The 57,671-nt window shown below is 66.9% G+C and carries 45 protein-coding genes (1 of these 45 running past the window's edge); 24 read left to right on the top strand and 21 right to left on the bottom strand.

Annotated features, from left to right (window positions below; translation table 11 throughout):
• Window positions 1–812 (bottom strand): c-type cytochrome (locus tag J7J50_RS14820; RefSeq protein ID WP_215097509.1); only part of this gene is annotated, 812 nt, incomplete at its 3' end.
• A 184-nt stretch (window positions 813–996) separates the two neighbouring features.
• Between J7J50_RS14820 and yihA the strand changes: the two genes are divergently transcribed.
• Both yihA and J7J50_RS14830 read left to right on the top strand, forming a co-directional pair.
• Window positions 997–1,686 carry a ribosome biogenesis GTP-binding protein YihA/YsxC gene (gene yihA, locus J7J50_RS14825; RefSeq protein ID WP_215056857.1) on the top strand — a complete coding sequence of 230 codons (690 nt, stop codon included), beginning with the start codon at window positions 997–999 and terminating at the stop codon, window positions 1,684–1,686.
• A gap of 884 nt (window positions 1,687–2,570) precedes the next feature.
• On the top strand, window positions 2,571–3,434 hold the full coding sequence (locus tag J7J50_RS14830) for a tetratricopeptide repeat protein (protein WP_215056856.1): 864 nt from the start codon (window positions 2,571–2,573) through the stop codon (window positions 3,432–3,434).
• Window positions 3,435–3,517: 83 nt separating this feature from the next.
• Here J7J50_RS14830 and J7J50_RS14835 read toward each other — a convergent pair whose 3' ends face one another.
• Both J7J50_RS14835 and J7J50_RS14840 read right to left on the bottom strand, forming a co-directional pair.
• Window positions 3,518–4,405 carry a DUF2007 domain-containing protein gene (locus J7J50_RS14835; protein WP_215056855.1) on the bottom strand — a complete coding sequence of 296 codons (888 nt, stop codon included), beginning with the start codon at window positions 4,403–4,405 and terminating at the stop codon, window positions 3,518–3,520.
• A 98-nt stretch (window positions 4,406–4,503) separates the two neighbouring features.
• Entirely contained in the window at window positions 4,504–6,153 is a 1,650-nt protein-coding gene (locus J7J50_RS14840) for an alpha-amylase family glycosyl hydrolase (RefSeq protein WP_251044155.1), read from the bottom strand.
• 285 nt (window positions 6,154–6,438) lie between these two features.
• Between J7J50_RS14840 and J7J50_RS14845 the strand changes: the two genes are divergently transcribed.
• The 3 genes from J7J50_RS14845 to J7J50_RS14855 all read left to right on the top strand — a co-directional run bounded on the left by J7J50_RS14845 (window position 6,439) and on the right by J7J50_RS14855 (window position 12,731).
• Window positions 6,439–9,267: a TonB-dependent receptor gene (locus J7J50_RS14845; protein WP_215056853.1), complete on the top strand. Its 2,829-nt coding sequence runs from the start codon at window positions 6,439–6,441 to the stop codon at window positions 9,265–9,267.
• A 258-nt stretch (window positions 9,268–9,525) separates the two neighbouring features.
• Window positions 9,526–11,031, top strand: coding sequence for an MFS transporter (locus J7J50_RS14850; RefSeq protein ID WP_215056852.1), 1,506 nt, complete (start codon window positions 9,526–9,528; stop codon window positions 11,029–11,031).
• Complete coding sequence (locus J7J50_RS14855) at window positions 11,028–12,731, top strand: alpha-amylase family glycosyl hydrolase (protein ID WP_215056851.1); 1,704 nt, start codon at window positions 11,028–11,030, stop codon at window positions 12,729–12,731. The genes J7J50_RS14850 and J7J50_RS14855 overlap by 4 nt, the downstream gene beginning before the upstream one ends.
• A gap of 199 nt (window positions 12,732–12,930) precedes the next feature.
• Here the strand turns inward: J7J50_RS14855 and J7J50_RS14860 are convergent, their stop codons facing one another.
• From J7J50_RS14860 to J7J50_RS14875, 4 genes are all read right to left on the bottom strand, one after another.
• Window positions 12,931–13,962, bottom strand: coding sequence for a LacI family DNA-binding transcriptional regulator (locus tag J7J50_RS14860; protein WP_215056850.1), 1,032 nt, complete (start codon window positions 13,960–13,962; stop codon window positions 12,931–12,933).
• A 122-nt stretch (window positions 13,963–14,084) separates the two neighbouring features.
• On the bottom strand, window positions 14,085–15,014 hold the full coding sequence (locus tag J7J50_RS14865) for an ABC transporter permease subunit (RefSeq protein WP_215056849.1): 930 nt from the start codon (window positions 15,012–15,014) through the stop codon (window positions 14,085–14,087).
• Window positions 15,014–15,736 carry a VIT family protein gene (locus J7J50_RS14870; protein ID WP_215056848.1) on the bottom strand — a complete coding sequence of 241 codons (723 nt, stop codon included), beginning with the start codon at window positions 15,734–15,736 and terminating at the stop codon, window positions 15,014–15,016. Before J7J50_RS14870 ends, J7J50_RS14865 begins: the two co-directional genes overlap by 1 nt.
• A complete protein-coding gene (locus J7J50_RS14875; protein WP_215056847.1) occupies window positions 15,733–17,364 on the bottom strand; it encodes a peptide ABC transporter substrate-binding protein in 1,632 nt (543 codons plus the stop codon). Before J7J50_RS14875 ends, J7J50_RS14870 begins: the two co-directional genes overlap by 4 nt.
• A 239-nt stretch (window positions 17,365–17,603) precedes the next feature.
• On the opposite strand from J7J50_RS14875, the gene J7J50_RS14880 reads away from it, so the two are divergent.
• Window positions 17,604–18,950, top strand: coding sequence for a glutamate--cysteine ligase (locus J7J50_RS14880; RefSeq protein WP_215056870.1), 1,347 nt, complete (start codon window positions 17,604–17,606; stop codon window positions 18,948–18,950).
• A 140-nt stretch (window positions 18,951–19,090) separates the two neighbouring features.
• Here the strand turns inward: J7J50_RS14880 and J7J50_RS14885 are convergent, their stop codons facing one another.
• Window positions 19,091–19,945 (bottom strand): DMT family transporter, encoded by an 855-nt coding sequence (locus J7J50_RS14885; RefSeq protein ID WP_215056846.1) that lies wholly within the window; start codon window positions 19,943–19,945, stop codon window positions 19,091–19,093.
• Window positions 19,946–20,083: 138 nt separating this feature from the next.
• Here J7J50_RS14885 and J7J50_RS14890 point away from each other — a divergent pair, with 138 nt between their 5' ends.
• Complete coding sequence (locus J7J50_RS14890) at window positions 20,084–21,004, top strand: LysR family transcriptional regulator (protein ID WP_215056845.1); 921 nt, start codon at window positions 20,084–20,086, stop codon at window positions 21,002–21,004.
• Window positions 21,005–21,140: 136 nt separating this feature from the next.
• On the opposite strand, the gene J7J50_RS14895 is transcribed toward J7J50_RS14890, so the two are convergent.
• Window positions 21,141–21,896, bottom strand: coding sequence for a tetratricopeptide repeat protein (locus tag J7J50_RS14895; protein ID WP_215056844.1), 756 nt, complete (start codon window positions 21,894–21,896; stop codon window positions 21,141–21,143).
• Window positions 21,897–22,182: 286 nt separating this feature from the next.
• On the opposite strand from J7J50_RS14895, the gene ppc reads away from it, so the two are divergent.
• The 6 genes from ppc (at window position 22,183) to J7J50_RS14925 (ending at window position 29,730) form a co-directional block, all read left to right on the top strand.
• Complete coding sequence (gene ppc / locus J7J50_RS14900) at window positions 22,183–24,921, top strand: phosphoenolpyruvate carboxylase (RefSeq protein ID WP_215056843.1); 2,739 nt, start codon at window positions 22,183–22,185, stop codon at window positions 24,919–24,921.
• 308 nt (window positions 24,922–25,229) lie between these two features.
• Window positions 25,230–25,505: a formaldehyde-responsive transcriptional repressor FrmR gene (frmR, locus tag J7J50_RS14905; RefSeq protein WP_215056842.1), complete on the top strand. Its 276-nt coding sequence runs from the start codon at window positions 25,230–25,232 to the stop codon at window positions 25,503–25,505.
• A gap of 125 nt (window positions 25,506–25,630) precedes the next feature.
• Window positions 25,631–26,740, top strand: coding sequence for an S-(hydroxymethyl)glutathione dehydrogenase/class III alcohol dehydrogenase (locus J7J50_RS14910; RefSeq protein WP_215056869.1), 1,110 nt, complete (start codon window positions 25,631–25,633; stop codon window positions 26,738–26,740).
• A gap of 102 nt (window positions 26,741–26,842) precedes the next feature.
• The gene (locus J7J50_RS14915; RefSeq protein WP_215056841.1) at window positions 26,843–27,073 is read left to right on the top strand and encodes a hypothetical protein; all 231 of its coding nucleotides are present in this window, start codon (window positions 26,843–26,845) and stop codon (window positions 27,071–27,073) included.
• A gap of 9 nt (window positions 27,074–27,082) precedes the next feature.
• Window positions 27,083–27,913, top strand: a complete 831-nt coding sequence (gene fghA, locus J7J50_RS14920; protein ID WP_215056840.1) for an S-formylglutathione hydrolase — start codon at window positions 27,083–27,085, stop codon at window positions 27,911–27,913.
• Window positions 27,914–28,299: 386 nt separating this feature from the next.
• Window positions 28,300–29,730 (top strand): zinc-dependent metalloprotease family protein, encoded by a 1,431-nt coding sequence (locus tag J7J50_RS14925; RefSeq protein WP_215056839.1) that lies wholly within the window; start codon window positions 28,300–28,302, stop codon window positions 29,728–29,730.
• A gap of 30 nt (window positions 29,731–29,760) precedes the next feature.
• Here the strand turns inward: J7J50_RS14925 and J7J50_RS14930 are convergent, their stop codons facing one another.
• Both J7J50_RS14930 and J7J50_RS14935 read right to left on the bottom strand, forming a co-directional pair.
• Window positions 29,761–30,903 (bottom strand): efflux RND transporter periplasmic adaptor subunit, encoded by a 1,143-nt coding sequence (locus J7J50_RS14930; RefSeq protein WP_215056838.1) that lies wholly within the window; start codon window positions 30,901–30,903, stop codon window positions 29,761–29,763.
• Window positions 30,900–34,103, bottom strand: coding sequence for an efflux RND transporter permease subunit (locus tag J7J50_RS14935; protein WP_215056837.1), 3,204 nt, complete (start codon window positions 34,101–34,103; stop codon window positions 30,900–30,902). The genes J7J50_RS14930 and J7J50_RS14935 overlap by 4 nt, the downstream gene beginning before the upstream one ends.
• Window positions 34,104–34,683: 580 nt before the next feature.
• Here J7J50_RS14935 and J7J50_RS14940 point away from each other — a divergent pair.
• Window positions 34,684–35,640 carry an AraC family transcriptional regulator gene (locus J7J50_RS14940; RefSeq protein ID WP_215056836.1) on the top strand — a complete coding sequence of 319 codons (957 nt, stop codon included), beginning with the start codon at window positions 34,684–34,686 and terminating at the stop codon, window positions 35,638–35,640.
• Window positions 35,641–35,719: 79 nt separating this feature from the next.
• Here J7J50_RS14940 and J7J50_RS14945 read toward each other — a convergent pair whose 3' ends face one another.
• On the bottom strand, window positions 35,720–36,046 hold the full coding sequence (locus J7J50_RS14945) for a hypothetical protein (RefSeq protein ID WP_215056835.1): 327 nt from the start codon (window positions 36,044–36,046) through the stop codon (window positions 35,720–35,722).
• A gap of 315 nt (window positions 36,047–36,361) precedes the next feature.
• Between J7J50_RS14945 and J7J50_RS14950 the strand changes: the two genes are divergently transcribed.
• From J7J50_RS14950 to J7J50_RS14965, 4 genes are all read left to right on the top strand, one after another.
• Window positions 36,362–38,758 carry a S8 family serine peptidase gene (locus J7J50_RS14950; RefSeq protein ID WP_215056834.1) on the top strand — a complete coding sequence of 799 codons (2,397 nt, stop codon included), beginning with the start codon at window positions 36,362–36,364 and terminating at the stop codon, window positions 38,756–38,758.
• Between the two features lie 499 nt (window positions 38,759–39,257).
• On the top strand, window positions 39,258–40,628 hold the full coding sequence (locus J7J50_RS14955; protein WP_251044159.1) for a hypothetical protein: 1,371 nt from the start codon (window positions 39,258–39,260) through the stop codon (window positions 40,626–40,628).
• 10 nt (window positions 40,629–40,638) lie between these two features.
• A complete protein-coding gene (locus J7J50_RS14960; protein ID WP_215056833.1) occupies window positions 40,639–41,133 on the top strand; it encodes a hypothetical protein in 495 nt (164 codons plus the stop codon).
• Window positions 41,130–43,100 carry a GMC family oxidoreductase gene (locus J7J50_RS14965; RefSeq protein ID WP_215056832.1) on the top strand — a complete coding sequence of 657 codons (1,971 nt, stop codon included), beginning with the start codon at window positions 41,130–41,132 and terminating at the stop codon, window positions 43,098–43,100. Before J7J50_RS14960 ends, J7J50_RS14965 begins: the two co-directional genes overlap by 4 nt.
• A gap of 290 nt (window positions 43,101–43,390) precedes the next feature.
• Here the strand turns inward: J7J50_RS14965 and J7J50_RS14970 are convergent, their stop codons facing one another.
• On the bottom strand, window positions 43,391–44,338 hold the full coding sequence (locus J7J50_RS14970; RefSeq protein ID WP_215056831.1) for a YafY family protein: 948 nt from the start codon (window positions 44,336–44,338) through the stop codon (window positions 43,391–43,393).
• 102 nt (window positions 44,339–44,440) lie between these two features.
• Between J7J50_RS14970 and J7J50_RS14975 the strand changes: the two genes are divergently transcribed.
• Together J7J50_RS14975 and J7J50_RS14980 are read left to right on the top strand one after the other, a co-directional pair.
• On the top strand, window positions 44,441–44,848 hold the full coding sequence (locus tag J7J50_RS14975; protein ID WP_215056830.1) for a GFA family protein: 408 nt from the start codon (window positions 44,441–44,443) through the stop codon (window positions 44,846–44,848).
• A gap of 90 nt (window positions 44,849–44,938) precedes the next feature.
• Window positions 44,939–45,403, top strand: coding sequence for an MmcQ/YjbR family DNA-binding protein (locus J7J50_RS14980; protein WP_215056829.1), 465 nt, complete (start codon window positions 44,939–44,941; stop codon window positions 45,401–45,403).
• Here J7J50_RS14980 and J7J50_RS14985 read toward each other — a convergent pair.
• Window positions 45,315–46,739, bottom strand: coding sequence for a PLP-dependent aminotransferase family protein (locus tag J7J50_RS14985; RefSeq protein WP_215056828.1), 1,425 nt, complete (start codon window positions 46,737–46,739; stop codon window positions 45,315–45,317). The two genes, J7J50_RS14980 and J7J50_RS14985, sit on opposite strands and share 89 nt — an antisense overlap.
• A 214-nt stretch (window positions 46,740–46,953) precedes the next feature.
• Between J7J50_RS14985 and J7J50_RS14990 the strand changes: the two genes are divergently transcribed.
• The 4 genes from J7J50_RS14990 to J7J50_RS15005 are packed head-to-tail and all read left to right on the top strand — an operon-like array spanning window position 46,954 to window position 48,885.
• Complete coding sequence (locus tag J7J50_RS14990) at window positions 46,954–47,310, top strand: hypothetical protein (protein ID WP_215056827.1); 357 nt, start codon at window positions 46,954–46,956, stop codon at window positions 47,308–47,310.
• The gene (locus J7J50_RS14995; RefSeq protein ID WP_215056826.1) at window positions 47,307–47,513 is read left to right on the top strand and encodes a twin transmembrane helix small protein; all 207 of its coding nucleotides are present in this window, start codon (window positions 47,307–47,309) and stop codon (window positions 47,511–47,513) included. The genes J7J50_RS14990 and J7J50_RS14995 overlap by 4 nt, the downstream gene beginning before the upstream one ends.
• A 53-nt stretch (window positions 47,514–47,566) precedes the next feature.
• Complete coding sequence (locus tag J7J50_RS15000) at window positions 47,567–47,947, top strand: cupin domain-containing protein (RefSeq protein ID WP_215056825.1); 381 nt, start codon at window positions 47,567–47,569, stop codon at window positions 47,945–47,947.
• Window positions 47,944–48,885 carry an ADP-ribosylglycohydrolase family protein gene (locus J7J50_RS15005; RefSeq protein ID WP_215056824.1) on the top strand — a complete coding sequence of 314 codons (942 nt, stop codon included), beginning with the start codon at window positions 47,944–47,946 and terminating at the stop codon, window positions 48,883–48,885. Before J7J50_RS15000 ends, J7J50_RS15005 begins: the two co-directional genes overlap by 4 nt.
• Before the next feature lie 141 nt (window positions 48,886–49,026).
• On the opposite strand, the gene J7J50_RS15010 is transcribed toward J7J50_RS15005, so the two are convergent.
• The 7 genes from J7J50_RS15010 to J7J50_RS15040 form a co-directional block, all read right to left on the bottom strand.
• Window positions 49,027–49,371: a hypothetical protein gene (locus tag J7J50_RS15010; RefSeq protein ID WP_215056823.1), complete on the bottom strand. Its 345-nt coding sequence runs from the start codon at window positions 49,369–49,371 to the stop codon at window positions 49,027–49,029.
• Between the two features lie 140 nt (window positions 49,372–49,511).
• On the bottom strand, window positions 49,512–52,964 hold the full coding sequence (locus tag J7J50_RS15015) for an amidohydrolase family protein (protein ID WP_215056822.1): 3,453 nt from the start codon (window positions 52,962–52,964) through the stop codon (window positions 49,512–49,514).
• Window positions 52,965–53,390: 426 nt separating this feature from the next.
• Complete coding sequence (locus J7J50_RS15020) at window positions 53,391–54,338, bottom strand: DegV family protein (RefSeq protein ID WP_215056821.1); 948 nt, start codon at window positions 54,336–54,338, stop codon at window positions 53,391–53,393.
• 103 nt (window positions 54,339–54,441) lie between these two features.
• Window positions 54,442–55,080: a 2-hydroxychromene-2-carboxylate isomerase gene (locus J7J50_RS15025; RefSeq protein ID WP_215056820.1), complete on the bottom strand. Its 639-nt coding sequence runs from the start codon at window positions 55,078–55,080 to the stop codon at window positions 54,442–54,444.
• Between the two features lie 11 nt (window positions 55,081–55,091).
• Entirely contained in the window at window positions 55,092–55,496 is a 405-nt protein-coding gene (locus tag J7J50_RS15030) for a DUF1761 domain-containing protein (protein ID WP_215056819.1), read from the bottom strand.
• Window positions 55,497–55,782: 286 nt separating this feature from the next.
• Window positions 55,783–57,084 (bottom strand): amidohydrolase family protein, encoded by a 1,302-nt coding sequence (locus tag J7J50_RS15035; RefSeq protein ID WP_215056818.1) that lies wholly within the window; start codon window positions 57,082–57,084, stop codon window positions 55,783–55,785.
• On the bottom strand, window positions 57,081–57,671 hold the 3' end of the coding sequence (locus J7J50_RS15040; protein WP_215056817.1) for an amidohydrolase. It continues 882 nt past the right edge of the window; 591 of the gene's 1,473 nt are visible here — the last part of the coding sequence; its start codon lies beyond the right edge, outside the window; its stop codon occupies window positions 57,081–57,083. Before J7J50_RS15040 ends, J7J50_RS15035 begins: the two co-directional genes overlap by 4 nt.

The raw sequence follows: 57,671 nt of genomic DNA on the forward strand, positions 1-57,671 counted from the left end.
GCGGGAGCCGCCGCCGGCGCGGCCGGCTTGGCCGCCGGAGCCGGCGCATCGGCCGCGGCGACGTCGTCGGCGCGTTCGTGCAGGCCCTGCAGATAGCTCGACAGCGAGCCGATCTCTTCGTCGCTGAGCTGCTTGGCCACCGTGGCCATGATGTTGAACAGGTGAGGGTCTTTCTGCGTGGTCGTGCCGGCGCGGTATTCCTCCAGGCGACGCTGCGAATAGACCGCCTGCTGGCCGGCGATGTGCGGATAGGCCGGACCCGGATTGCCCGTGCCGCCCGGACCGTGGCAGGCCATGCAGGCCGGGATGCCGCGGGCCTTGTCGCCGCTGCGGAACAGCTGCTCGCCGACTTCGAAGAACTTCTTGTCCTTGTTGGGACCGGCCGCGATCACGGTGTCGTCGGCCACGCCGGCGCCGGACTTCTGCGTGGCGAAGTAGGCGCCCAGGTCGCGCGCGTCCTGCTCGCTGAGCGCGTCGGCGAAGGGCTTCATCGCCGCGGACATGCCGGTATTGCGCTCGCCGGTCTTGAACAGGGCGATCTGGTGGGCGATGTAGCGCTCGCTCTGGCCGGCCAGACGCGGGTACTGCGGATCGGTCGGGTTGCCGTCGAGACCGTGGCAGGCCGCGCAGGTGCCGGCCTTGGTCGCGCCGGCCTTGACGTCGCCCCAGCTGGCCTTGGGCCCGGCGGTGAGCGGCGCGGTCTTTACCGGCTCCTTATCGGGGATCGGCGTGACCGTGGTCTGGGCGAACGCAACGGCGGCGACCGCGAAGGCGGCGAGGCCGACGAGGCTCAGGACGCGGGCTTGGCTCATGTAGCTGGGCTCCGAACTACTGCTGGCTTGCTGTGCAAGGGCTGGCTGGATGACAGTGCGGCCGGCCACCATGGGCGCCGGAACCTCGGAATTATCTTCCGCCGGACCGGATCGGGTCAACGCGGGTTCAGCCGGTCAGGTCGCAGAACGCAAGCATCCGGCCGGGGCATGCGATCCTAAGGGCATGACCAACCACCTTGCCCGCGCCCGTTACCTGTTGTCGGCGCACAACGTAAAACAGCTGCCGCCCGACGGCGGATTCGAGGTCGCCTTCGCCGGCCGCTCCAACGCCGGCAAGTCCAGCGCGCTCAATGCCATGTGCCAGCAGAACGCGCTGGCGCGGGTGTCCAAGACGCCCGGACGCACTCAGCAACTGGTGTTTTTCGACGTCAGCCTGCCGTACCGCGGCCCGGAGCCTGCGCCGGATCCGGACCGGTTCCTGGTCGATCTGCCCGGTTACGGCTACGCCAAGGTGCCGCAGAACCTGCAGGCGCACTGGCAGGCGTTCCTGGACCGGTATTTCCAGACCCGCCAGGCCTTGCGCGGGCTGGTGGTGGTGATGGACATCCGTCATCCGCTCAAGGATTACGACAAGCAGATGCTCGGCTACGCGGTCAGCCGCGACCTGCCGGCGCATGCCTTGCTGACCAAGGCGGACAAGCTCGGCCGCGGCCAGCAACAGCAGACGCTGATGGCGGTGCGCAAGGAACTGCAATCGGCCTATGGCGACACGGTCAGCGTGCAGACCTTCTCCGGTGAGTCCAAGCAGGGCGTGGACGAAGCGCGCGAGAAAGTGATGGGCTGGCTGGGCATGGGCGATGCGCCCGCGTCGGCGCCGAGCGCCCCTGAGCTGGCGCGGGACGAAGACGAGTAAGCCGCGCTCTTGTGGGGGCCGACTTGAGCCCTTGTGGGAGGTCAGCTCTTGTAGGAGGGGCTTCAGCCCCGATGCTTTCCTCTCAGATCGCGGTGAAGCGGCCGGTTGAGATCCGCCAAGCTCTGACCGAAGAGCATCGGGGCTGAAGCCCCTCCCACAAAAGACTTCCCGGCTTCGCCAGGTCTTTGAGGGGTGCGCGGGCCTCGAAATTCGAGTCCCAGGCTTTCGCCGAATGGGCATGGTCAGCTCTTGTGGGAGGGGCTTCAGCCCCGATGCTTTTCTCTCAGATCGCGATGAAGCGCCCCGTTGAGATCCGCCAAGCTCTGACCGAAGAGCATCGGGGCGGAAGCCCCTCCCACAAAAGACCTCCCGGCTTCGCCAAGTCTTAGGGTGTGCGGGCCTCGAAATTCGAGTCCCGGGCTTTCGCCGAATGGGCATGGTTAGCTCTTGTGGGAGGGGCTTCAGCCCCGATGCTTTCCTGTCAGATCGCGGTGAAGCGGCCCGTTGAGATCCGCCGATCTCTGGCCGAAGAGCATCGGGGCTGAAGCCCCTCCCACAAAAGACCTCTTGGCTTCGCCGGGTCTTTGAGGGTGCGGCGGCCTCGAAATTCGAGTCCCGGGCTTTCGCCGAATGGGCATGGTTAGCTCTTGTGGGAGGGGCTTTAGCCCCGATGCTTTCCTCTCAGATCGCGGTGAAGCAGCCCGGCTGAGATCCGCCAAGCTCTGACCGAAGAGCATCGGGGCTGAAGCCCCTCCCACAAAAGCCCCCCACAAAAGCCCTTCCCACAACAGCCCCCGGACCCTTGGCCGCTTTCCCACCGCCGTTCGCGTTACTTCCTGGGTGACCGTCCGCGCGCGCGGGCTTCAGCCAGGAAGCGATACGACATGGACCCGATTTCCGACCCGCAGACCATTCTCGCCGCGGGCGCCTACGGCACCGCGCTGCTGTTCTTCGCCTACGGCGCCTACGCGCTGCTCAAGACCAAGAACGCCGAACAGAACAAGAACGTGCGCTGGTACCTGGGCATCGGCGCGGCGGTGGTGGTGGCGATGATCGGCTTCGACACGCTCAAGAGCTGGCGCAGCGGCGAACGCATCGCCCCCAACGTCTACCTGACGTTCTCGCCGCGCTTCGCCGCGGTGAACCTGCCCGATCCGGTGATCGAATACAGCGGCCAGACCCTGGCGCCGAGCGCGCCGATCAAGGTCGCCGACAACAACAGCAGCATCAACATCTCGGTCGATTCGATCATCGAGAAAGTCAAAGGCCTGCAGCAGAACAACCAGCAATTGCAGAGCGCGCTCGGCAGCGCCGCGCTGGCCAGCCAGCCCAAGGAACTGGCGGAGGAAATCGCCGCCGCCGACAGCGCCGGCCAGGACCCGTGCGCGGGCGGCGGCGACGCGACCTTATGCGGCTGGAAACAATTGTCGAACGGACAACTGGCCAGCGCGCAGGCGACGCTGACTCAGGCGGTGAAGGACGCGCCGCCGAGCGATCCCAAGGCCAAGGCCACCGCGCTCAGCGGCCTGGGCGAAATCTACGTCGGCCAGGGCCGCATCGCCGAAGCCAGGCTGGTGCTCAAGCGTGCCGCCGACCTGGGCAACGCCGGGGCGAAGAAGCGCCTGGATACGCTGGCGACGGCGCCGAGGATCGCGCCGCCGCGGCCGCTGACGCCGATGTTGCAACCGGGCCGGCCGGAACCGCGCGAGCGGCCGGTGCGCGAGTTGCATCGGCCGCCGCAGAACTGAGCCGTGCCGCGTGCGGTCGCGGCCCTTCGGCCGCGCCGCACGTGTTCAACACGGTGTATGCGAACGACGGACCGCGCCGCCGATCACTGCGCCTGTAAAGGCCGCGTAGAACGGATTTCGCCGCGATCGTCGAAGATGCGCACGGTATCCAGCACCCCGTCGCCGTCGCTGTCGATCTCTGCGCCGGTCAGGCGTCCGCCGGTGTAGAGGTTGCGCTTGATCACCCGGCCCTGCGCGTCCAGCCACTGGTCGGTGTGCGGCACGCCGCGCAATGCGGTCTGCTGCAGTTCCGGGGCGCCGTCGCCGTCGTAGTCGGCGCTGCGCTCGACCCACAGGCCGTCGCGATACGTCGTGGTGGTTTCGCGCACGCCGTTGAAATCCTGGTCTTCTTCGGCGGCGGTCGGCAAGCCGCGCGGATCGTACTGGATGACCTGATCGGCGCTGCCGTCGCTGTTGCGGTCGGCCTCGGTGCGGATCAACTGCTGGCCTTCATAGACCAGGCGTTCGTCGGCGACGCCGTCGCCGTTGTAGTCCACGTCCTGTTCGCTCACGCCCGGCTGCATCACCACGCCGGTCGCCAGCGCGCCGAGCAGGGCGCCGATCACCAGGGCGATGACCGTGCTGGCCATGGCGAAGCCGTTGGGCGGCGGCTTGCGCTGATTCAACGGGCGGTAGACGTTCTCGCTTTCGACATGCTCGGGCGTGTCGTCGTCGCCGAAATCGTGGTCGGCCGGCTCGCCTTCGTCGTCGTCCAGCGGCACCGCCGCGGCCCGCCATTCCTCGATGATTTCGCGCGCACGCACGGCCTGTTCGTCGGCGACCTCCACCCGTACCGAACCGCCGACCGGCAGCAGGCCGGCGCCGGCTTCCAGCGCGCCGCCGAACACGAACGATTGAATCCCTTCCTGCGCCAGCAGGCCGCGCACGAGCTGCGCATCCGCCGAATGGGCGGCGTGATAAACGATCTGCACCGATGTTCCCCTGAGCGCGGCCGACGGGCCGGCTCAGGCCAGTATGCCCAAGGCCCCGCGCGCGTGGCGAGCGGGGCGCGGCGGCCTGCGGTCAGGCCTCAGCCGCGGGCACGCGCCGCGTACATGCCGTAGGCCGGCAGGATCAAACGCTGGCCCTGCAGGTGGCCGCAGGGCAGGCCGTGGCCGTCATCGGCGATCCAGTCCGCGCGTTCGCCCAACTCTACCGACGCCTGCGCGTCGCCGAGATTGAACGCCATCAAGATCGCTTCGCTGCCTTCGCCGCGCACGAACGCGATTACCGGCTCGGCGCTGTCGATGAAACCGATCGCGCCGTCGAGCAGCGCGGCATGGCGTTTGCGCCAGCCCAGGAAACGGCGGAAGCCGTTGAGCTTGGAGGCCGGATCGTCCTGCTGGCTGGCGATATCGAGCGCGCGATGACTGGCCGGAATCGGCAGCCACGGCTCGCCGCTGGTGAAGCCGGCGCGCTCGCTGGTGTCCCACGGCAGCGGCGTGCGGCAGCCGTCGCGGCCCTTGAAGGTCGGCCAGAACGCTTTGCCGTACGGGTCCTGCAAGGCGTCGAAAGGCAGCTCGGCCTCGGGCAGGCCCAGTTCCTCGCCCTGGTACACGCACACCGATCCGCGCAGCGAACACACCAGCGCGCTGAGCAGGGTGGCGAAATGCGCCGGCCGCTCGCCGCGGCCCCAGCGCGTGACCACGCGCTGCACGTCGTGATTGGAGATCGCCCAGCACGGCCAGCCTTCGCGCATGGTCGCTTCCAGGCGCTGCACCGTGCCGCGGATGTGCGCGACGCTGTAGTCCTCGGTCAGCAATTCGAAGCTGTAGCCCATGTGCAGGCGGCCGTCGCGGGTGTAGTCGTCCATGGTCGCCAGCGAGTCCTCGGAGGAGATCTCGCCCAGCGCCACCGCGCCCGGATAACGGTCCAGCAGCGCGCGCAGTTCGCCCAGGAACGCGAGGTTCTCCGGCTGCGTGTTGTTGTAGTGGTGATACTGGAACGCGTACGGATTGTCCGGACTGAAGCCGCGGCCGACCCGCTGCGCCGCCGGCTTGGGCGGGTTGTCGCGCAGTTGCGCGTCGTGGAAGCAGAAGTTGATCGCGTCCAGGCGCAGGCCATCGACGCCGCGATCGAGCCAGAAGCGCACGTTGTCCAGCACCGCCGCGCGCACCGCCGGGTTGTGGAAATTCAGATCCGGCTGCGCCGACAGGAAGTTGTGCAGGTAGTACTGCTGCCGGCGCGGTTCCCAGCGCCAGGCGACGCCGCCGAACAGCGACATCCAGTTGTTCGGCGCGGTGCCGTCCTCGCGCGCGTCGGCCCACACGTACCAGTCGGAATACTCGTTGTCGCGGCTCTCGCGGCTGCGCTTGAACCATTCGTGCTCGCTGGAGGTGTGGCTGAGCACCTGGTCGATCATCACCCGCAGGCCCAGCGCGTGCGCCTTGGCCAGCAGCCGGTCGAAGTCGTCGATGTCGCCGAACAACGGATCGACCGCGCGGTAGTCGGCGATGTCGTAGCCGAAGTCGGCCATCGGCGATTTGAAGAACGGCGAGATCCAGATCGCGTCCACGCCCAGGTCGGCGACGTAGCCGAGTTTGTCGATGATGCCGGGCAGGTCGCCCACGCCGTCGCCGTCGAGGTCGCGGAAGCTGCGCGGGTAGATCTGATAGATGACCGCGCCGCGCCACCAAGCGTCGTTGCGGAGCGGATCGCTGGAAATACGGACGGCGGACAAGACGGGCCCCTGATCGATGGCGGCCTGCGTGCTGCACTGCCGCGATGCGAGCCAGCTTACCGCCGCCGCCCCTCGCGGCCCGAGCGTGTGCATACGTATTCACCCGCGAATCGCCAGAAGAAGTGCGACATGAATGCGACTTCATCCCATGAATACGTATGCAGAACCCGCTGCGGACGCGGCGCGTTGCCTAACATGCGCCACAGACCGAAGGCGCACGCCGCCCAGGCAACCGCAGCGCGAGACAGTGCGCGCGGCCGACACACAGCGCTTCTGGAGGGGAGCATGTCGAGATCGAAGCCGGCTTCATCGCAGCATCAATTCAATCGCCACCTGTTGACGGTGGCCCTGGCCTCGCTGGGGCTGTGCGCCTCGTGGGCCGCCTGGAGCGCGGAACTCCCGTCCGCCGCCGACGCGCCCGCGCCGCAGGACGCCGCGCCCGCCGCCGCGCAAGCCGCGCCGCAAAGCGCGGCGCATGAGCTGGACGCGGTCCAGGTCACCGGCAACCGCCGCGTGCAGTCGATCCAGAAATACGCCGGCACCATCCAGTCCTTCAGCGGCGAAGACCTGACCAAGCTCGGCATCAACACCGACTTCCGCAATCTGCAGGCGGTGGTGCCGGGATTGCAGATCACCAAGCAGGAAGGCAAGTACGAAATCTTCCTGCGCGGCATCGGCGCGGCCGATTCGGATTTCTCCTCCGATCCGTCGGTGGCGACCTATTACAACGGCATCTACCTGCCGCGTCCGCGTTCGATCGGGCCGATGTTCTTCGACGTGGACCGCATCGAAGTCAACAAGGGTCCGCAGGGCACGGTGCGCGGCCGTAACGCCACCGGCGGCTCGATCAACGTCATCTCCAAGCGCCCCGAACTGGGCGTGACCAGCGGCGGCCTCAAGATCGGCGCCGGCAACTACGACTTCACCACCGCCGAAGGCGTGCTGAACCTGCCGATCGGCGAGACCTTCGCCCTGCGCGCGGCGCTGTTCGACGAAGAGCGCTCCTCGTACATCAGCAACGGCTATCCCAAGTCGCTGTTCGACGCCGAAGGCCCGAGCGCGCTCGACAATCAGGCCGCGCGCCTGTCGATGCTGTGGGAGCCCAACGACAAGTTCTCCGCCTTCGTGATGCTGGACAAGGTCACCGAGCGCGGCACCGGCGACCCGGGCCTGTTCGCCGAGCGCGGCCTGTCGGCGGGTTACGACATCAAGGATCTGCACGATCCGTTCAAGCAGTATTTCCGCACCCAGGGCAAGACCACCAACGACATCGAAGGCGTCGCCGGCACTTTCACCTATGCCTTCAACGACAAGGTCTCGGTGGAGTTCAACACCTCGTACCGCAAGTACGATTTCTACAACCGCAACGCGTCGCGCGAGTGGCAGCTCGGCCCGGTGTACCCGGGTTCCGAGCGCGAGGCTTATTTCAATCCGGAACGGTTGAAGTGGTACGACACCTTCTATCAGGCGGACAAATCCAGCTCGACCATCAATGAGCTGCGTTTCTTCGGCGACACCGGCCGCCTGATCTGGTCGGCGGGCTTGTTCAACTACGAAGAGAAGTACGACTACGTGTCGTGGGACGTCGGCAACGGCTACTTCGGCGACTGCGACTGGTGGACGCCGGGCACGGTCTGCGGTTATCAGGACGGCCTGGGCGGCGAGAATCGCGGCGACAATTCCAAGGTCGAATCGAACGCGGTCTACGGCGATTTCAGCTTCGCCGCGACCGATTCGCTGCGCGTGATCGGCGGCATCCGCTACACCCGCGACAAGAAGATCGCGCGCGAATCCAACATCAAGTATCAATTCATCGTGCCCGAGGAGCTGTTCCAGCAGTTCACCGGCCAGCCGATCGACACCTCCACCAATCCCTACACCACCGGCCTGATCCTGGGTTCGCCCGGCTTCCGCCTGGCGCCTCCGGGCGACCGCCGCGGCGGCGATCCGAGCATCTGCACCGGCTGGTCGCCGGCCGACCTGCGCTGCGGCCCGGGCGGCAACACGCTCGATTACTTCCTCGGCGGCTTCGACAGCTTCGGCGCCAACGACAACTGGGCGCAGTTCCTGCAGAAGAACCGCGACCAGATCCAGGTGATCGCGCGTTCGGATTTCCCCGGCGGCAAGAGCGAGGACGTCTACAAGGACAGCTACGTCGATTGGCGCGTGGGTTTCGAGTACGACGTCAATCCGCAGGTGATGCTGTACGGCACCGTCTCCACCGGTACGCGTTCGGGCGGCATCAACCGTCCGTTGTCGCTCAACGACGGCAGCGCGCTGGCGCCGAGCTTCGAGCCGGAAGAGCTGACCTCCTACGAGGCCGGCATCAAGGGCGACTATCTGTGGGGCGAAACGCCGATGCGCTTGAACGCGTCGGTGTTCTTCTACGACTACAAGAACAAGGTGTTGCAGAACCTGATCGACGTGCCGGCGCCGACGCCGACCAATCCGAACGCGACCAGCCGTCAGGTGTTCAACGACAACGCCGCCAACGCCAGCGTGCTGGGCCTGGAACTGGAAGGCCGGGTCGGGCTGCCGCACGGCTTCAACCTGGGCTACAACTTCACCTATCTGGACGCGACCTTCGACGATTCGATGGTGCTCGACACCCGCTCTGGCGGCCTGGGCCTGATCGTGCCGCTGGACGGCAACCGCCTGCCCAATACGTCGAAGTACAACGCCAACGTCAGCTTGTCGCAGACCATCGACATCAACCATGGCGCGCTGTCTTCGTTCGATTGGACGATCAACCTGACCTACCGTTCGGATTACTACCTGACCGCGTTCAACAGCCGAGGCTTCGGCCTGGACGCGAACGGCCGGGTGATCGAGATTCCGCTCAAGGACATGCCGTTCAACAACGGCTCCAACCCGGCCGCGGGCGGCGGCCCGGCCAACGGGCTGGCGATGCGCGACGATGTGGACGGGTTCCTGACGGTCAACGTGTCGGCCGGCGTGAACTTCGGCAGCGACAATCAGTTCCGCATCGATGGTTTCGTGTCGAACCTGACCGATGAGGTGTATTCGGGCAAGGGGTTCGTCAACAACGCGACCAATATCCGCTATTTGAATACGCCCCGGATGTATGGGGTGCGGTTCTCGTCGCAGTTCTGAGCGTAGAAGCAGATCCCTCAGCTTGTCTTCCCCCTTTGGAAAAGGGGGGTTGAGGGGGATTTGCTTTTTCGCTCTTGACGCGGTGCAACGGCAAAAGCAAATCCCCCCTAGCCCCCCTTTTTCAAAGGGGGGGCCGTTGCGCAGGGAATGGGAGATCGTCGTAGCCGCTTGTCTTCCCCCTTTGTTGAGAGGGATTGAGGGGGATTCGCTTTTCGGCCCCACCCACCGCGCAACCGCCCTCCATGCCAGTATCGACCCATGACCGATAGCCGCGACTCCGCCGTCCCGCACCGCAAGCCGCAACTGTCGTTCTGGCAGATCTGGAACATGTGCTTCGGCTTCCTCGGCATCCAGTTCGGCTTCGCCCTGCAGAACGCCAACGTCAGCCGCATCTTCCAGACCCTGGGCGCGCCGATCGACGACATCCCGATGCTGTGGATCGCCGCGCCACTGACCGGCTTGATCGTGCAACCCATCGTCGGTTATCTGTCCGACCGCACCTGGACCGGGCTCGGTCGGCGTCGTCCGTATTTCCTCGTCGGCGCCGTGCTGGCCACGCTCGCGCTGCTGGCGATGCCGAATTCGCCCACGCTGTGGATCGCCGCCGGCCTGCTGTGGATGCTCGACGCTTCGATCAATATCTCGATGGAGCCGTTCCGCGCCTTCGTCGGCGACCAACTGCCGCAACAGCAGCGCGCGAGCGGTTACGCGATGCAGAGTTTCTTCATCGGCGTGGGCTCGGTGATCGCGAGTCTGCTGCCGTATGCGCTGGCGCATTTCGGCGTGGGCAACACCGCCGGCCCCGGCGAAGTGCCCGATACCGTGCGCTACGCGTTCTACTTCGGCGGCGCGGTGCTGCTGCTGTCGGTCGGCTGGACGGTGCTGCGCACGCGCGAGTATCCGCCGCAGGAACTGCTCGCCTTCGACGAAGCGCCGGCGACGCCGCCGCGCAACCGCGATCGCGTGCGCTGCCTGCTGCTGGGCGCGTCGTGGATGGTGGTCGGCGGCCTGTGCGCGACCACGATTTCGATGATGGCCCTGGATCGCCAGCTGTACGTGCTGGCCGCGCTGATCGCCGCGTTCGGCCTGGCCTTGCTGCTGCGCGGCGTGGTCCGCGACGGCGGCGGCTTCGCCACGGTGATGGACGATCTGGGCGCGATGCCGCCGACCATGCTGCGCCTGGCGCTGGTGCAGTTCTTCTCGTGGTTCGCCTTGTTCGCGATGTGGATCTACACCACGCCGGCGGTCACGCAACTGCATTACCACAGCAGCGACACCGCCTCGGCGGCGTACAACGAAGGCGCCAACTGGGTCGGGGTGCTGTTCGCGGCCTACAACGGCTTCGCCGCGCTCGCCGCCATCGTGATCCCGCCGATGACGCGGCACTGGGGCCTGCGCCGCAGCCATATGTTCAACGTCGCCCTCGGCGGCGCCGGCCTGATTTCGATCGCGCTGATCCGCGATCCGCAATGGTTGCTGCTGTCGATGCTGGGCGTCGGCTTCGCCTGGGCCTCGATCCTGTCGCTGCCTTACGCGATGCTGTCCGACAGCGTGCCGGCGGCGAAGATGGGCGTGTTCATGGGCATCTTCAATTTCTTCATCGTGATCCCGCAACTGGTCGCGGCCAGTCTGCTCGGGTTCCTGGTCAAGCATGCCTTCGGCGGGCACCCGGCGGCGGCGCTGGTGATCGGCGGCGTCAGTCTGTTCATCGCCGGCCTGTGCGTGCTGTGGGTGCGCGAGCCCGGCGCGGAGGCGCAGGCATGAGGGCTTTGCCTGTCGTCGCCCTCGCGCTGGCGTTGTGCGGTTGCGTGCAGGCGACGCGCGGCACGGTCGCCGATGCAGCAAAGTCGCGCGAGTACTACGGCACGCTGGAACCGATGGCCAGCGACGCGGTGTACTTCGTCGTCACCGATCGCTTCGTCAACGGCGACACCGGCAACGATCATCGCGATCAGGGCGGGCCGAATCCGGCCACGCGCAGCTTCGACCGGCCCGTGCCCGGCGCGCCGAAGGGAGAGAGCGACAACATCGGCTACCTCGGCGGCGATTTCAAAGGCCTGCTCGACAACGCCGATTACATCCGCGATATGGGTTTCGGCGCGGTCTGGCTGACGCCGATCGTGGACAACCCGGATGAAGCCTTCACCGGCGGCGACGCGGTGATCTGGGGCGGCGCGTTCCAGGACCGCGGCAAGACCGGCTATCACGGTTACTGGGGCGTGGATTTCTATCGGCTCGACGAGCATCTGCCCAGCCGCGATCTGGATTTCGCCGGTCTGACCGCGGGTTTGAAGCGGCATGGCTTGAAGACCGTGCTCGACATCGTCGCCAATCACGGCTCGCCGTCGTTCACCATGCCGAAAGATCAGCCCAAGTACGGCGAGATCTATCGCGATGGCGTGCTGGTCGCGGATCATCAGAATCTGCCGCCGGAAAAGCTCGATCCCGCGCACAACCCCTTGCACCGGTTCTTCCATGACGAAAAGGATCTGGTGCAGCTGTCGAACATCGACGACACCCATCCGGCGGTGCTGGATTACTTCGTCGGCGCGTATTCGCAGTGGATCGATCAGGGCGCCGATGCCTTCCGCATCGATACGATCCGGCATATGCCGCCGGCGTTCTGGAAGCAGTTCGCCGATCGCATCCGCGCCAAGCGTCCCGGGTTCTTCATGTTCGGCGAAGCCTTCGACTACAAGGCCGAGAACATCGCGCCGTTCACCTGGGCAAGCAACGGCGGCGTGAGCGTACTCGACTTCCCGTTGAAGCAGCGCATGGCCGAGGTGTTCGGTCGCGGCCGCGGCGACTTCGCGCTGCTGTCCGACCGTCTTTATCTGACCGACGGGCCGTATGCGAATCCGTACGACTTGATGACGTTCTACGACAACCACGACATGCCGCGCCTGGACGCCAGCGACGCAGGCTTCATCGACGCCAACAACTGGCTGTTCACCGCGCGCGGTATTCCGGTGGTCTATTACGGTTCGGAAGTCGGCTTCGAGCGCGGCAAGGCCGAGCACGCGGGCAATCGAAACTACTTCGGCCAGCAGCGCATCGAGGCGGCGCGCGAGCATCCGATCCGCGCTTCGCTCAAGCGCATCGCGAAGGTCCGCGAAGCCACGCAGGCCTTGCAGCGCGGCTTGCAGTTGAACGTGCTGATGCAGGGCGATCGCGCGGCGTTTTATCGGGTCTATGAGCATGGCGGGCAGTCCCAGATCGCGCTGGTGCTGCTTAACAAGGGCGATGCGGCGGCGGGCTTCGAGGTGCGCGAGTACCTGCAGGCCGGGCGCTGGCGCGCGGCGTTGGCTGGCGGCGAGGTTGAAGTCGGCGAGGGCGCTGGCGACGTGCTGAAGGCGACGGTCGCGGCGCATGGGGTCGAGGTGTTCGTGCTGGACGCGCCGGTGGTGCGGAGCGATCTGGTTGCGGCGTTGGATCGGGCGATGGCTCACGCGCGGAAGCGTTGAATTTTCTCGGCGACGGGTTTCCGGCCCAGTCGCCTTCGCTCTCTCAAGTCGTCATTCCCGCGAAGGCGGGAATCCAGAGACTTCAGCGACATCTCCCCAGGCCGTCATTCCCGCGAACGCGGGAATCCAGCGACTTCAAAGGTTCTCGCACGAAAGGCCCTGGATTCCCGCGTTCGCGGGAATGACGGCAGGTGGGCACCTACTCAGCCCCACACGACTTACGCACCACCAACGCCGTAGGCAACCGGATACTTTCCGCCTCTTCCCCCCGCACCAGACGCATCAGCGTATCCACCAGCAACTCCCCGGCCTGCTTGGTGTCCTGAAAAATCGTCGTCAGCGGCGGATGCGCGAACCGCGCCATCGGAATATCGTCGAAGCCGATCACCGACACGTCCTCGGGCACGCGCAGCCCATGTTCGGTCAACGCACGCATCGCCCCGAGCGCGATCAGGTCGCTGGCGGCAAACACCGCATCGAAAGCCACCCCGCGCGAGATCAATTCGCGCGCAGCGTCATGACCGGCGTCTTCGGAGCTTTCCGCATCGACCTGCAAGGCGCGGTCCAGGACCAGACCCGCGCCGGCCAGCGCGCGTTCGCAGCCGATGAAACGGTCGAGGAACTCCGGGTAGTGGCTGGAGGCGTCGCCCAGAAACGCCACGCGCCTGCGGCCCAGCGCGACCAGATGCGACCCGGCCTGATGCCCGCCGCCGATGTTTTCGCAGCCGATCGACAGCCCCGGCTGATCGGGCAGGACCGCGCCCCAGCGGACGAAGCGCGTGCCTTGCTCGACCAGTTTCTGCAGCTTGCCCTGATAGGCGAGGTAATCGCCGTAGCCGAGCAGGATCAGGCCGTCGGCTTTCATGCTGTCTTCGTAGTCGCCGGCCCAGTCGTCGGACAACTGCTGGAACGAGATCAGCAGGTCCTGGCCATGACGCGCGCAGGCGCGGGTGATCGAGCCGAGCATCGACAGGAAGAACGGGTTGATGTGCGACTCGTCCGGCGTCGGGTCTTCGAACAACAGCATCGCCAGGGTGCCCGAGCGCTGGCGGCGCAGACTGGAGGCGTGGCGATCGACCTTGTAGTTGAGCTCGCGCACCACCGCTTCCACGCGCTTGCGGGTTTCGGCGTTGACCAGCGGACTGCCGCTGAGCACGCGCGACACCGTGGCCTGGGACACGCCGGCCAGGTGGGCGATATCGACCGAGGTCGCTTTCGACTTTCTGCGCATGGGGCACTCGGGACTGGGGACTCGGGACTCGGGACTCGTAAAGCGGGGCTTGCGGAAGCAAGGACGGCGCAGTTGACTTTAACCCGAGTCCCGAGTCCCGAGTCCCGAGTCCCCAGTCCCGCTCACCCGTCCAAGCGCGGATCCATCCAACCCCGCAACGCATCCACCGCAACATTGATCGCCACGATCAGCGCGCCGATCACCAGTACCACGCCCAGCACCAGGGTGTAGTCGCGGTTGAGCGCGCCCTGGACGAAGTAGCGGCCCATGCCGGGGATGCCGAAGACCTGTTCGACCACGGCCGAGCCGGTGACGACGTTGATCAGCGCCGGCGACAGCCACGCCACCACCGGCAGCAGCGCCGGCTTGAGCGCGTGCGCGAACAGCAGCCGCGTTTCCGACAGGCCGCGCGAGCGCGCCGCCTGCAAGTACTCGGCCGACAGCACGTCGAGCATCGAGGCGCGGGTCAGCCGCGCGCAGTAGGCGATGTTGGGCAGCGCCAGCGCGATCGCCGGCAGCACCACGTTGTTCCATTCGCCCCAGCCGCCGGCCGGCAGCCAGTGCAGGGTCACCGCGAACAGCAGCACCAGCAGCGGTGCGACCACGAATTTCGGGATCGCCAGGCCCAGGCCGGCGACGAACATCAACAGCCGGTCGGTCCAGCCGCCGGCGCGCAAGGCCGCCCACACGCCGAGGCTCACGCCGAACAACAGCGCCAGCAGCAGGGCGATGCCGCCGTTGAGCGCGGACACCGGCAAGGCGTTGGCAATCAGCTGATTGACCGTGTAGTCCGGATACTGGAACGACGGCCCGAGGTCGCCGCGCAGCGCGTCGCCGAGCCAGCCCAGGTACTGCATCGGCAAGGATTGATCCAGGCGGTACTGCGCGTCGAGCACCGCCTGCACTTCCGGCGGCGCGGCTTTTTCCGTGTCGAACGGCCCGCCCGGCGCCGCGCGCAACAGCGCGAAGCACAGCGTGGCCAGCAGCCACAGGGTGATCGCCGCTTCCAGCAGGCGCGAAGCGAGCAAGCGCGCGAGCGGATGCGCGCGCATCAGACCTGCACGTCGAACAAGCGTCCGACCGCGGTCGCCGCGGCCATCGCCAGCGCGCCCCAGAACGCCACTCGCGACGCGCCGCGCAGCACCGGCGCGCCGCCGGTCCAGGCGGCGAGCGCGCCGGAGATCGACAGCCCGATCAAGGTCGCCGGGATCGCCACCGTTTCGATCCGCCCGACCGGCGCCAGCAGCACCGCGGCGATCGGCAGCACCGCGCCGGTGACGAACGCCGCCGCCGAGGTCAGCGCCGCCTGCACCGGCCGCGCGCGCAAGGTGTCGGTGATGCCCAGTTCGTCGCGCGCGTGGCTGGCCAGCGCGTCGTGCGCGCTGAGCTGGCGCGCGACTTCGCCCGCCAGCTCGGGCGTGAGGCCGCGTTGTTGGTAGATGCGCGCCAGTTCCTGCAGTTCGCTTTGCGGATCGTCGTCGAGTTCGCGCTGTTCCACCGCGATGTCGGCGCGCTCGGTATCGGCCTGCGATTGCACCGAGACATATTCGCCGGCCGCCATCGACATCGCCCCGGCGACGGTGCCGGCGATGCCGCTGGTCAGGATCGCCGCGCTGTCTGCGCCGCTGGCGGCGACGCCGACCACCAGGCCGGCGATCGAGACGATGCCGTCGTTGGCGCCGAGCACCGCCGCGCGCAGCCAGCCGACGCGATCGGAGCGATGCGCCTGCGGGTTGCGGCTGCGCGGCGGCGGCGGGGTCGAAGATGCGGTCATGGCGACAGGCTCAACCAGCGGCTGGCGTGGCGGTCCAAGGCATTGGCCTGGAAGCCGCGCACGCGTTCGGCGACCAGGTGCTTGGAGGTGTAGAAGTACAAGGGAATCGCCGCGTTGTCGTTGAGCAGTCGCTGCTCGGCGGCGCGCAGCCAGGCGTTGCGCGCGGCTTCCGAATGCGCGCCGTCGGCACGGGCCAGGCGCTGGCGATAACCGGCGTCGTCGTAGCCCATCCAGTTCAGCGGGCCGTCGCTGCCGAAGGCGGCGAGGAAATTGCGCGCGTCGGGCAGATCGCCGATCCAGCCGCCGCGAAACACCTGGGTGATCGCGCGCTGCTTGCGGTTCTGCACGAACACCTTCCATTCCTCGTTGCGCAACCGCACCTGCACGCCGAGCGTCTGCCGCCACATCGCTGCGACCGCGAGCGCGAGCCGCCGATGCGGGGTGGAGGTGTTGTAGCGCAGCTCGATCACCAACGGCGTGTCGTCGGAGTAACCGGCATGGCGATACAGCGCGCGCGCATGCTGCTCGCGCTGGGCCTGCGTCAGCGTCGCCCACGGCATCGCCGCGGGCGTGTAGCCGGCGATGCCCGGCGGCACGATGCCGTAGGCCGGGGTTTCGCCCAGGCCGGTGACGTAGCGGGTGAGCTTGTCGCGATCGACCGCCAGCGCCAGCGCGCGGCGCAGCGCCAGCGCCTTGTCCTCGCACGGCGGCGCGGCGCAGGCGCCGTCGCGGAACGGCGGCTTGGTCAGATTGAGGCCGAGCCAGAACGCGCCGACATACGGCGACAGCCGCAACTGCGCGCCGAAGCGCCGGCGCAGCGCGGTCAACGGCTGCGGCGGCACGACTTCGGTGATGTGCAGATCGCCGGCGGCGAAGCGCTGCAGTTCGGCGGCGGCATCCTCGGTGACATGGAAGCGCACGCGTTGTATCGCCACCGAGGCGGCATCGTGGAACCGCGGATTCTTTTCGACCCGCAGATTCGCCTGCGGCGTCCACGCCTGCAGCCGGTAGGCGCCGTTGGACACCAGCCGGCCCGGCTGCGTGTGCTGCGCGCCGTATTGCTTCACCGCCGGCAGATACACCGGGAACGCGATCGGCAAGGTCAGCAGCGCCGGCAGCGAGGCGGCGCGGTTGAGGGTGAACACCACGGTCTGCGCGTCGGGCGCGGCCACGCCCAGGCGCTCGGGCGGCAATCGGCCGGCCTGCACCGCCTGGGCGTTGTCGAGCGCGTCGAACAATTCCCCGAACGGCGCCGCGGTGGCCGGCGCGAACGCGCGGCGGAAGCTGGCCAGGATCTGCGCCGCGTCCAGCGCTTCGCCGTTGCTCCAGCGCAGGCGCTCGCGCAGGCTGAAGGTCCAGGTGCGGCCGTCGGCCGACACCGTCCAGTTACGCGCCATGCCCGGCACCAGCCGCCCTTGCGCGTCCTCGGTGACCAGGCCCTCGTACAGATCCCGCAGGACGTTGCCGCAGGCCACTTCCTGGCAGCGGTGCGCGTCCAGCGTGCTCGGTTCCGGGCCGTTGCCGCGTTCCAATTGCGTGGCGGCCGCCTGCGCAGGCACGGCGGGCGCCACCAGCGCCAGTAGCAGGGCCGAACCATAGCGTTGCAGGACGGACGTTGTTCGGCGCAAGACGGGCTCTACACTGCCTGGGTCTTGCGATTGTAGGCGACCCGCCGCATATCCAGACCCAGAAACCATGTGTACTCACGCAAGGTAGGATTCAGGGCATCGGACCGGCTCCCGTGTGACGGGGCGCCGGTTACGGGCGTTGCGTCGCGCCAAGCGGCCGCGGCCGGGCTCCGGTCCAGTCGATCGATTCAATCAGCGAGGTGGATGTGTCCGGTCCCAGCCAGGTCAAGGATCTAGAGATTCCCGACATCAAGGGCGGCGCGCGCGCCGTGCTTGTCGATTACCTGGCCTCGGGCGCGCGCCCGGAGTCGGATTGGAAGATCGGTACCGAGCACGAGAAGTTCGGCTTCCGCACCGACGATCTGCGTCCGCCCACCTTCGACGGCGAGCGCGGCATCGAGGCCTTGCTGAAGGGCCTGACCCAGTTCGGCTGGGCGCCGGTGGAAGAAAAGGGCCGGGTGATCGCGCTGACCCGCGAGGACGCCTCGGTGTCGCTCGAGCCCGCCGGCCAGTTGGAATTGTCCGGCGCGCCGCTGGCGACCCTGCACGACACCTGCGTGGAAGCGGCCACCCATCTGCGCGAAGTGCGCACCGTCGCCGAGCCGATGGGGCTGGGCTTCCTCGGCATGGGCTTCCAGCCCAAGTGGCGCCGCGACGAAATGCCGTGGATGCCCAAGGGCCGCTACAAGATCATGCGCGAGTACATGCCCAAGGTCGGCGACCTCGGCCTGGACATGATGACCCGCACCAGCACCGTGCAGGTCAATCTGGACGTGCGCGATGAAGCGGACATGGTGAAGAAATTCCGCGTCTCGCTGGCCTTGCAGCCGATCGCGACGGCGCTGTTCGCCGATTCGCCGTTCACCGAAGGCAAGCCGAACGGCTACATGTCGTACCGCTCGCACATCTGGACCGACACCGACGCCGACCGCACCGGCCTGCTCGACTTCGTGTTCGAAGACGGCTTCGGTTACGAGCGCTATGTCGATTACCTGCTCGACGTGCCGATGTACTTCGTCTACCGCGACGGCGAATACATCGACGCCGCCGGCCAGTCGTTCCGCGATTATCTCGACGGCAAACTGCCGGCATATCCGAACCAGCGCCCGACCTTGAAGGACTGGGCCGATCACACCACCACCGCGTTCCCGGAAGTGCGCTTGAAGAAGTACCTGGAAATGCGCGGCGCCGACTCGGGCCCGTGGAACCGGATCTGCGCGCTGTCGGCGTTCTGGGTCGGCCTGTTGTACGACGCGGATGCGCTGGATGCGGCCTGGGACCTGGTGCTGGACTTCAATCCGGCCGAACGCCACGCTTTGCGCGACGGCGTGCCCAGGCACGGATTCCAGCTGCCGTTCCGCGACGGCAAGGTGCTGGACCTGGCGCGCCGCGCGCTGGAGATTTCCGCGCACGGCTTGAAGCGCCGCGCGCGCTTGAACCACAACGGCGCCGATGAGTCGATCTATCTGGAACCGTTGACCGAGTTCGTGGCGATGGGCAAGAGCCCGGCCGAGCGCAAGCTCGAACTGTTCCACGGGGCTTGGGGTGGGAGCGTGGACCCGGTGTTCAAGGAATTTGCGTACTGATTGGTGGGGGGCGGGAAAAGCAAATCCTCCCCAACCCTCCTTTTTCAAAGGAGGGAGCGCATGCGCGGTGAGCGTGAGAGCAAGCCGCGGTGCCCTCAGCAAAACCTGCTGCATCCTCTCAGAAAAACTGGCTGTTCCCCTCAAACCAACTTAGCCCTGGCCCCGCTACGCAGCGCCACCACCGCGCCGGCGATAATCAAAGCCGCGCCGATCAAGGTCGAAGCGCGCGCCGCGTGGTCGAACAACAACCAATCCAGCGCAGCGCTGACCGGCACCGCCACGTACATCAACGGCGCCAGCGTCGAAGCATTGTCCATGCCGCGATAAGCCAGATCGCGCAGCGACTGACTGCCCAGGCTGCACGCGGCCATGCCGATCAAGGCCAACGTCAGCACCCACGGCGGCTCGACCGCGAACGGTTGCGCCGGCAGATGCGTCAGTCCGAACAGCGCCAACGGCAATCCGACCAGCGACGCCTGCAGATACAACTTGAACTGATTGCGAAACGGCGGCTGATGCTGGGCGCTGCGATAGAACAGCACCTGCGAGGCTGCCATCGCGAAGCCGCCGAACAGCGACACTAGCGCATTGCCGTCGAGGCCGCGCGCATCCGGGCGCAGCACCGCCAGCACGCCGAGGAAGCCGACGATCAGGCCGCCGATCGCCGCCGGACGCAGGCGTTCGCCCAGCCACAGCCACGCGATCAGCGGAATGAACAAGGGCCCGGTGTTGTAGAGCAGCACCGCGTGCAGCAGGTCGCCGCGCATCGCCGCGAGCACGAAGCAGCCCTGCGAGACGATCACGCATACCGCCCGCACCCAGCCCGGGCGATCGGCCAGCGACCACACCGCGCGCCAGTCCTCGCGCCGCGCCAGCGCGATCAGCACCAGGCCCGGAATCATGAAACGCAGCCAGGTCACCAGCTCCGGCGGCAGACCGCGGGTGTAGCGGCTGAGCAGGCCGAGCAGGGCCAGGCAGGTCGAGGCGGCGGCCATGAGGCCGGCGCGAAGGGCCAAGGGACGGGACGGCGACAGGACAACCGGGGAAATGATCGGGGCGGCAGGCATGTGGTAAATATATTCCCGCCAAAAATACATAAAAATCTGGAATTACTGGATTAGTGGTAAGTAAAAATGACCACAGATGCCTCCTCGCCCCGCCGCCTGCCGCCGCTGCGCGCCCTGCAGGCCTTCGCCGCCGTCGTGCGTTACGACGGCATGCGCCGCGCCGCCGAGCGCATGCACCTCAGCCACGCCGCGCTGAGCCAGCACGTGCAGCACCTGGAGGAAGCCTTCGGTCTGCGCCTGCTCGATCGCAGCGGCGGCCGCGCGCGGCCGACCCCGCTGGGACGCGAGTACGGCGAGGCGTTGATCGCCGGCTTCGAACAGATCGAGGCGGCGACCGCGCGCTTGCGCCTGCGCGGCGACGAAAGCCGGCGGCTGGTGCTGGGCGCGCCGACCAGCCTCAGCGTCAGCCTGCTGTTGCCGCGCATCGACGAATTCTCCGCCCAGGCCGGCTTCGACCTGCAACTGTTCTGCCCGGCCTCCGCGCCGGATCTGGCGCAGGCGCGCGTGCATGCGCTGCTGATGCACGGCGATCCGCGCGCGCAGGGATTGCAGGGCGAGTTGCTGTTCGAACAGGCGCTGGTGCCGGTGGCTTCGCCCGAGCTGATCGCGCGGATGGATTCGCAACGCTGGTGGCAGGAACCGGCGCCCGGCGTGCGCGTGCTGCACGTGGTCAGCGAGGGTTGGCGTCAGGATTGGCCGGCGTGGTTCGGCGACGACCTCGCCGCGTGGCCGCTGCCGCAACTGAGCCTGTCTTCGCCGATGCCGGCGATCAGCGCGGCGCTGGCCGGGCAGGGCATCGCGCTGCTGTATCCGCGATTGATCGCCGAGCGTCTGGCCAGCGGCGAATTGCGGGTGCTGGCTTCGCCGCGGCCGGGACCGGTGAAGCGCCTGTATCTGGCGTGGTTGCCCGAAGCCGGCGGCGGCGCGCGGCTGGGATGGGTGCGCGATTGGCTGTCGGGGTTGTTGCGCGGTGAGGCTTCGGGCTGAGCCTGTGGGTGGTTATGCGGCGATCGGAGCGGAAAGCATCGGGGCTGAAGCCCCTCCCACAACAGATTTCATAACCACGCGAGCTTTTGTGGGAGGGGCTTCAGCCCCGATGCTTTTCTCTCAGCCCACCGCGCCCTCACACCGTCTGCATGCGCTTAACCAACTCCTTGAGCTGATCCAACTCCGGCTTATGCATCTTGCGCGCATACGCCGGCAGCCGCTTCGCCTTGGCCAGCGCCTGCTCGCACAACTCGCGCGCGCGCCCCAGTTCGCCCCAGCCGATCAGGCATTCGGCATAGCGCACATGCGGCTGAAACCCGCTGCTATAGCCGACCAGGGTTTCGAATTCTTCCTTCGCCTTGGCCTGGTCGCCCAGCGCCGCGACCGCGCGCGCATAGGTCAGATGGCCTTCGGGCGAGCGGAAATCCGCATGCTTGGCGATCAGCTCATCCAACGTCTGCCGCGCCTGCGCGGCATCGCCGGCTTCGAGCAGCGCATGAGCGAGCTTGACCTGCAGATGCGGATCGTCGCGATGCACGCCGCTGAGCGCGGCGCGGTACATCGGCAGCGCCTCGCCGGCGCGGCCGGCGGCCAGCAGCGCATCGGCCAGACGCATGCGGTTGTCGGTGGTGGCCGAGGTGTCGTAGGCGTCCTGGGCCTCGCGCAGCTCGCGGCCCGGGTCCAGCATCCGCCGCACATTGCCGACCAGGGCGCGGCCGTGCTGGGTGTGGCGCTGCTCGGGCAGCCAGATGGCGAAGGCGTAGACCACGCTGCCGAGCAGCGGAAACATGAAGAGAATCATCAACCAGTAGCGATCCTGTCCGCTGCGCACCGCGTGCACGGCGAAACACAGCGCGACCAGGACGTGCAATCCCAGGCCCAGATACGGCATGACGCGTTCCTTGCGAGATGGGGAGGCGGAAACGGGCGACAGTGTCACGGTTTGGCGACGCTAGCGCCAGGGGGCGATGTTTTTGTAGGAGGGGCTTCAGCCCCGATGCTTTTCGCTCAGATCGCCGCGCCGGATCGAAAAGCATCGGGGCTGAAGCCCCTCCACAGAAGCTGCCGGCGAATCGGATTGAAGGCCTCAACAAACTCGTTTCAGCTGTAACCAAGCCGATGCAAGCAACATGCTGCAATGCACAAGCCACTGAGATAGCCTTGGCCGAATGAACGTCATGAACGACACCAGCGACGAACCCCTGCGCGCGATCGACTTCGCCTCCACCGACGCGCTGCTGCGCGACGACGTCAAGATGCTCGGCGCGCTGGTCGGCGAGATCCTCGCCGAGCAACGCGGCGACGGCTTTCTCGACGATGTCGAACGCCTGCGCCGCGCCGCCATCCGCCGCCGCGAAGCGCAAGCGCCGATCGCCGCGCTGGCCGATGCGCTGGCCGATATCGACCTGGATCAGGCCAGCGATCTGGTGCGCGCGTTCGCGACGTATTTCCAGGCGGTCAATCTGGCCGAACGCGTGCACCGCATCCGCCGCCGCCGCGACTACGAGCGCCGCGGCGCCGATCCCCAGCCCGGCGGGCTGCGCGATGCGATCGGCACGCTCGCGCGCCTGGGCGTCAGCGCGGAGGAAGTCGCCGCCCTGCTGCCGCGGCTGCGGATCGAGCCGGTGTTCACCGCGCATCCAACCGAAGCGGTGCGACGCGCGCTGCTCGAAAAAGAAAGAACCATCGTCGGCTGCTTGGTCGCCGACATCGACCGCGGCCGCACCCCGCCCGAACGCCGCGCCGACCGCGAGCGCATCCGCCTCGCCCTGACCGCGAGCTGGCAGACCGCCGAAGCGCCCGCGGCCAAGCCCAGCGTCGCGGATGAGTTCGAGCACGTCGGCTTCTATCTGTCCGACGTGCTCTACCGGGTGCTGCCGGTCTATTACGAAATGTTCGAAGAGGCGCTGGGCGAAACCTACGGCGCCGCCGCCGCGCTGCCCGACGTGCTCGGCTTCGGCACCTGGGTCGGCGGCGACATGGACGGCAATCCCAACGTCGGCGCCGACACCATCGCCGCGACCCTGGCCGGACAACGCGCGCTGGTGCTCAACGCCTATCGCCGCGATCTGGCTTCGATGGCCGAACTGCTGAGCCAGTCGGTCACCCGCGTGCGCGTGGACGACGCGGTGCTGGCGCGGGTCGAGGACTATCGCTACCAACTGCCGAAGGCCGCCGCGCTGCTCAAGCCGCGTCACGCCGACATGCCATATCGCAACCTGCTCGGGTTGATGGCCGCGCGCCTGCAGGCGACCAGCGACGAAAGCGTGCACGGCTATCCCGATGCCGCCGCGTTCCTGGCCGACATCGTGCTGATCGAGCGCAGTCTGGCCGCGAATCAGGGCGAACACGGCGGCGGCTTCGCGGTGCGGCGTCTGCGCCGTCGCGCGGAGTGCTTCGGTTTCCATCTGGCCAGCCTCGACCTGCGCCAGGATTCGGGCACGCACGACGCCGCGCTCGCCGCGCTGCTGGATCTGCCGCAATGGGAATCGATGGACGTGGCCGCGCGCGCCGCGCGCCTGCACGAACTGCTCGACGGCGAGGCGCCGCCGGCGCGCGCCGCCGCGGCCGCCGCGCAACCGACGCTCGATGTGTTCCGCGCCGTCGCCCGTCTGCGGCCGCGCTACGGCGAGCGCGCGTTCGGGCCGTACATCGTCAGCATGAGCCGCAGCGCCGCCGACGCGTTGGCGGTGCTGGCGCTGGCCAAGACCGCCGGCTGCCTCGACGGTAGCGGCCGCGTGCCGCTGGACGTGGCGCCGCTGTTCGAAACCGTCGATGACCTGGACGCGGCCGCCGACACCTTGCGCGCCTTGTTCGCCGACCCGATGTACCGCGCGCATCTGCGCGCGCGCGGCGATCGCCAGGTGGTCATGCTCGGTTATTCCGACAGCGCCAAGGACGGCGGCATGGTCGCCTCGCGCTGGGCGCTGCAGCAGACCCAGATCGCGCTGACCGCGCTGGCCCACGACAGCGGCGTGCGCATCGCCTTCTTCCACGGCCGCGGCGGTTCGATCAGCCGCGGCGGCGGCAAGACCGAGCGCGCGGTGATCGCCGCGCCGCGCGGCTCGGTCGATGGCTATCTGCGCCTGACCGAGCAGGGCGAAGTCATCCATCGCAAATACGGCATCCGCGCGCTGGCGTTGCGCAATCTGGAGCAGACCACCGGCGCGGTATTGCGCGCGACCCTGCGGCCGCGTCCGCCGGAACCGCGCGAAGCCGGTTGGCGGAGCATCGCCGGCGATCTGGCCGGCACCGCGCGCGCTCACTACCGCGCGCTGGTGCACGAGGACGCGGCGTTCCCGGCGTATTTCCGCGCGGCCACGCCGATCGACGTGATCGAGCGGCTGCGGATCGGCTCGCGTCCGGCCAAGCGCGCCGGCGCCGGCGATATTTCTTCGTTACGCGCGATTCCGTGGGTGTTCGCCTGGTCGCAGAACCGCGCCGGGCTGACCGCGTGGTACGGCGTCGGCACCGGCCTGGCCCAGGCGCTGGACCGGCACGGCCGCGAGACGCTGGCCGAAATGGCGCGCGACTGGCCGTTCTTCGGCACCTTGATCGACGATCTGGAAATGGTCCTGGCCAAGTCCGATCCGGCGATCTTCGAGCGTTACTCGATGCTCGCCGCCGATCTGGCCGAGGGCGATCTGCATGCGCGCTTCCATCCGGGCATCGCGGAGGAGTTCGAACGCACGCGGCGCGCGGTGCTGACGATCAAGGGCAGCGATGAATTGCTGGCCGGCGATCATCGCTTGCGGCAGTCGATTCGCTTGCGCAACCCGTATGTCGATCCGATCAGTCTGTTGCAGGTCGATCTGCTCGCGCGCTGGCGCGCGGCGGGACGGCAGGAGGATGCGTTGTTGCAGGCGCTGGTGGCTACGGTGAATGGGATCGCGGCTGGGGTGCAGAATACGGGGTGAGGGGTTTGGCACCTGCGGGGTTGGAAACGGCGCGCTTTTTTAAGCGCGCCGTTTTTTTTGGAGCAAGAGCAAATCCCCCCTGGCCCCCCTTTTTCAAAGGGGGGAACCCGGTCTGGGGGAGGCGTCGAGGCGGGCACCGCCAACCGGTGCCCCCTTTGAAAAAGGGGGCAAGCGCCCCGCGCAGCACGAAGCCTGAGCATCCCCCAGCGCGGGGGATTTGCCCCGCACTCGCCAGCCCCCCGATCCATATCCTGATACTATCCCCCAGTATCCAGCGCCCGCCGCCGACACCGTCCAAGGCCGCCGACATGCCGCATTCCCCCGCCGAGAAAAAAATCGTCCTCACCCGCGTGCGCCGCATCAAGGGCCAGACCGAAGCCCTGGAGCGCGCGCTGGAGCAAGGCAGCGAATGCGCGGCCGTGCTGCAGCAGATCGCCGCGATCCGCGGCGCGATCAACGGGCTGATGGCGCAAGTGCTCGAAAGCCATATCCGCGAAGAACTCGGGCAGGCGGTGGCTTCGCAAAAACATCGCAGCGCCAGCATCGACGAAGTCGCCGCGCTGGTGCGTTCGTACCTCAAATGAAATCGCCGCGCGCATCAAAGGGCGGCGCGGCGATTCACCGTTAACCGCGGCATGCGCCGCGTTCGCATTCCTTCCCGCCACACGGGACGCCACCGCAGGAGAGTTTCACCATGAGCAGCCGGGTCATCAAAAGCCGCGCCGCCGTCGCCTTCGCCGCCGGCCAGCCTTTGCAGATCGTCGAGATCGATGTCGAACCGCCGCGCGCGGGCGAAGTCCTGGTGCGCATCGCCGCGACCGGCGTATGCCACACCGACGCGTTCACCCTCAGCGGCGACGATCCCGAAGGCCTGTTTCCGGCCGTGCTGGGTCACGAAGGCGGCGGTGTCGTGGTCGAAGTCGGCGAAGGCGTCAGCAGCGTCAAGCCCGGCGATCACGTGATCCCGCTGTACACGGCCGAATGCCGCAAATGCAAGTTCTGCCTGTCGGGCAAGACCAACCTCTGCCAGGCCGTGCGCGCTACGCAAGGTAAGGGGCTAATGCCCGACGGCAGCTCGCGTTTCAGTTACCAGGGCCAGCCGATCCATCACTACATGGGTTGCAGCACCTTCAGCGAATACACGGTGGTCGCCGAAGTGTCGCTGGCTGTGGTCAATCCCGAGGCGCCGCTGGAGAAAGTCTGTCTGCTCGGTTGCGGCGTCACCACCGGCATCGGCGCGGTGCACAACACCGCGAAAGTGCAGCCCGGCGATACCGTCGCGGTGTTCGGCCTGGGCGGCATCGGCCTGGCGGTGATCCAGGGCGCGGTGCAGGCCAAGGCCGGGCGCATCATCGGCGTGGATACCAACGCGGGCAAGTTCGAACTGGCCAAGGCGATGGGCGCGACGGACTGCGTGAATCCGAAGGATCACGATCGCCCGATCCAGGACGTGCTGGTGGAGATGACCGACGGCGGCGTGGATTTCAGTTTCGAATGCATCGGCAACGTCAACGTGATGCGTTCGGCGCTGGAGTGCTGCCACAAGGGCTGGGGCGAGTCGGTGATCATCGGCGTGGCCGGCGCGGGGCAGGAGATCAGCACGCGTCCGTTCCAGCTGGTGACCGGCCGCGTCTGGCGCGGCTCGGCGTTCGGCGGCGTCAAGGGCCGCACGCAGTTGCCGGGGATGGTCGAGCAGGCGATGAAGGGCGAGATCGATCTCGATCCGTTCATCACCCATACGCTGCCGCTGGAGCGGATCAACGAAGCCTTCGATCTGATGCACGAGGGCAAGTCGATTCGTACCGTGATTCATTACTGATCGAGATCGGATGGAGCATTGGCGGATGAAGAACATCCAGGTCGTCGATGGCGCGGTCAACACCGTCTACGACATTTTCGCCATCGACGACGAAGGCTCGCGTTGATCTTCCCGGAAGGTCAGGATGTGGCATTTATCGACGAAGTGCTGGCGCGTCATCCGTCGGAGACGCTCGATCCGGTATTCGCTCGTCTGTGGCGCAACCGGCTCGCCAAGCGCGACGCCAACGGCATCCACGGATTGCTGTTCTATCGGTTGGAAGAGAAGAAAGTGTTTTACCCCGATCGCATCGACGAGAATGCCATCAACCCCAACGGCGGCCGGCTGCGCTGAGACCTGATCATGGAAAAAATCGAATCCCACGCCTGCTTCGGCGGCCGTCAGCAAGTCTGGAGCCACAACGCGACCACGCTCGGCTGCACGATGCGCTTCGGCGTGTATCTGCCGCCGCAGGCCGAAAGTGCGGACTGCCCGGTGCTGTATTGGCTGTCGGGCCTGACCTGCACCGAGCAGAACTTCATCACCAAGGCCGGCGCGCAGCAGTTCGCGGCGCAGCACGGGGTGATCCTGGTCGCGGCCGATACCAGCCCGCGCGGCGAGGGCATTCCCGACGCGGACGGCTACGACCTGGGCCAGGGCGCGGGGTTCTATCTCAATGCGACCCGGCCCAAGTGGGCGGCGAATTTCCGCATGTACGACTACGTGGTCGATGAGTTGCCGGCGCTGGTCGATGCGCATTTCCCGACCACCAGCGCGCGCGCCATCAGCGGGCATTCGATGGGCGGACACGGCGCGCTTATGATCGCGCTGAAGAATCCGGGACGTTATCGCAGCGTATCGGCGTTTTCGCCGATCGCCGCGCCCTCGCATTCGCCGTGGGGCGAGAAAGCTTTCACCGCGTATCTGGGCGAGGACCGCGAGGCGTGGAAGGCGTGGGACGCGACGGCGCTGGTCGCCACCGCGCGCGAGAAGCTGCCGCTGTTGATCGATCAAGGCGGCGACGACGAATTCCTCGTGCCGCAGCTCAAGCCCGAGTTGCTGCGAGTGGCGTGCGAGGTGGCCGGGCATCCGCTGGAGCTGCGCATGCGAGCGGGCTACGACCACAGCTACTACTTCATCGCCAGTTTTATCGGCGAGCACATCGCGCATCATGCGAAGGCGTTGCGCGGTTGAGATGTGGGCGTTCCGGTCGTGCTGCCGCGAATCGCTCGTTTGCCCGCCGAGCCCGGCAGGGGTTCGTGATTGAAACGGGTGGATTAGTAGTGAATTGAATTCGCGTACTACCCATCATTTTTACGCGAAACGCGCACGGCGCGTAATGAACCACCGACGCGATGCGTATTTACAGCGCATCGTGTGCGTCGTACGTCCACATAATGCGTCTGCTTGTTTTATTCGGCGACGACAAACTCTGCGAACCACTTCGCATCGCAACCGAAATCGATTGAATAAAGTCGGCTCGACGCGATCGGGCTTTCGATGCTGATCGCGTCGTCCGCCTCCGCTCGCGATCGAACGCTGGAGACGGGAGAACTCGTCTTTCAGGCAGGAGCAATCGCATGCATCCCATCCGACGCGCATGGCCTTATGCGCTGGCCATCCTTCAGGCATCGTCCGTCCTTATCGCATCCGCCGCTGAGGCGGTCCCCATGAACCTGGTGCGGGCCGCAGTCGCCGAAAATCGTCTCAACGATCGCGACCGCGCCATAGTCCGGGAGCAGTACAAAGAGCAGTCGATCGATTGGGTGCATCTGGTGCGGATCGATCCCAAAGCGCTGGATCTCGATGAATTTCAGATCGACTTGTATGACCGCAGGATCACGGTAAAAAAGCGCGACAGACCGCCGTCCTTGGATTCGATACCCAATCTTTGGTCCGGTCGTGCGATACAAGCCAGCGATCCGCTGGGCTGGGACCCAGGCACCCTTCGTGACGTGAGGTTGTATCGACAGGACGATGGCGGTGTCCGCGGCTCGATCTATATCGACGACATCGTCTATGCGCTGCGGCCTTTGTCCGACGGCGTGCATGCCCTGATCCGACAAGATTTGTCGCGTCTGCACAGCGACCAAGACGATGTGAGGATACGTCCTGTCCCGGTCAAGCCGCGCAAAGCGATTTCCCCCGAGCCTTCGTCTTCTACGCAGAATCCGGCGCAAATGGAAATGATCCGCATAGCCGTCGGCTACACCGCCGCGGCGGTTGGCGGCGGTCCGCTCGAAGCGATGTTTGTCGAGATCGAAGACGCCATCAAGAAAGCCAACGAGAGCTTCGCCGCCAACAACATCGCAATGCGCCTGGAACTCGCGGCATGGGCCGACAGCGCCGGCTACATCGAGCGCAGCGATGGCGCCGCTATCGCGACTACCCTGGCGGCGCTGGCCGAGGGGCCCGACGGTGCGCTATGGCTGCCGCATGCGGCGCGCGACGGCGAGCGCGCCGATCTGCTGGCTATGATCGTCGGGGCTCAAGGCGATACGATCTGCGGCCAGGCCAATCAGGTCGGATCGAGCAAGGAGACGGCCTTGTTCGTGTTCAAGCGCGGCTGTCTGTTTTCGCACACGCTGACGCACGAAGTCGGGCATCTGCTTGGCGCCGACCATCAGCCGGGCTCGGCGCTTGATCCGCCGGTGTTCGTTTACGGACACGGATTTCAGCGCCTGCCCGAGCCGGGCATCGCCGGTTGGAGCACGCTGATGGCCACCGACTGCCCGCCCCAACGTTGTCCGCGGCAGAATTTCTGGTCATCGCCGCTGCGCGAGCATGAAGGCGAAACTGCCGGCACCGCCGCTGCTCACGACAATGCGCGCGTGTTGAGCGAGAACAAGGCGCGGGTCGCCGCGTTCCATCCGCCGCCGGACGGCGCTTCGCGCAAGCGCGATACGAACAGCCTTCCGCGCTATGCCCGAGCGAGCGCGAACTCCAATAGCCGCGCTTTTATCATCGCCTCCAATCCGTCGATGAGCGCGATGGGGCGACACGCGCGCTGACGCGCGCGATGTCGTCCTCGCCCCAGGGATTCAGAATTTCTTCGGCGGCGGCAATGCCTTCGCATTGACCTTGTTGCCATCGGCCAGCATCGCATTGGGCGCGAGCACCACGGTGTCGCCCGGGCTGACGCCGCTGAGCACTTCGACCTCGTTGCCCAGGTTGCGGCCCAGGGTGACGTCGCGATAGGCCAGGGTCGAATCGGTCTTCAACGTCACCACCTGGGTTCCGCTGCCGCGCTGGATCACCGTGGACACCGGCAGCACCACCGCCGGCGCCGCACGTGGCAGGTGCAGGCGCGCGCTGCCGACCATGCCGGCGGGAATGCGGCTGTCGGGGTTGGGCAGGCGCAGTTCGGTGCGCATCACGCCGGCGTCGCGCGAGAGATTACGCGCGCTGCGCGCGACCTGGGCCTTGAAGGTCTGGCCGGGCAATTCCGGGAAGCTGACCTGCGCTTCCAGGCCGTTCTCGATCTGCATCGACACGTTCTGCGGCACGTCCACCACCACCCGCAACGGGTCGAGCACCGCCACCTCGAACATCGGCACGGTCGAGGACGCCGAATCGCCGACCACGCGATCGCCGCGTTCGACGTTGCGCGCCACCACCACGCCGGCGAACGGCGCGCGCACCGACTGGAACGCCTGCCGCTCCAGCGCCGAGGTCAGCCGCGCCTGCGCGGCGTTGCGCGCGGCGACGGCAACGTCGTAGTTGCCCTTGCGGTCGCTGAAGTATTCCTTCGACACCGCGCCGGTGCCGATCAGCGTCTGCGCGCGGTCGTAGTTGACCTTGGCCAGTTCCTGGTCGGCGCTGGTCTGCGCCAGCACCGCGCGCGCTTCGCGCACCGCCTGATCGATTTCCGGCGCCGAGATCGTCGCCAGTACCTGCCCGGCGGCGACCTTGTCGCCGAGTTCGACCTTGCGCTCGCTGACGAAACCGGTGGCGCGCGCGTACAACTGCGCCGACTCGCCGGCCTGCGCGCGCGCGGGCAACGACAGGTCGTAGGCGGCGTCGGCGGCCTTGGCCTGCACGGTCAGGACATCGGGCACGGTGCTGGCCGGGGCGGACTCGGCCGAGCTGCGGCCGCAGCCGGACAGCGCGGCGAGCAACGCGGCGGAAACGGCCAGGGCCAGCGCGATGCGGATCGGCTTGGCTTGAGGCTTAGAGCGATTCATGGAGCGACTCCTGCGGGGGTGCCGTTCGGTTCGGCCGCGCCGTCGGTTTCGACGTCCGCGGCAGGTTTGCGGCGACGGCCGACGACGGCCAGGATGGAAGGAACGAGGATCAAGGTGGCCGGGGTGCCGAACAACAGGCCGCCGATCACCGCGCGGCCCAGCGGCGCGTTCTGCTCGCCGCCGTCGCCCAGGCCGATGGCCATCGGGATGATGCCCAGGACCATCGCGCTGGCGGTCATCAGCACCGGGCGCAGGCGCACCGCGGCCGATTCGTACGCGGCCAGTTCCGGATCGTGACCGTCGGCGATCAGGCCGCGCGCGAAGCTGGTGACCAGCACCGAGTTCGCGGTCGACACGCCGATCACCATCATCACGCCCATCAGCGCCGGCACGCTCAGCGGCGTGCCGGTCACCCACAGGCCGACGGCGGCGCCGGCGATGGCGATCGGCAGGCCCGACATCGCCACGGCCGGTTGAATCCACGACTGGAAGTTCACCACCAGCACCAGGAACACCAGGATCGCCGACATCACCAGGCCCGCCGCAAGCTCGCCGTAAGCGCTCTGCATCTCGCCGGCCTGGCCCACGATCTCGATGCGGTTGCCGGGCTTGAGCTTGGCGTTGAGTTCGGCGGTGATCTTCGACAGGCGATCGTAGACCGAGCCCAGGTCGGTGCCTTCCACGTTGGCGATCACGCTGATGGTCGGCGCCAGCGTGGTGCGGGCGATGCTGGCCGGCACGTTGCGCGGCGTCACCGTGGCGATATTGCGCAGCAGCACCGCCTCGCCGTTGGCGCCGATGCGCAGCGGCGAGTTCATCAGCTGATCGATGTTCTGCATGTTGTTGAGCGGCGCCTGCACCTGCACGGTGTAGGCGATGGCGTTGACGGTGTCGGTCCAGTACACCGGCGACACCGTGCCGGCCGAACCGAGCACCGCCAGCACCGCGCGCGCGGCCTGCTGCGCGTCCAGGCCCAGCTGCGCGGCGCGGGTGCGGTCGATCTTGACCTGATACTCGGGCAAGTCCAGCACCTGCCGCAGCGAGATATCGACCGCGCCGGGCACCTTGTGCAGGCGGCTTTCGATCTCGCGCGCCACCGCCATGTTGCCGGGCACGTCGCGGCCGATCAGGCGCACTTCGAACGCGGCCGCGGCCGAACCGGCCAGGGTGCGGCTGGTCGCGTCCGGCGGCCGCTCGAACAGCTTCACGTCGGGAAAACGCTCGGCGATGCGCTGGCGGATCTTGACCAGGTAGTCGTGGCTGTTGGCGTGCGGCGAGCGCAGCTGCAGCATGATTTCGGCTTCGAACGAACCCACCACCGTGCTGTCCACCAGCGACAGGTTGATCGCGTCGGGCACGCCGATCTGTTCGTAGACGGTCTGCAGTTCCTGCGGCGGGATGATGTTGCGGATCTCGTGCTGGATCTCGCTGAGCCGGGCCGCGGTTTCCTCCAGGCGCGTGCCGGTCGGCAGGCGCACCTGCATGCGCAACTGGCCGGCATCGACCTGCGGGAAGTACTCGCGGCCCAGCGAGGCGGCGGCGAGCGCGCCCACGCCGAACACCAGCAGCGCGACGATGGTCAGCACCGCGCCGTGATGGCCCAGCCTGACCAGCAGCGCGTGGTGCTTGTCGCGCAGCGAGTCCAGCACGTGCTCGACCTTGTGATTGATCTTCAGCAGCAGCTTTTCCGGTGCCCAGCGCGGATTGGCGCGGCTTTGGATATCGGCCGGCAGCAGCAGGTAGCACAGCACCGGGATCAGCGTGCGCGAGAGCAGGAACGAGGCCAGCATGGCGAAGATCACCGCCAGCGCCAGCGGCGTGAACACCCACGCCGACAGGCCGGTCATCAGCAGGATCGGGGTCAACACGATGCAGATCGAAATGGTCGAGACCATTTCCGGGAACACCACTTCCTTCGCGCTGTCCAGGATCGCGGTGCGCACGTCCTTGCCCAGGGCGATGTTGCGGTTGGTGTTCTCCACGTCCACCACCGCGTTATCGACCAGGATGCCGATCGCCAGCGCCAACCCGCCCAGGGTCATGACGTTGAAGGTGTAGCCCAGCAGATGCAGCATCGCGACCGAGGCCAGCAGCGCCAGCGGGATCGCCGACAGCACGATCATGCTCGAGCGCCACGAGCCGATGAACACCAGCACCACCAAAGCCACCAGCAGGCCGACCAGCACCGCTTCGTGCTCGATCGAGGCGATCGCGTTATCGACGAACACCGACTGATCGAAGATCGCGTGGATGCGCGTGCCCGGCGGCGCCGAGGCTTCGATTTCGGGCAGGCGCGCGCGCACCGCGCGCACGATCTCGACCGCGGACGCGCCGCCGAGCTTGATCAGGGCCACCGACACCGCGCTGGAGCCGTCCATGCGCGCCACGTTGGTCTGCAGCGCGCCGCCGTCGCGCACCGAGGCGACGTCGCGCACGTACAGCACCGTGCCGCCGCGCTGGGCGACCGGGATGTCGAGGAACTCGGCCGCGCTCGCCGGGCTGGTATCGATGGAGATCTGCATCTCGCGCCCGCCTTCGCGGATCGAACCCGACGGCAAGGTCGGGCTGCCGCGTTCGAGCGCGCTGGTGACGTCGGCCGGGGTCAGGCCGTAGGTCTGCAGCTTGGACGGGTCCAGATCGACCATGATCTGCCGCGGCGCGCCGCCGTAGGGCAGGGTCATGCGGATGCCGGGAATGGTCTGGATCTGCGAGCGCAGTTGCAGGCGCGCGTAGTCGTACAGCTGCGCCTCGGTCAGTGAATCCGACGACAGCACCAGCTGCAGCACCGGCGTGCTCGACACGTTGTTGCGCACCACCAGCGGCGGCGAAGTACCCGGCGGCATGCGCCGCAGGATGGTCTGCGAGACCGCGGTGATCTGCACCAGCGCGCGGTCCAGGCTGACCGTGGGCTGGAAGTCGATGCGCACGATGCTGGCGCCGTTGAGCGTTTCCGAGCGCACCTCTTTCAGGTCATCGACCGTGTTGAGGATCGCGGCTTCGGAGAACGAGGTCATCTTCGCCGCGACGTCGGCCGCCGGCAGGCCGCTGTAGGTCCACACCAGGTTGACCGACGGAATCCCGACTTCGGGCAGGATGTCGGTGGGCATCTTGCGCGCCGACAGCACGCCGAACAGCAGGATCAGGATCGCCAGGACGCCGATGGTGTAGCGGCGGCTCAGCGCGTATTGAACAATCCACATCGTGAGAGGGTTCCGACGGCTGGATGAGTGGTGCGAAGTGTCCGCGCGGACGATCCGGGTTGCAGCCGTACCGCGTGGAAAGGTTCGTGTGCGTGCCGCAACGCTGCGGGCGCCTGAATGCATGGCCGTGCGGCCAGAACAGGCACTTTAGGCGGCGCGGACAAACGCGGCGCTGTCGCTTGGCTGACAAAATCGTCAGTCGCGAGCGCAAGCGCTCGAATGCATCGGCCTGGGGAGGGCGATCGTTCCCCGCTGGGTTTGGGCCTCGCTGGGTGACAGGGCGGCGGCGCTCGCTGCGCCTGCCCGACCGGTCCGCTCCGGGGCCGGCGCGCCGACCGCGGCCGCCGGCGGCCGCGCGAGGCGGGACGTCGGCAGCCGGATCGCCGCCCATCGGCCCGTCCTGCGTTACCAAGGAGTGACGGGTCGCTGGGGGAGTGCGATTAAAGTAGTCCCTGAACCGCCGCCGCGTTAGTACATTACTGTCGCATCATTGCCTATTTCTGCAATTCAGCCGAAGCGGCACAGTCTCAGGCCAGATTCGTACCGATAATCCCAGCAACCCGACTCCCCCCGGGAAGCCATGAACGCCAATACTTCTGCTGAATCGATCGCGCACCGAGGCAGTTGCGCCGCGCAGGCCGAACTGGTCGATCGGATTGCCCGATTAACCGACGGCGGCGGCGACGGTGTCCACAGCACCGTGGTGCGGCCGTTGCACCTGATCCGCATGAGCGGCCCGACCGAGTGCTCGCCCTCGGTGTACGAGCCGCGCCTGTGCGTGGTCGCGCAAGGACGCAAGGTCGTGACCTTGTCCGACCGCACCTATCACTACGATCCGCTCAACTATCTGGTGGTGTCGGTCACGCTGCCGATGATCGGCCAGATCGTCGAAGCCACGCCGGACAAACCGTATCTGTGCCTGCGCATCGATATCGATCCGGCCGAGATCGCGCGGCTGATCGTCGACGCCGGCCAATCGCCGGCCAGCGACACCGGCCGCGAAAGCAACGGCGTCGACCTGGGCCTGTACGCGGCGAAGGTCAACAAGACGCTGATGGACGCGGTGCTGCGGCTGATGCGATTGCTCGACACGCCGCAGGACCTGCCGGTGCTGGCGCCGATGGCGCTGCGCGAGATTTTCTATCGCGTGCTGATGGGCGACCTGGGCCATCGCCTGCGCGCGCTGGCGGTCACCGACAGCCGTTCCAGCCGCGTCGCCAAGGCGGTCGCGGTGCTGCGCCAGCGTTATCTGCAGCCGCTGTGCATCGAGGATCTGGCCGACGAAGTGCACATGAGCACCTCCTCGCTGCACCATCAGTTCAAGGCGGTGACGACGATGTCGCCGCTGCAGTTCCAGAAGCATCTGCGCCTGCACGAAGCGCGCCGGCTGATGATGGTCGGCGGCATCGAAGCCGTCGCCGCGGCCCATCGCGTGGGCTACGAGAGCCCGTCGCAGTTCTCGCGCGAGTACAAGCGCCTGTTCGGCGCGCCGCCGCGTTCGGAAGTGGTGTTGGCTCGGGGCGCGCCGCAGGGGTGAGGGGGCTCCGGGCTTCGGCGTCGAAGATTTCGGTCTCGAAATGCCGGCTGTCGTGGCCGATCGCCTCATCGCGATCTGCTCAGGCATGCGGCGATCTTTGTTGGATGCGCAGTCTCCAATCGAGGATTGATTGATGAAGGTCATCGATTCCCATCAGGTTCGATCGAGCTTCCACGCGATCGTGCGCGGTCGCGATCGCATGTTGCCTATCCGGTGAATTCGTCATCGCCGACCTGGCGAAGAACCACGCATTGCCGCGAGCGATCAGCTTGTCGGCCAGCGCATCGACCCGATAGCCACCGGGCATCCCTGCGCAAATTTCCGCGCCCATCGCACCAGCGAAAAACGTTTCGGTTGAAACCGACCCCGCACCTGCGCAACGCGCGCATCGATAGCGGAGCGCCATCGCGAATCGAATCGATCCCGCCGACTAAAGCAGGGTAGGGAGCCCGTCGCGCACCTGCGTTGATGCGCGCTGTGCGTAAGAAATCTTTATGAGATTTCGTGCTGTACGAATGCATATCGAGTGAGGGGGGGATGTAGTTCTTTTTGCGTTTGAGGATTGAGCGTGCCGAAAACGCCTCTCTCCCCACCCTGATCGGCACGCCGCCATCGCTGTTCCATTTCTCCGCATCAAGGCCCTCATGCCTTGGCCGTGGCGGGCGCCTGCGCCCGGCGGCAGCGGGTGACCGTGTCTGAAATCAGCATCAGGAATGAACGAATGAAGAAGATGTCGTCGAAAAAATTCGCCGTGCTCGGCCTCGCCGCCGCTTGCGCCACGGTGTTGGTGTGGTCGCGGCAGCAGGCGCAGGCGCCGGATACCGCGTCGGTCGGCGCGCTCGCCGGCGCCAATGCCGCCAGCGTCGCCGCCGGTTCGGTGTACGCGTCGATGCAGCCGGTGGCGATGAACGCGCCCACGCCGCGCAACGCCGCGCAAAGCAAGCTCGGCGCCGGCCAGTTGCTGCAGGCGGTGCAGGCCTTGTCGCAATCGCAAAGCCGCGGCGGCGGCGCGTCCGCGCCGTCGGCGTCTTCGCAGCGCGGCCCGGCGTACCGCGGCGCTTCGGTGGCCGAGCAGATCGCCGCGCTCGATCGCGCCGGCATTCCCTCGCGCTTCCGCGATGGCGAGAAGGTCAAGGTCAACGTCGATCTGTCGCTGACCTACGATCAAGTGCAGAACCCGAGCCTGCTCGACCGCGCGACCGCGTCGCTGCGCGAGACGCTGCTGGCCGCCGGCATGCAGGCGCATCAGATCAACGGCTCGCCGAGCATCGAAGCCTCGGTGCCGCTGGCGCGCCTGGAATGGGTCGCCGGCCTGCAATCGGTCGCGCAGGTGTCGCTGATGACGATGTCGCAGACCACCGCCTTCAGCGACGGCGCCACCGCCAGCAACATCGACCAGCTGCGTTCGCTCGGCAACTACGATCAGCTCGCCGCCGGCTTGCGCAGGGAGCTCAAGGGCGAAGGCCTGACCATCGCCATCGTGGATCACTTCAACAATCTCAACGGCGCGGTCCAGGCGCTGCAGGACGCCGCGGAGTGGCCGCAGAACAGCGACGCCGAAGCCGACAAGCTGACCCTGACCGCCTCCACCAACGGAGTTTTCGGTTATCGCGGCGAACCGCACGGCAACGCGGTCACCGAAATCGCCTACGACATCGCGCCGTCGGCCAAATTCCGCCTGTACGACAACACCGGCGCCGCCGACTGGGTCAGCGCGATCCAGGACGCGGCCAATCTCAACGCGCAGAACGTGGCGCAGGGCGAGCCGCGCGCGCAGGTCATCACCGCGTCGCTGGGCTTCAACCTCGCCGCCCCCGGCGACGGCACCGGCACCGGCAGCGATCTCAAGGGCCTGTACGAAGCCATCGACGCGGCCAAGAACAACGGCGTGATCGTGCTCAACGCCGCCGGCAACGAAGCGCAGGTGCATTGGGACGACGACAGCACCGCCGGCGCGGGCGCCAACGTGCTGCAGGATTTCCGGGTCGGTAACCTCGACGCCAACGGCGCGGCGATCGTGGAAAGCATCAATCCGCTGACCATCGACGGTCGCTACGGCGGCTGCATCCCGGTCGGCGCCAGGACCCAGAAGGACCGCGACACCTTCGAGTTCAACGTGTGGCTGGGCTGGAACGACTGGACCAGCGCGAACAACACCACCGACGCCGACTACCGGTTGGAACTGGTGCGCTGGGCCGACGCGGTCACCCGCAACGGCCGCGTGGTCACGCCGGCCGGCTGGGTCGCGGTGGCGCAATCGGATTTCGCCCAGACCGGCGCCGCCGGTCAACAGCCGCTGGAATTCGTTTCCTACCAGGCGCCGGCCGCGGCCAGGACCACCGCTTGCAACGCTCAGGGCTTCGACCCCGCGCGCTTCGCCGGCGGCGGCAAGTTCGGCGTGCGCATCACCCGCAAGACCGCGGGCGTGAACAACTTCCTGCGCCTGATGAACTCGGGCTACAACTTCCAGTACGCACAGACCGCGCGTTCGCTGATCCATCCGGCCGATGCGGCCAGCGTGATCACGGTGGCGGCGCTGGATGCGGCGACCTCTAATCTGGAAGCCTACAGCTCGCGCGGCCCGGTCCTGGGCGCCGGCGGCGCGCGTCCGGCCGGTCAGGCCGCGGGCAACGCCAAGCCGGATCTGGCCAACTTCGCCAACGTCGATACGGTGTCTTACGGCGACAACGCCTTCAACGGCACGTCCTCGGCGACGCCGCACGCGGCCGCGCTCGCGCTGCTGGGTCTGCAGCATCAGCGCCAGCTGACCAATGCCACCGTGCCGGCGCCGTTGCCGGCCAACGCGACCGCGCAGCAGAAGGCCGACCGTGCGGCCCTGCTCACCCAGCGCAACGTCAATCTGGCCGATTCCACCTACGACGCGCTGGTCTATGTTTCCAGCACCGGCGGCAACGACCTGGGCGATGCCGGCTTCGATGCCAGCTACGGCAACGGGCGCCTGAAGTTCCACGCCCGCTCCGAGTCGTGCTTCCTGTCGGCGACCTACGACGCGAGGTATCGCTCGCTGCTGCCCGCGCAGGCTTCGCCGCTGCCGGCCGGACAGAAGAGCTACGAGCAACTGCGCATCGACAACAGCGCCACCTGCGCCGCGAACTGACGCGGCCCGGCCTTCGCCGCGGATTCGCGGCGAAGGTTTTCCTCAAGCACCGGGCCTCGCGCCCGGTGTTTTTATTTGCGCGGTCGCGGCCGGTCGCCTTCGGCGTCGCGCAATCCCTCGCTGCAGCGCAAACAAGCGCCGCGCGCGCTCACCCAAGCTCACGATCGCACTACCCGGGCTAACGGTTTTCGCCGCCCGTTCGGCGTGCGTGTTGCGTTCCGCTCGAAACAAAGAACGCAATCCTCGCGGGCCGCAGGACAGCGTTTTCGCGCGCAAGGCAAAGAAAGTCCAGATATTTCCCTTCTGCCATGCGCGTCGCATTTTTGCCCTGCGCCGGCCGGTAGCGTCCGACCCCGACGCGAAGCAGCCAGCGATTCGATCGCCAGCCACCGTATTCCGGCCTGCGTTCCTTTGTGCGTCCGCGCTCGCGCGGACGGCTGCCTGCATCGCGACCCGGCGACACCTTCGCTTCGGTCCATCAGGGAACAGGGGACAGGCCATGAATCATCGATATCGCTCCGGCCCGCAGTTGCGCACACCGCTGGCCGCGGCGGCGCTGGTGTTCGCGCTCGCCGCGTGCACCGACAGCCATCTTCGGCCCGAGCCGCACGACACCTTGTCGCGCGCCGACATCCGCAACCATGCGCAAAGCGGCGATGCGCTGCCGCTGCCGCCGTTGAGTTCGACGATCCCGCTCGAAATCAGCGTGCCGCAGCAGAAGCCGAATCTGCAGGACCTGCAGGACGATTTCGATCTGTTCTCGTGGCAGTCCTTCGTCGCGGTGAACTGGCCGGCCGGGCCCGACGGCAATCCCAAGCCGGGCGCGAGCATCGGCCCGGACGTGCCGACGGTGTGGGAGAACTGGAAGGAAAGCCGCGACATCTTCCTGCCCGGCGGCGCCACGCCGCCGCCGTGGGGCCAGGACCCGCCGCCGCCGGACGTGTGCAAGGGCAAGGGCGCCGGCACCTTGAACCTGACTCAGGTCGGCAAGACCCCGAACGTGCTCGACGAAAGCGGCGAGCCGTTCGAAACCGGCCCGCTGATCGACCAGAACGGCCAGTACGTGCGCTTCGCGATCATGGCCAATCAGGACATGTTCAACACCATCGTCAGCGACGGTCTGTACAGCAAAGCCGGTCAGGCCAAGTTCGCCCAGCCGGCCAACTTCGCCCAGCCCACGGGCTCGAAGAACGTCGGCGCGATCATGATCAAATCGTCGTGGAAGGTGATGGGCGCCAACGACGATGTCAGCCGCTTCCACACCATCCAGGCGCTGGTCTACACCAATCCGGGCGAACACGAGGGCGTCGCCGCCGCGTGCAAGCGCCAGACCGTGGGCCTGGTCGGCCTGCATATCGCGCACAAGACCGCCGACGAACCGCAATGGATATGGTCGACCTTCGAGCACGTCGACAACGTGCCCAGCCAGGGCGAGCCGATCGACAAGCCGCACTACAACTTCTACGACAAGAACTGCACGCAGAACTGCGACGTCAACGAGCCGCCGCCGCGGCCGTGGAATCCGAACGCGGCGCATACCCAGCCGACCCAGGTGATGCGCGAGATTCCGTTGACCGCATCGACCCAATCGCTCAACGCGCGCTACCAGGCGGCGTTGCTGAAGAACTATCCCGGCACGGTGTGGGCGAACTACCAGCTGATCAGCACGCAGTGGCCGACCAACGCCACCAATCCGACCGATCCCACCGGCAATCCGGCGCCGAGCTTCCTCGCCAACGCGACCTTGGAAACCTACATCCAGGGCAAGGTGCCGCAAGCCTCGTCGAGCTGCATGGCCTGCCACAACAACGCGACCATGACCAACGGCCTGACCTCGGATTTCACCTACCTGCTGCAGCGCGCGCAATAAGGAGAACGACATGCTCGATTACATGGAGTACTTCATCCGCCTCAGCGTCGGGCTGACCGGGTTCACCCGCGACGCGATCGCGCCGCAGATCGATCAGATCGACATCAAGACCGTGTACCTGCAGGTGTTCCGCGAGAATCTGCCCAATGGCATGGCCGATCAGATCATCGCGGAGTACTACGGCTTGAACGAAGCCGAGGGCGGCCAGGACAAGAACCAGGAAGCCATCGCCGGCGCCTTGCTCGACGGCACCTATCCCGCCGAAGTGCTGGCGCTGCGCCAGTTGATCTACCTGTGGTACATGGGCGCGTGGCCGACGGTGCTGTACGACCAGTCGCCGACCCGCGGCCAGACCTTCAGCGCCGTCGTCTCGGCCACCAGCTACACGCAAGGGCTGGTGTGGCGGGTGATGCAATCGCATCCGATGGGCAGCTCCAACTACACCTACGGCTATTGGGCGAGCACGCCGCCGCCGCTGCAGGCTTATCTGGAGAACCCGGCATGAGCATCACCATCCCCGCGAACGGTTTCGACGTGGTGATCGTGGGCTCGGGCATTTCCGGATCGATCATCGCTTATCAACTCGCGCTCAAGGGCAAGCAGGTGCTGATCCTGGAAGGCGGCCCGCCCGTGCCCAAGAGCCGCGAGGCCTACATGCAGACCTTCTTCACCGCCAACGCGAAGACGCCAGAATCGCCGTATCCGCCGACCATGCAGGGCCCGGGCGGCAAGGGCAATCCGCTCGGGCAACCCGATCCGGCTTCGCTCAACACCCCGCGCTACACCGTGCTGCAGATCAACGCCTGGCAGAAGCCGCTGCAGTGCTACTTCGTCTACGGCGCGCAGACGGCCAAGCGCGCCGACGATCCGGACATGCAGTTCGCCTTCGGCAGTTCCTACGAGCGCGTCGCCGGCGGCACCACCTGGCATTGGCTGGGCACCTCGCTCAATCATCTGCCGAACGATTTCCAGCTCAACACCAAGTACGGCCAGGGCGTGGACTGGCCCGGCGGCGCGCAGTTCTACCAGAACCTGCTGCCGTACTACCGGCTGGCCACCGAGGTGATCGGCGTGTCGTCGGACAAGCCGCCGATGGTCGATCTGTACAAGACCTTCGATGTCGAACCCGGCGGCGATTACGGGGCGAACTACGACTATCCGATGCCGGGCATCGTGCCGTCGTTGAACGACGTGCTGTACCAGCAGAAGGTCACCTCCGTGAGCGTGGACGGCATTTCGCTGTTCGTCACGCCGACGCCGCAGGGGCGCAATTCGCGTCCGGGCAAGCGCCGCCAGTGCGCGGGCAACACCAACTGCATTCCGATCTGCCCGATCCAGGCCAAGTACGACGGCACCGTGACCCTGGCGCAGGCGCTGCAGACCGGCAACGTGCAGATCCAGTATCAGACGGTGGCGAACAACATCCGCCTGCAGGGCGATCAGGTCAGCGGCATCGACTATCTGACCTACGACAGCCAGACCGGGCCGTCTACCGGCGGCGGCATCGCGGTCGGCAAGCGCTACGTGCTGGCCGCGCACGCGATCGAGACGCCGAAGCTGCTGTTGATGTCCAATCGCAATCCTGGCTTCGGCAACGGCGTGGCGAACAGTTCCGATCAGGTCGGCCGCAATCTGATGGACCACGTGATGTATCTGGCCTGGGGTTTGTCCAAGGACCCGATCTACGCCTTTCGCGGGCCGCTATCGACCTCGGGCATCGAGTCGCTGCGCGACGGCGCCTTCCGCAGCCAGCGCGCCGCGTATCGCATCGAGATCGGCAACGAAGGCTGGAACTGGGCGACCAACGATCCCAACACCACCCTGGCCGATTTCGTGTTCGGCCAGAACAATACCCAGTTGAATGGCGATTCGTTCAATCAGCAGGGCCAGGCGCTGCGTTTCGATCCTTCGCTGCCGGCTTTCAGCAAGCTTTACGGCTCCAAGCTGGTGGCCGCGCTCAACGGCGTGTACACGCGGCAACTGCGCCTGGGCTATCTGATCGAGCAATTGCCCGATCCGGATAATCGCGTGCAGTTGTCCAGCGTCTACAAGGATCACCTGGGCCTGCCGCGTCCGCAGGTGACCTACCGCATCCGCGAAAACTATGTGCGCAACGCCTTCGCGTCGGCGAAGGAAGCCTCGACGCGGATCTTCGACGCGCTCGGCGCCATCGAGTACACCCAGGTGCCGGCGGCGCCGGTGTTGAGCGGGGCGGACGCCTCGCCGACCACCTTCCAATATCTGGGCAGCACCTACACCTTCTACGGTGCGGGCCACATCATCGGCACCTATCGCATGGGCACCGACGCGAAGAAGTCGGTGGTCAACGCGCGCCAGCAATCCTGGGACCATTCCAATCTGTACCTGGTCGGCAGCGGCGTCTTCCCGTCCACCGCCACCGCCAACCCGACCTTGACCATCGCCGCGCTGGCCTTGCAGGCGGCGGACAATATCCTCAGCGATCTCGGCTGACCCCACCGGGACGCAGGATACTGCCGGGAGGGCAGAGGAGGCCGCGTCCGGGGAGGACGCGGCCTCGTTGCGTTTGTGGCTGCAGGATTGTGTTGTGGAAGGTCTGTTGTGGGAGGGAGCTTTAGCCCCGATGCTTTTGTCTCAGCTGATTCGAATCCAGCCTCTGTTTCCAGGCAGTTTTAAAGCAATGTTTGCTCTGCGGTTGCTGATCGAAAAGCATCGGGGCTAAAGCTCCCTCCCACAACAGACCTCCCTCCCACAACAGACCTCCCTCCTACAAAAGCTCCCTCCTACTGGACCGCGCGCAGCAATCGCTCCGCCACCGCGCGCAGTTCCGGCCGCCGCTCGCCGGCGTCGATCAATTCGAACTCCACTCCGGTCAGCGCCAGCAGCGCGAGTATTTCCTCCGCAGTTTCGCCGCGCACATGCAGCAGGCAAGCGTGTTCGTCGATGTGTTCGAGCACGCCGCACCACGGCGGCAGCGACGCGGTCAGCGACTCGGCCGAGCCGCGCAGCTTCGCGCGCACGGTCGGGCCGTGCAGGGGCTGGCTGATCGCCCGCTGCACATATGCGGCCACGTCTTCCGGAAACACGCGCGGGACGAACCCGCCGCCGCCGCAGCGCGCGGCCTGGATGCGGTCGGCGCGGAACAGCCGCCAGTCGTCGCGGCTGCGGTCCCAGGCCAGCAGATACCAGCGGCGGCCGCTGCTGACCAGGCGCAAGGGTTCGATCGTGCGCCGGGTGGCGCGGCCGCCGCGATCGTTGTAGTCCATCTCGATCAGCAGATGATCGCGACAGGCGCCGGCCAGCTCGGTCAGGGTCTCGACGTCGGGGCCTTGCTCATGCTGCTTCAACGACAAGGTCACCGAATACAGCGCGCTGACCCGGCGCCGCAGTCGCGCCGGCAGCAGTTGATCGAGCTTGCCCAGCAGGCCGACCGCGGTGTCCTCGATCCGCGCCACGCTGGCGGTGGCGCTGCGCAGCGCCACCACCATCGCCACCGCCTCGTCGTCGTCGAGCAGCAGCGGCGGCAGCGAGGCGCCCGCGGCCAGCCGATAGCCGCCGCCCACACCGGTGGAGGCCTGCACCGGATAGCCGAGTTCGCGCAGGCGATCGACATCGCGGCGCACGGTACGCGCATCCACTTCCAGCCGCTCGCACAGGTCGGCGCCGGTCCAATGACGGCGCGATTGCAGCAGCGACAGCAGGCGCAGCAGTCGGGTCGAGGTCTTGAGCATGGGGCCCAGTCTAAAACCTATTGAGGACAGAAACTGTCCTCAATGGATCGTATCCTGTGTTCGTCCCGGGGCCCTCGGCCCCCGCTATCGAAGAGAGCCCCGATGACCGTCCAGACCTATCAGGCCAGCTGCCACTGCGGCGCCATCCGTTATGAAGTCGATCTCGACCTGGAAGCCGGCACCGGGCGCTGCAATTGCTCGATGTGCAGCAAGCTGCGCAAGTGGGGCGCGCTGGTGAAGCCCGATGCGTTCCGCCTGCTCAGCGCCAAGCCGGAGGATGTCGGCACCTATCAGTTCGGCACCTTCAGCGGCACCTACCACTTCTGCAAGCACTGCGGCGTGCATGCCTACGGCAGCGGCGACCTGGAAGTGCTCGGCGGCAAGTACTTCTCGGTCAATATCGCCTGCCTGGACGTGGATCACGAGGCGTTCGTGGACGTGCCGATCAAGTACATGGACGGCTTGAACAACAACTGGTTCGAAACGCCGAAGCTGACCGCGCATATGTGAGCGCCGGCGCATCGGGGCGACCGCGGCGCGAGCGCCGGCGCGGCATCGCCCCGCATGCGAACATGCGCGCACTTCCGATTCGCTTTCATCATGGACACCAACGCCGTAAAAAAATACTGCCGCGCCTATCCCGGCGCGGACGAAAGCCTGCACGGCGCGCCGTCGAACATCCTGGTCTACAGCGTGGGCGGAAAGTTCTTCGCCTACTTCAAGACCAGCGAGCCCGAGCGCTGGCGTTTCAGCTTCAAGACCTCGTCGGACCGCTTCCTCGAACTCACCGGCATCCCCGGGGTCAAGACCGCGCGCTTCATGGGCCGCTATCACTGGGTGACCGTGGTCGATGTGCGCAGCCTGCCCGCGGAGTATCTGCGCGAGTTGATCGATTGGTCGTACCGGCGCGCGCTCGGCAATCTGAGCCGCAAGCGCCAGGCTGAAGCCCTGGCCGATGCCAGCCAGGCGCAGCGCCTCAGGCTGACGCCGATCGCGCCGCCGAAAGCTCGCCCAAGACTTTTAGCGCAGCGTCCACCCGTGCATCGAGTGCGTGGCCGTAGTTGAGCCGCAGGCAGTGGCCATGGCCGCGATGCGCGGAGAAGATCGGTCCCGGCGCGATGCTGATGCCGCGCTGCGCGGCCTGGCGCTGCACGGCCAGGGCGTCGCGATCGGGCGGCAGTTCGATCCACAGGAAGTAGCCGCCGTCCGGCCGCGTCACCCGCGTGCCACTCGGAAAATAGCGCGCCACCGCGTCCAGGTAGGCCGCCTGCTGTAGCCGCAAGGTCTGGCGCAGGCCGCGCAGATGGCGCTCGTAGCCGCCGCGCTGCAGGTAACGCGCGATCGCCAGTTGCGCCGGCACGCAGGTGGCCAGGGTGTTGGTGAGTTTGAGCCGCGCCACGCGCTGGGCGTAGCGGCCGGGCGCGGCCCAGCCGATGCGATAGCCCGGCGCCAGGGTCTTGGAAAACGACGAACAGTGCAGCACCAGCCCGCGCGTGTCGAAGGCCTTGGCCGGCAGCGGACGGCGCGCGCCGAAGTGCAGCTCGCCGTAAACATCGTCCTCGATCAGCGGCAGCTCGTGCCGCGCCAGCAGTTCGACCAGTTCGCGTTTCTTCGCCTCGGGCATGCTCGCGCCGAGCGGATTGTGGAAGCTGGTCATCAGCCAGCAGGCCTTGGGCGCGTGGCGGCGGATCGCGGCGTCGAGCGCGCCGAGTTCGACGCCTTCGCGCGGATGAGTCGGTACTTCCACCGCGTGCAGGCCGTGGCGTTCCAGCGTCTGCAGGGCGATGTAGAAGCACGGCGATTCGACCAGCACCGCGTCGCCGGGGCGGGTGGTCGCGGCGATGCACAGGTTCAGCGCTTCGATCGCGCCGTTGGTGACGACCAGATCGTGGATGCCCAGCTCCACCGCGCCGATGCGGTAACGCAGGGCGATATGCCGGCGCAGTTCGGCGTTGCCCGGGGTCAGATCGTCCACCGTGCTGCGCGGGTCCAGGTGTACGGCTTCGTGCGCCATCGCCCGGCCGAGCTTGGCCAGCGGAAACAGCGACGGGCTCATGAACGCCGAACCCAGCGGCACGATGTCGCGCGCCATCGCCGATTCCAGCACCTCGAACACCAGCGCGCTGATGTCCACCGCGCGCGATTCGCCGTCGGGCGCGGAGGCGGCGTCGGGTTCGGGCAGCAGCGCGTGGACGTGTTCGCTGACGTAGTAGCCCGAACGCGCGCGCGGCCGTACCAAGCCTTGCGATTCGAGCAGGTAGTAGGCCTGGAACACCGTCGCCGGGCTGAGCTTGCGCGCCGCGCTGGCCTGGCGCACCGAGGGCAGGCGCTGGCCGGGGCGCAGCAGGCCCTGGCGGATGGAGCGAGCGATGTCGTCGGCCAGGGCTTGGTAGCGCTTCATGTTGGTTTGGCGGGTGTCGCGGTGGCTGATCGAAGGGCGTTCGGGGCTGAAGCCCCTCCCACAAGAGCTAAATCCCGAATCTCCAATCTCCAATCTCGGCTCTAACCGAGACTGATATGGTTTTTTCTCCAGAATCTGAGTCTACGCAATCTGCGCCGGCCGGCGAACAATGGATCTCGCAGCCAAAGCTGCGCCATCGCCGCTACTCATCGCCATGAACCCGCAAGTCGAATTCAACCTCGCCCTGATCCTGTTCATCCCCTGGTTTTCGATCCTGGCCTGGCTGTTCTGGGCCTATCCGCGCCGGCCGCGAGGCGGCGCGCGCACGCTGTTCGACAGCGCCAGCCTGATCCTGGCCACCGCGGCCGCGTTCTGGGGCATGCACTGGAGCATGCTCAACGCCGATCCGCAGGCCGGCGCGATCTGGAAACAGGTGCTGGCCACCTCGATCGCCTACGGCCTGTTCTTGCTGGTCATGACCACGGCGATCGCGCTGCGCTGGCGCTGGTTGCGCGCCAGCGCTGTCTCTCCCGACACCACAGGCCCGCTCACGGGCAAGGTCGAATCATGAAACTGCTGTTCGTCGCCGCCTTCCTCGGCGTGATCCTCTACAACCTCGGCGCCGGCTTGTACTACATGCTGGTCGATAAGGGCACCAGCAAGCGCACGGTCAACGCGCTCACGCGGCGCATCGGTTTTTCGATCGCGCTGATCGCGCTGGTGATTATCGGCATCGCCACCGGCGTGGTGCAGCCGCACGGCGTGGGCGCCTGAGCGCGGGTCGGCGCCTGCGCTAAGCTGCGCCGATCCGACCGCAGCGACCGCCGATGACCGCCGCCCGCATCAAATCCAACGCCGACACCGCCGAGTACTACTTCGAAGAACGCTGCCACGTCGTGGAGTGCTGGAACAGCGCCGACGATGCGCAGACCTCGATCGCCCGCATCCGCGTCGAGCCGGGCGTGACGACCCGGCTGCATCGCCTGCGCGGCACCGCCGAGCGCTATCTGATCCTGCAAGGCCGCGGCCGCATGCAGGCCGGCGACATGCCGCCGGGCGAAGTCGGCCCGGGCGATGTCGTATTCATTCCCGCCGATGCGCCCCAACGCGTTACCAATCTCGGCGACGACGATCTGATCTTCCTCGCGATCTGCACGCCGCGCTTCGTGCCTGAATGCTACGACGACCTGGAACCGGAGGCCGCATGAGCGCCGCGCCCGGAGTGCGCGAACGTTACCTGGGCTGTCTGCTCGGTCTGGCCTGCGGCGACGCGGTCGGCACCACAGTGGAATTCCGCGGCCGCGGCAGTTTCGAGCCGTTGACCGACATGGTCGGCGGCGGGCCGTTTTCGCTGCGCGTGGGCGAGTGGACCGACGACACCTCGATGGCGCTGTGCCTGGCGGCGAGCCTGATCCACTGCCGCGGTTTCGACGCGCGCGATCAGATGAATCGCTATTGCAATTGGCGCGATCACGGTTACCTGAGCAGCAACGGCGAGTGTTTCGACATCGGCGCGACGGTGAGCGCGGCCCTGGACCGTTATCGCCGCAACGGCGATCCCTATGCCGGCGACCCCGGCCCGCGCGCGGCCGGCAACGGCGCGCTGATGCGGCTGGCGCCGGTGCCGATGCTATGGCGGCGCGATGCGGAGCTGGTTCGGCATTACGCGGCCGAATCTACGCGCACTACCCATGGCGCGGCGGAGGCCTTGGATTGCTCGCGCCTGTTCGCCAGCCAAGTGCGCGCCGCGTTGATGGGCGCGGGCAAGGAGGCGGTGTTGACGCCGGCGATGACGTCGCCGGACAGCGACAAAGTCGCGGCGATTCATGCGCGCGCTTATGCGGGGAAGGTCGAGAGCGAGATCGTGGGATCGGGCTACAGCGTCGCCTCGCTGGAAGCGGCGTTGTGGTGTTTCCTGCACACCGATTCGTTCGAGGCGGCGATTCTGCGCGCGGCTAATCTGGGCGATGACGCCGATACCACCGCGGCGATTTGCGGTCAGGTGGCTGGGGCTTACTACGGGATCGATGCGATTCCGCGCGGATGGCTGGACAAGTTGGTGATGCGCGAGCAGATCGTGACGATGGCGGAGACGTTGTTGGATCTTTCCGAGCATCCGGAAGTTTTTGAAATTCGCCCCCTTTGAAAAAGGGGGCTGGCGCTTGCGTTGATCGGTTTCGAAGTGAACCTTCAATGCGCCGGGGGATTTGCTTTTCGCGCGATGCTTGAAGTTGCGCGGTCAAAAGCGAATCCCCCTAGCCCCCTTTTTCAAAGGAGGAGAACCCCCTCAAGCCGCAGTCACATCCCGCAACTCCCACCCACTGCCCGCCAACAAGCGCAGACGGTGCTTGAGCACCGTGCCCGACAACGCCGTCACCGCAACCAGATCCATGCGCAGGTCACGCTGCTCGCCCTGCACGGTCGCGTTCGGATCGGTCGCGCCCAGGCTCGCATCGACTTCGTCCGGTTCGGGCTGCTTCGCGCGCCAGCGTTCGAACAGCGCGTCGCCGCGCAAGGCCGCCTGCAACTGCGAGGCGAAGCCCTCGGCGCTGACCGCGGTGAACGACAGGTCGGTGTCGCTGCCGCGCGCGCGCTCGCCGTCGGGGATGCTGAGGTAATAGCGAGTGGCCATCGGACGTCTCGGCAAAAGAATGGCGTTCAGGGTAATAAGCCCCACATACGCCGGGCGTGAATGCGGCGTTGCCGGATCGGAATTCTGCCGGCCGAGGTCGCGGTTTGCTCGCTCAGGCCGGCCTTCGTCGAACCCGGCGATCAATCCTCTTCGCCGTCGTGCGCCTGATGCGGCCCATGGCCCTTGGGGCAGTGACACACCGAGGTCGGGCCGAATTCGACGCCGAAGGTCTGGCCGTCGCGATGACGCTGCCAATAGAACTTCGGCGCTTTCTCGCCGCGGTTGCCCAGCTCGGCCATGTCGGCATCGACGTCGAACAGACGCCCGTCCACCATCACATAGCGCGTGTCGATGGTCGCGCGGATGTTCTCCAGCGGATTGCTGTTGAGCACGACCAGATCGGCCTTCTTGCCGGTCTCAAGCGAACCCAGTTGCCTGGACAGCCCGAGATAATCCGCGCCGTCGATGGTCGCCGCGCGCAGCGCTTCGAAATTGCTCATGCCGCCTTGGGTCAGCATCCAGATTTCCCAGTTCGCCGACAGGCCCTGCAACTGGCCGTGGCCGCCGACCTGGATCTTGACGCCGGCATCGCGCAGCTTCTTCACCGACTTGGCGACCTGGATATGCCAGTAATCCCAGTCCGGCGCGGTCTCGCGGCGGATCGAGCGCGCATCCAGGGTTTCGCGCGGGAAGAAACGGTTGAGCTTCTTGTCTTCCCAGACGTTGTCGCGCGCGTACCACCAGTACTCGCCCGACAGGCCGCCATAGCTGACCACCAGCGTCGGCGTGTTGCGCACGTCGGTCTGCTTCCACAGCTCGACCACGTCCTTGTACAGCGGCGCGACCGGGAGGTTGTGCTCGATGCCGGTGACGCCGTCGAGGATCATCGGCAGGTTGTGGTTCAAGGTCGATCCGCCTTCCTCCACCACCAGCATGTTCAACTCGCGCGCGGCCTGGTTGATCTGCTGATGCTGTTCGCGCCGCGGCTGGTTGTAGCTCTTGACCGAGAACGCGCCGTTGGCTTTCATCCGGCGCAGATGGCTGCGCGCGTCGTCGAGCGAATTGATCACCGCCTTGAAGTCGCCGTCGGCGCCGTACAGGATCGTGCCGGTGGAGAACACGCGCGGGCCGACCATCTTGCCGGCCTTGAGCAGTTCGGCTTCGGAGAACACGAACTCGGTGGTCGCCGAGGGATCGTGCATGGTGGTGATGCCGAAGGCGAGGTTGGTGTAGTAGGCCCAGTTCTGCTGCGGCACCACGCCCTGGCCGAAGTGCGCGGCGTGCGCGTGCACGTCCACGTAGCCGGGCAGGAGGGTCTTGCCGGTGGCGTCGATCACGCGCGCGCCGGCCGGCACGGCCACCGAGGCGCTGGCGCCGACCGCGACGATCTGGTCGCCGCGCACGACCACGGTGCCGTCTTCGATCACGTCCTGGCTCTTCTGCGCATCGCGCATCGTCACCACCCGCGCATGGGTGAAGGCGACCGTGTCCTGCGGCGTGTAGACCGGCACCTGCAGGCCGACGCGGATGCCCGGTTCGTCGGCCGACGGCTTGGCCAGCGTCGCCGGCGCGCCGGGCAGGAACGAGAACGCCTGATTGAGCGGGCGCGAGTAGTAGCGATCGCCGACCATCCAGTGCAGCGACTTGGAATCGGCCGCCCAGTGCAGATAACTGCCGACGTCGGCGCTGACCTGGGCGACCGGCAGCGCCTTGCTGTCCTTGCTCAGTTCGACCGAGCTGCCGGCGGTCATCAGCGGCGCGACGTAGGCGTTGAACAACTCGGTGAACGCCACCCACTTGCCGTCCGGACTGATGCTGACCGAATCGACGTACTTGAGGTTGAAGACTTCGCGTTCGTCCTCGCCGTTGAGGCCGACCGACATCAGCTTCTTCTTCATGCCGCCGCCGCTGAGGTAGTACACGCGGGTGCCGTCGGCGCTGAACTGCGGCGACTCGCCGCTGCTGGCCACGCGCAGCGGGCGGCTGCCGTCGGCGTTCATCACGTAGATGCCGCGATCCATCGACCACAGGCTGCCGGTGAGGCCGCCGCCGCCGGTCTTGGAATAGACGATGCGGCGCCCGTCGGGCGAGAACCGCGGGCTGTAGTAGAAGCCTTTTTCCTGCGTCAGCCGCTTGCTGCCGCCGCCGTTGGCGCCGGTGACGTAGATCATGCTGAGCGCTTCGTCGGACCAGGTCGTGTACAGCAGCTTGCTGCCGTCGGCGCTGAAGCTGGGCTGGTATTCGTAGAGGTTGTCGTTGCCGGTCAGACGTTCGGGCTTGCCGTCGGGCAGGCGCTTGCGCCACAGCTGGCCGACCGCGTGGAAGATCAGGGTCTTGCCGTCGGCGCTGGTGGCGACATCGCGGATCATCTTCGGATCGAAGCGGCCGGCGTCGAGGGTCTGTTCGAAACGCAGCGGCTGCGCCACGGTCTGTTCGACGTTGGCGGTGAAGGCGATCGGCTCGTGCTTGCCGTCGGCCATCGACACCCGCCACAGCTTGCCTTGCGCCCAGATCACCACCGATCTGGAATCCGGCGTCCAGGCGAAATTCGCGTACGGCCCGAAGATCGCCCAGGCTTCCTGCATGTCGTGCGAAAGCCCATCCCACACCGGCCGCGCTTCGCCGCTGGCCAGGTCGAGCACGTGCAGCACCGATTTGTCGCGGATGCGCTTGACGAAGGCCAGCGACTTGCCGTCGGGCGAGGGCTGCGGACGCACCGCGCCGCCGGCGGTGTCGATCACCGTCGCGGTCTTGCCGCTGGCGCGTTCCAGGCGCTTGATCGCGTAGATGGTGTCGTGGGGGTTCTTGTTGTACTGGAAGCTCGGGCCGGCGGTAACGTCTTCGGAGTAGTAGACATAGCGGCCGTCGGGCGACACCGCCGGTTCGCCCAGGTCCTGTTGATCGTTCTTCTGCTTGGTCAGCTGCAGGCCACCGCCGCCGCCGGCGGCGTGATAGATCCACAGCTCGCCGGCGCCGAGCGAGCGTTCGCCGGTGAAATGCTTGCGCCCGACCAGGAACTGGCCGTCGGGCGTCCAGGCCGGATTGTTGAGCAGGCGGAAGTCTTCCTTGGTCACCGCGGTGGGATCGCCGCCGTCGGCGCGCATGCGCCACAGGTTGTTGCCGCCGCCGCGGTCGGAGGTGAAGGCGATCTCGCGGCCGTCGGGCGAGAAGCGCGGCTGCACGTCCCAGGCCGGGCCGCTGGTGATGCGCCGCGCCTGGCCGCCGCCGATCGGCAGCAGGTAGATGTCGCCGAGCAGGGAGAAGGCGATCTCGCGACCGTCGGGGGCGACGTCCAGGTCCATCCAGGTGCCTTCGTCGGTGTCGAAGCGCACCGTCTTGGTCTGGCCGTGCGGCGCGCTGACGTCCCACTTCTTCTCGTCCTTGTCGCCGGGCTTGCTCGCGCCCTTGGCGGTCTGGACCGAAGCGCGGGCCGGATCGGTGCCGGCGGGCTTGAGCGCGTCCTGCTCGAGTTGCGCGGCCGGCTTGTCGCCGTCTTTCTTCTCCTGCGGCGCGGGCTGCGGCGGAGTCTGGGCGAAGGCCGGGGCGGCGAGCGCGCTGGCGAGCGCGAGGACGAGCAGGCGGTGACGGGTCATCGGAGCGGCTACCTGGACGGACAAAGTCCGCAGGCTAACCCGGCCGGTGGTGCCGGGGCCTGGGCTGGAAGTCGTGTTTGGGGAAGAGGCTGCGGCGCGATCTTCGCAAGTCGTCAGTCCGGCGAGGTGGGCTTTGCTTCGGCGGAGCCGAACGTCCAGAGGCTTTGACGCGATCTACCCAGGTCGTCATTCCCGCGAAGGCGGGCTCTGCTTTACTTCGGCGGAGCCGAACATCCAAAGACTTCAGCGCCATCCTTCCAGTTCGTCATTCCCGCGAAGGCGGGAATCCAGAGACTTCGAACGTTCTCGCACGAAAGGCACTGGATGTTCGGCTCCGCCGAAGTAAAGCAGAGCCCGCGTTCGCGGGAATGACGGCAGGTGGGTACGCTGTTCCCGATTCCCGATTCCCGATTCCCGATTCCCGACTCAACCAACAAAATCCGCCTTCTCCGCCGCAAACCCCAACGCCAGCGCCCCCTTGCCGACATTGACCATGCCGGTAAGGCTCATGACGCTGTCGTACAACTCCACGTTGTTGTTGCGGCAAGCCACGCGCAGGGTTTCATAGCCCGGCAAGCTGCGCAGCTCCGACAACTCGCCGCCGTAGCTCAAGCAAACGGTGGGCGTCATCAGGCCGTTGCCGGCCACCTTGCGCGCGGCGAATTCCATCAGCTTCTGCACCGCGTTCTCGTAGCCCTTGATCTTCGCCACCGGCCCGGTTTCGCCGCGGTTGCAGTGCAGGATCGGCTTGATGTCCAGCGCCGTGCCCAAGGTCGCGCTGAGGAAACTCACGCTGCGATCGCCGCGATGACGGGTGCGCGCGCGCAGGTAGTTGAGGTCGCGCGGGATCAGATAACCGTGCGTGTGCAGCACCAGATGCTCCAGGCGCGCGCGGATCTTCGGCGGGCCTTCGCCGGCGCCGCGCAGGCGCACCGCTTCGACCGCGGTGATGCCCTGCGCCGCGAACAGATTCAGCGTGTCGATCACCCGCAACGAAAACGGCGTGTTGATGCCGGCGGCGCTGCGCACCGGGCGGTAGTCGTTGAGGATCGCGAAGCTGGCCTGATTGGCGTTCTCGAACACCGGACTGCGGGTCTTGGTGATCGTCATGCAGAACACGTAGTCGTAATCGATCGCCAGTTGGCTGACGAACAGATCGCGTACCTGCTGCACGGTGAACGGCGTGGTCTCGGCCTCGAAGCCGCGATCGGCCAGATGCGTATGCAGGAACTGCAGGGTGGCTTGTTCGTTGCGGTGATCGGCGAGCACGGCCTGGCCGATGCGCACGGTGATCGGCAACAGATGAATATCGTTCTGTTGCAGATAGTCCAACGGCAGATCGCAAGCGGAGTCGACGACGATTCCAATGCGCATGGGTCCCCCCCGGGTCTTGGCGCGTGGTGATCGAATGTTTCCGCAGCATACCGTTTCGCGACGGGTGTCACGCAAGAATGCGCTTGCCCGGCGCCGGCCTCGTTCAGGCCCGGCGTTGCACTCCTACCGGCAGCTGCTTGAGCCGTTGCATTTCAGGATCTTCAAGCCAATCGGGGTGTTGCAGTGCGTCAAGGGCGAAATCGTGTGCGTCGTTGCCCCAGAACAATTCATTACCAATACTCAACGTAGGCACGCCGAATACACCGGCCAACAGAGCCGATTCGGTGTTCGCGCGCAGGGCCGATTTGGTCTGATCGCTGCCGATTGCGCCGATTTCGACGCCCAGCGCGGCGACGACCGGGCTCAGGGCTTCGATGCTGTCGCCGACCTGTCCTTGCGTCCAGATCCAATCGAAGATCGCATCCACCGCCTCGGGCGTGTTGCCGGCGGCCACGCACAGCCGCAGCGCGGCCAGCGGATTGAACGGATGCGCCGGCGGAAAGCGCAGCTCGACGCCTTCGCGGCGCGCCTGCCACAGCACATGGCGATAGGTGAATTCGCGCTTGCCGGGAATTTCCGCCGGGCCCTTGTTGCCGTGCGCGGCCAGGATCGCGCCGAACGCCACCGGCACCAGCGCGATCGAACGTTCGCGTGCGATCGCGCGCAGCTTGCGCCATTGCAGATACGAAAACGGCGAGATGAAATCGAAGTACCAGCGCAGTGCCGGTTGTAGGTCGCTCATCGCCTGACTCCTTATTTCCACGCGCCGATGATCACGCCGTAGAGAATGAACTGGATGATGTGATAGCCGCTGTCGATCATCCATAGCTTCAGGCTGCGCTGGGCGAAGGCGTAGTTGATGCCGAAGCTCATCGAGACGAAGAACAGGCCGACCACGAAGCCCACGCCGAAGCCGTCCGCGGCGCTGGCCTGCGGCGGCATCAGCACGGCGAAGATGGTCGCGGCGAGGAAGGCGCAGACGATGGCGATGGCGAAGGTCAGGCCCGGGTGGCCGGGCTTGGCGTTAGGGTCGATGCCGGCCTCGCGGCACCAGGCGTTCTTGAACAAGGGCCCGTACCACAGGCCGCCGAGCACGAAGGCCGAGGCGGTGGCGGCGATGATCGCCAGCCAGTTGACGTGTGCGATGGGCAGGGTCATGACGGCACTCCGGAAGCGCTCGGGCGGCGATGGCGGCAAGCATACGCCGTGGCGTGGTGAGGGGAGGTCAAGCGCGGCGAGGCAGGGGCAACCGTCGCCGTTGCCGTTGCCGTTGCTGTTCCCCCCTTTGAAAAAGGGGGGAAGGGGGGATTGAGCTTTTCGCCTTATTGCGATGGAGCCGAATCAAAAGCGAATCCCCCCTGGCCCCCCTTTTTCAAAGGGGGGAATCGGTAGCTGGGTTCAAAGGGGGCTGGTGGGATGCGCTATCGGGCCGGAAGGCGCCGGCTCAACGCCCCGCTGGCGTCGGATACGCGCGCGGCAAGCCGTTGTCCGGATGCAGGTAGCGATCGCGCAATTCGGTCTGTCGGCTGCGCATCGAAATCGCGCGGCCGTCCATCCACACCTGCAAGGCGACGCTGCTGACATCGAGCGGGTCGCCGCTCCACAGCACCAGATCGGCGCGCTTGCCCGGCGCGATCGACCCCACTTCGCCGGCCACGCCGAAGGTTTCCGCCGGCACCCGGGTCAGCCCGGCCAGGCCGTCGGCCCAGGGCAGGCCGGCGGCGACGGCGTTGCCGGCGAGCTGGCGCACCTTGCGCGCGTTGTGCGAAGCGCCGCCTTCGCTGAAACCGACCGCGACGCCGGCCGCGCGCAGCCGCGCCGCGTTTTCCATGCTGGCGCCGACCTGATCGAAATCGCTCGGCAGATTGGACAGCGGATTGACGAACACCGGCACCTTCGCCGCCGCCAATTGCGGCGCCAGCCGCCAGGCCTCGCCGCCGCCGGCGATGGCGATGCGCAGTCGATGCCGGGCCGACCAGCGCAGCAGCTGGCGGATGTCGGCGGCGCGATCCACGCCGAACACGATCCGCCCGCCGCCGCCGAAATACTTCTGCAGCGCGCTGCGTCCGGCCGGCGTCAGCAGCGCGGCGTGATTGTCCGGGCCGATGCGCCCGCGCAATTCGTCGATCAGCTGATCCAGGATCATCCACTGCGCCGCGCGCGAACTGCCGCTCAGGCCCAGGCTGTCCTTGCCCAGGCGCACGAACAGCACGCGCGGGCCGATCGGGTCGGGGCCGCCGTCCAAGCGCTCGATCCCGCCTTGTCCCGCGACGATCGAGCCGCCGCTGGCGGTGCCGGCGCCGAGCAGGGTCCAGCCGATGCCTTCGATGCGGGTGACCGGAATCACCACCGAGTCCGGGTTGTAGGCCAGGGTCACGTCGAACTCGGGCCGCACCGTCATTTCCTTGGTGTCGGCGCCGAGCGCGAGGGTTTCATCGACCGTGGCCTTCTCGCCGGACACTTCCTCCAGGCCGATTTCGCTGATGCCGCCGAACAGGGTCGGCGTGACCGGCCGGCCCTCGGCCTCGATCACCTGCGCGCCGGCCGGCGCGCTCAGGCCGCGGCCGACCGCGCGCACCACGCCGCCCCAGACCAGCACGTCGGCGTGTTCCAGCGAACCCTGCGCGCTGGCGGTGTGGACGGTGGCGTTGCGGATCAGCACGTTCTGCGCGGACGCGGCGAAGCTGACGCAGGCCAGCACGGCGGCGAACAGCGGCGCATGCCGTAGTGCGGACACGCGGCTCATTGCACACCTCCGGTTTGCGTCGCGGTCTGCGCGGCCGGTTGCCCGAGCATGAAATCGGACTTGGGCTGGCGCGACGGATCGGCGCGGTCGTAAACGCGCGCGCCGTCGATGTAGACCTGCTCGGCCTTGGCGTAGACGCTGAAGGGATTGCCGTTCCACACCACCACGTCGCCCATCTTGCCCGGCTCCAGCGTGCCGGTGCGCTCGACGATGCCCAGCGCCTTGGCCGGGTTCTGGGTGAGCCAGCGGATCGCCCGCTCCGGCGCGATGTCGATGCCGGCCAGGCGCGCGTGCGCCATCACCTTGGCCGCTTCCTGGTTCAGCCGCTGGATGCCTTCCTCGGAATCGGAATGCACGATCGCGCAGCTGTTGGCCGGACGATCGACGATGGCGAGGTTTTCCTGGATGCCGTCGAAGGCTTCCATCTTGAAGCCCCACCAGTCGGCCCACAGCGCGCCGCAGACGTTTTCCTGCGCCAGCCGGTCGGCGATCTTGTACGCCTCCACGCCGTGGTGGAAGGCGGCGATCTTGAAGCCGAACTCTTTCGCCAGATCGAGCATGGTGGTCATCTCGTCGGCGCGGTAGCA

The organism is Lysobacter sp. ISL-50, assembly GCF_018612875.1.
Taxonomy (GTDB): domain Bacteria; phylum Pseudomonadota; class Gammaproteobacteria; order Xanthomonadales; family Xanthomonadaceae; genus Lysobacter.

What these genes read in the sequence shown, in the direction of transcription:
- J7J50_RS14885 (WP_215056846.1), bottom strand. Translation starts at nt 19,945, where the DNA reads ATGGCCGCCGCCTCGACCTGCCTGGCCCTGCTCGGCCTGCTCAGCCGC.
- J7J50_RS14950 (WP_215056834.1), top strand. Translation starts at nt 36,362, where the DNA reads ATGAAGAAGATGTCGTCGAAAAAATTCGCCGTGCTCGGCCTCGCCGCC.
- J7J50_RS14975 (WP_215056830.1), top strand. Translation starts at nt 44,441, where the DNA reads ATGACCGTCCAGACCTATCAGGCCAGCTGCCACTGCGGCGCCATCCGT.
- J7J50_RS14960 (WP_215056833.1), top strand. Translation starts at nt 40,639, where the DNA reads ATGCTCGATTACATGGAGTACTTCATCCGCCTCAGCGTCGGGCTGACC.
- J7J50_RS15000 (WP_215056825.1), top strand. Translation starts at nt 47,567, where the DNA reads ATGACCGCCGCCCGCATCAAATCCAACGCCGACACCGCCGAGTACTAC.
- J7J50_RS14935 (WP_215056837.1), bottom strand. Translation starts at nt 34,103, where the DNA reads ATGTGGATTGTTCAATACGCGCTGAGCCGCCGCTACACCATCGGCGTC.
- J7J50_RS14855 (WP_215056851.1), top strand. Translation starts at nt 11,028, where the DNA reads ATGAGGGCTTTGCCTGTCGTCGCCCTCGCGCTGGCGTTGTGCGGTTGC.
- J7J50_RS15005 (WP_215056824.1), top strand. Translation starts at nt 47,944, where the DNA reads ATGAGCGCCGCGCCCGGAGTGCGCGAACGTTACCTGGGCTGTCTGCTC.
- yihA (WP_215056857.1), top strand. Translation starts at nt 997, where the DNA reads ATGACCAACCACCTTGCCCGCGCCCGTTACCTGTTGTCGGCGCACAAC.
- J7J50_RS14860 (WP_215056850.1), bottom strand. Translation starts at nt 13,962, where the DNA reads ATGCGCAGAAAGTCGAAAGCGACCTCGGTCGATATCGCCCACCTGGCC.
- J7J50_RS14890 (WP_215056845.1), top strand. Translation starts at nt 20,084, where the DNA reads ATGACCACAGATGCCTCCTCGCCCCGCCGCCTGCCGCCGCTGCGCGCC.
- J7J50_RS14940 (WP_215056836.1), top strand. Translation starts at nt 34,684, where the DNA reads ATGAACGCCAATACTTCTGCTGAATCGATCGCGCACCGAGGCAGTTGC.
- J7J50_RS14980 (WP_215056829.1), top strand. Translation starts at nt 44,939, where the DNA reads ATGGACACCAACGCCGTAAAAAAATACTGCCGCGCCTATCCCGGCGCG.
- J7J50_RS14845 (WP_215056853.1), top strand. Translation starts at nt 6,439, where the DNA reads ATGTCGAGATCGAAGCCGGCTTCATCGCAGCATCAATTCAATCGCCAC.
- J7J50_RS14955 (WP_251044159.1), top strand. Translation starts at nt 39,258, where the DNA reads ATGAATCATCGATATCGCTCCGGCCCGCAGTTGCGCACACCGCTGGCC.
- J7J50_RS14850 (WP_215056852.1), top strand. Translation starts at nt 9,526, where the DNA reads ATGACCGATAGCCGCGACTCCGCCGTCCCGCACCGCAAGCCGCAACTG.
- fghA (WP_215056840.1), top strand. Translation starts at nt 27,083, where the DNA reads ATGGAAAAAATCGAATCCCACGCCTGCTTCGGCGGCCGTCAGCAAGTC.
- J7J50_RS14865 (WP_215056849.1), bottom strand. Translation starts at nt 15,014, where the DNA reads ATGCGCGCGCATCCGCTCGCGCGCTTGCTCGCTTCGCGCCTGCTGGAA.
- J7J50_RS15010 (WP_215056823.1), bottom strand. Translation starts at nt 49,371, where the DNA reads ATGGCCACTCGCTATTACCTCAGCATCCCCGACGGCGAGCGCGCGCGC.
- J7J50_RS14965 (WP_215056832.1), top strand. Translation starts at nt 41,130, where the DNA reads ATGAGCATCACCATCCCCGCGAACGGTTTCGACGTGGTGATCGTGGGC.
- J7J50_RS14870 (WP_215056848.1), bottom strand. Translation starts at nt 15,736, where the DNA reads ATGACCGCATCTTCGACCCCGCCGCCGCCGCGCAGCCGCAACCCGCAG.
- J7J50_RS14925 (WP_215056839.1), top strand. Translation starts at nt 28,300, where the DNA reads ATGCATCCCATCCGACGCGCATGGCCTTATGCGCTGGCCATCCTTCAG.
- J7J50_RS14995 (WP_215056826.1), top strand. Translation starts at nt 47,307, where the DNA reads ATGAAACTGCTGTTCGTCGCCGCCTTCCTCGGCGTGATCCTCTACAAC.
- frmR (WP_215056842.1), top strand. Translation starts at nt 25,230, where the DNA reads ATGCCGCATTCCCCCGCCGAGAAAAAAATCGTCCTCACCCGCGTGCGC.
- J7J50_RS15015 (WP_215056822.1), bottom strand. Translation starts at nt 52,964, where the DNA reads ATGACCCGTCACCGCCTGCTCGTCCTCGCGCTCGCCAGCGCGCTCGCC.
- J7J50_RS14830 (WP_215056856.1), top strand. Translation starts at nt 2,571, where the DNA reads ATGGACCCGATTTCCGACCCGCAGACCATTCTCGCCGCGGGCGCCTAC.
- J7J50_RS14930 (WP_215056838.1), bottom strand. Translation starts at nt 30,903, where the DNA reads ATGAATCGCTCTAAGCCTCAAGCCAAGCCGATCCGCATCGCGCTGGCC.
- J7J50_RS14945 (WP_215056835.1), bottom strand. Translation starts at nt 36,046, where the DNA reads ATGGCGCTCCGCTATCGATGCGCGCGTTGCGCAGGTGCGGGGTCGGTT.
- J7J50_RS14895 (WP_215056844.1), bottom strand. Translation starts at nt 21,896, where the DNA reads ATGCCGTATCTGGGCCTGGGATTGCACGTCCTGGTCGCGCTGTGTTTC.
- J7J50_RS15020 (WP_215056821.1), bottom strand. Translation starts at nt 54,338, where the DNA reads ATGCGCATTGGAATCGTCGTCGACTCCGCTTGCGATCTGCCGTTGGAC.
- J7J50_RS14990 (WP_215056827.1), top strand. Translation starts at nt 46,954, where the DNA reads ATGAACCCGCAAGTCGAATTCAACCTCGCCCTGATCCTGTTCATCCCC.
- J7J50_RS15025 (WP_215056820.1), bottom strand. Translation starts at nt 55,080, where the DNA reads ATGAGCGACCTACAACCGGCACTGCGCTGGTACTTCGATTTCATCTCG.
- J7J50_RS15035 (WP_215056818.1), bottom strand. Translation starts at nt 57,084, where the DNA reads ATGAGCCGCGTGTCCGCACTACGGCATGCGCCGCTGTTCGCCGCCGTG.
- J7J50_RS14970 (WP_215056831.1), bottom strand. Translation starts at nt 44,338, where the DNA reads ATGCTCAAGACCTCGACCCGACTGCTGCGCCTGCTGTCGCTGCTGCAA.
- ppc (WP_215056843.1), top strand. Translation starts at nt 22,183, where the DNA reads ATGAACGACACCAGCGACGAACCCCTGCGCGCGATCGACTTCGCCTCC.
- J7J50_RS15030 (WP_215056819.1), bottom strand. Translation starts at nt 55,496, where the DNA reads ATGACCCTGCCCATCGCACACGTCAACTGGCTGGCGATCATCGCCGCC.
- J7J50_RS14985 (WP_215056828.1), bottom strand. Translation starts at nt 46,739, where the DNA reads ATGAAGCGCTACCAAGCCCTGGCCGACGACATCGCTCGCTCCATCCGC.